This window comes from Endozoicomonas sp. ALB091 (genome assembly GCF_049310265.1).
GTDB lineage: Bacteria > Pseudomonadota > Gammaproteobacteria > Pseudomonadales > Endozoicomonadaceae > Endozoicomonas.
The window spans coordinates 1-57671 of record NZ_JBLYNQ010000008.1; the positions used below are offsets into that span (position 1 = coordinate 1).

The 57671-nt window shown below is 48.6% G+C and carries 29 protein-coding genes and 1 pseudogene (1 of these 30 running past the window's edge); 24 read left to right on the plus strand and 6 right to left on the minus strand.

Going from position 1 to position 57671, the window contains the following annotated elements; genetic code table 11:
- Nucleotides 1-357 precede the first annotated feature (357 nt).
- A pseudogene (locus ACO6UX_RS16975) lies at nt 358-570 on the minus strand (transposase); the annotation flags it as partial.
- Between the two features lie 2 nt (nt 571-572).
- On the opposite strand from ACO6UX_RS16975, the gene ACO6UX_RS16980 reads away from it, so the two are divergent.
- From ACO6UX_RS16980 to ACO6UX_RS16990, 3 genes are all read left to right on the plus strand, one after another.
- Complete coding sequence (locus ACO6UX_RS16980; RefSeq protein WP_422449576.1) at nt 573-1508, plus strand: AarF/UbiB family protein; 936 nt, start codon at nt 573-575, stop codon at nt 1506-1508.
- Between the two features lie 51 nt (nt 1509-1559).
- Nucleotides 1560-2252, plus strand: coding sequence for a hypothetical protein (locus tag ACO6UX_RS16985; RefSeq protein WP_422449577.1), 693 nt, complete (start codon nt 1560-1562; stop codon nt 2250-2252).
- Nucleotides 2253-2330: 78 nt separating this feature from the next.
- Nucleotides 2331-3026, plus strand: a complete 696-nt coding sequence (locus ACO6UX_RS16990) for a hypothetical protein (protein ID WP_422449578.1) — start codon at nt 2331-2333, stop codon at nt 3024-3026.
- Nucleotides 3027-3101: 75 nt separating this feature from the next.
- Here ACO6UX_RS16990 and elbB read toward each other — a convergent pair whose 3' ends face one another.
- Together elbB and ACO6UX_RS17000 are read right to left on the minus strand one after the other, a co-directional pair.
- Nucleotides 3102-3770 (minus strand): isoprenoid biosynthesis glyoxalase ElbB, encoded by a 669-nt coding sequence (gene elbB / locus ACO6UX_RS16995; RefSeq protein ID WP_422449579.1) that lies wholly within the window; start codon nt 3768-3770, stop codon nt 3102-3104.
- Between the two features lie 568 nt (nt 3771-4338).
- Complete coding sequence (locus ACO6UX_RS17000; protein WP_422449580.1) at nt 4339-6654, minus strand: hypothetical protein; 2316 nt, start codon at nt 6652-6654, stop codon at nt 4339-4341.
- Between the two features lie 483 nt (nt 6655-7137).
- Between ACO6UX_RS17000 and pcnB the strand changes: the two genes are divergently transcribed.
- The 8 genes from pcnB to ACO6UX_RS17040 all read left to right on the plus strand — a co-directional run bounded on the left by pcnB (nt 7138) and on the right by ACO6UX_RS17040 (nt 17308).
- Nucleotides 7138-8592 (plus strand): polynucleotide adenylyltransferase PcnB, encoded by a 1455-nt coding sequence (pcnB, locus tag ACO6UX_RS17005; protein ID WP_422449581.1) that lies wholly within the window; start codon nt 7138-7140, stop codon nt 8590-8592.
- The gene (gene folK / locus ACO6UX_RS17010) at nt 8592-9092 is read left to right on the plus strand and encodes a 2-amino-4-hydroxy-6-hydroxymethyldihydropteridine diphosphokinase (protein WP_101747773.1); all 501 of its coding nucleotides are present in this window, start codon (nt 8592-8594) and stop codon (nt 9090-9092) included. Before pcnB ends, folK begins: the two co-directional genes overlap by 1 nt.
- 125 nt (nt 9093-9217) lie before the next feature.
- The gene (gene panB / locus ACO6UX_RS17015) at nt 9218-10012 is read left to right on the plus strand and encodes a 3-methyl-2-oxobutanoate hydroxymethyltransferase (protein WP_422449582.1); all 795 of its coding nucleotides are present in this window, start codon (nt 9218-9220) and stop codon (nt 10010-10012) included.
- Nucleotides 10013-10028: 16 nt separating this feature from the next.
- Complete coding sequence (panC, locus tag ACO6UX_RS17020) at nt 10029-10880, plus strand: pantoate--beta-alanine ligase (protein ID WP_422449583.1); 852 nt, start codon at nt 10029-10031, stop codon at nt 10878-10880.
- A 140-nt stretch (nt 10881-11020) separates the two neighbouring features.
- A complete protein-coding gene (gene pgi / locus ACO6UX_RS17025; protein ID WP_422449584.1) occupies nt 11021-12673 on the plus strand; it encodes a glucose-6-phosphate isomerase in 1653 nt (550 codons plus the stop codon).
- A gap of 246 nt (nt 12674-12919) precedes the next feature.
- On the plus strand, nt 12920-13924 hold the full coding sequence (gene add, locus ACO6UX_RS17030) for an adenosine deaminase (protein ID WP_422449585.1): 1005 nt from the start codon (nt 12920-12922) through the stop codon (nt 13922-13924).
- A 255-nt stretch (nt 13925-14179) separates the two neighbouring features.
- Nucleotides 14180-14584: a helix-turn-helix domain-containing protein gene (locus ACO6UX_RS17035; protein ID WP_422449586.1), complete on the plus strand. Its 405-nt coding sequence runs from the start codon at nt 14180-14182 to the stop codon at nt 14582-14584.
- A gap of 399 nt (nt 14585-14983) precedes the next feature.
- Nucleotides 14984-17308, plus strand: coding sequence for a hypothetical protein (locus tag ACO6UX_RS17040; RefSeq protein ID WP_422449587.1), 2325 nt, complete (start codon nt 14984-14986; stop codon nt 17306-17308).
- A gap of 56 nt (nt 17309-17364) precedes the next feature.
- Here the strand turns inward: ACO6UX_RS17040 and yciH are convergent, their stop codons facing one another.
- The 3 genes from yciH to mutM all read right to left on the minus strand — a co-directional run bounded on the left by yciH (nt 17365) and on the right by mutM (nt 20474).
- A complete protein-coding gene (gene yciH / locus ACO6UX_RS17045; RefSeq protein WP_269672497.1) occupies nt 17365-17700 on the minus strand; it encodes a stress response translation initiation inhibitor YciH in 336 nt (111 codons plus the stop codon).
- Nucleotides 17701-17807: 107 nt separating this feature from the next.
- On the minus strand, nt 17808-19502 hold the full coding sequence (locus tag ACO6UX_RS17050; RefSeq protein ID WP_422449588.1) for a hypothetical protein: 1695 nt from the start codon (nt 19500-19502) through the stop codon (nt 17808-17810).
- A gap of 156 nt (nt 19503-19658) precedes the next feature.
- Nucleotides 19659-20474, minus strand: coding sequence for a bifunctional DNA-formamidopyrimidine glycosylase/DNA-(apurinic or apyrimidinic site) lyase (gene mutM, locus ACO6UX_RS17055; RefSeq protein ID WP_422450533.1), 816 nt, complete (start codon nt 20472-20474; stop codon nt 19659-19661).
- A gap of 191 nt (nt 20475-20665) precedes the next feature.
- Between mutM and ACO6UX_RS17060 the strand changes: the two genes are divergently transcribed.
- From ACO6UX_RS17060 to ACO6UX_RS17120, 13 genes are all read left to right on the plus strand, one after another.
- The gene (locus ACO6UX_RS17060) at nt 20666-23485 is read left to right on the plus strand and encodes a DUF1601 domain-containing protein (protein WP_422449589.1); all 2820 of its coding nucleotides are present in this window, start codon (nt 20666-20668) and stop codon (nt 23483-23485) included.
- Nucleotides 23486-23579: 94 nt separating this feature from the next.
- Nucleotides 23580-26450 carry a DUF1601 domain-containing protein gene (locus ACO6UX_RS17065; RefSeq protein WP_422449590.1) on the plus strand — a complete coding sequence of 957 codons (2871 nt, stop codon included), beginning with the start codon at nt 23580-23582 and terminating at the stop codon, nt 26448-26450.
- 53 nt (nt 26451-26503) lie between these two features.
- On the plus strand, nt 26504-29521 hold the full coding sequence (locus ACO6UX_RS17070) for a DUF1601 domain-containing protein (protein ID WP_422449591.1): 3018 nt from the start codon (nt 26504-26506) through the stop codon (nt 29519-29521).
- Between the two features lie 53 nt (nt 29522-29574).
- Nucleotides 29575-32439, plus strand: a complete 2865-nt coding sequence (locus ACO6UX_RS17075) for an RAP domain-containing protein (RefSeq protein WP_422449592.1) — start codon at nt 29575-29577, stop codon at nt 32437-32439.
- Between the two features lie 53 nt (nt 32440-32492).
- Complete coding sequence (locus ACO6UX_RS17080; RefSeq protein WP_422449593.1) at nt 32493-34115, plus strand: RAP domain-containing protein; 1623 nt, start codon at nt 32493-32495, stop codon at nt 34113-34115.
- 52 nt (nt 34116-34167) lie between these two features.
- Nucleotides 34168-37188 carry a DUF1601 domain-containing protein gene (locus ACO6UX_RS17085; RefSeq protein ID WP_422449594.1) on the plus strand — a complete coding sequence of 1007 codons (3021 nt, stop codon included), beginning with the start codon at nt 34168-34170 and terminating at the stop codon, nt 37186-37188.
- Between the two features lie 53 nt (nt 37189-37241).
- Nucleotides 37242-40115: a DUF1601 domain-containing protein gene (locus ACO6UX_RS17090; RefSeq protein WP_422449595.1), complete on the plus strand. Its 2874-nt coding sequence runs from the start codon at nt 37242-37244 to the stop codon at nt 40113-40115.
- A 78-nt stretch (nt 40116-40193) separates the two neighbouring features.
- The gene (locus ACO6UX_RS17095; RefSeq protein WP_422449596.1) at nt 40194-43451 is read left to right on the plus strand and encodes an RAP domain-containing protein; all 3258 of its coding nucleotides are present in this window, start codon (nt 40194-40196) and stop codon (nt 43449-43451) included.
- A gap of 119 nt (nt 43452-43570) precedes the next feature.
- On the plus strand, nt 43571-46579 hold the full coding sequence (locus ACO6UX_RS17100; RefSeq protein ID WP_422449597.1) for an RAP domain-containing protein: 3009 nt from the start codon (nt 43571-43573) through the stop codon (nt 46577-46579).
- A 56-nt stretch (nt 46580-46635) separates the two neighbouring features.
- The gene (locus ACO6UX_RS17105; RefSeq protein ID WP_422449598.1) at nt 46636-49956 is read left to right on the plus strand and encodes an RAP domain-containing protein; all 3321 of its coding nucleotides are present in this window, start codon (nt 46636-46638) and stop codon (nt 49954-49956) included.
- Between the two features lie 56 nt (nt 49957-50012).
- Nucleotides 50013-53024, plus strand: a complete 3012-nt coding sequence (locus ACO6UX_RS17110; RefSeq protein ID WP_422449599.1) for a DUF1601 domain-containing protein — start codon at nt 50013-50015, stop codon at nt 53022-53024.
- 56 nt (nt 53025-53080) lie between these two features.
- The gene (locus tag ACO6UX_RS17115) at nt 53081-55774 is read left to right on the plus strand and encodes a hypothetical protein (RefSeq protein ID WP_422449600.1); all 2694 of its coding nucleotides are present in this window, start codon (nt 53081-53083) and stop codon (nt 55772-55774) included.
- A gap of 243 nt (nt 55775-56017) precedes the next feature.
- Nucleotides 56018-57671, plus strand: the 5' portion of a protein-coding gene (locus ACO6UX_RS17120; protein WP_422449601.1) for an RAP domain-containing protein. 1202 nt of this gene lie beyond the right edge of the window; 1654 of the gene's 2856 nt are visible here — the first part of the coding sequence; its start codon is at nt 56018-56020; its stop codon lies off the right edge, out of view.

Below are 57671 nucleotides of genomic sequence, written 5' to 3' on the forward strand. Positions count from 1 at the left end.
CTATTGACCTAGCCCGCATATTTCATAAACGCTGCTATAGCTCGAATGATTGATTTTTTTTGAACAAACATAGCCTGTCAGATCGTAGCAGCGTATTTCTCTGCGGTGATATTGTGTCCCGCCATGGCTTTTTGTCAAAAAACATACCGATTTGCCTGACACCAGGGGCACTGAACCCTCAACCTCTTTCAGTTGATTCAATAAAACGCCTGCCAACTTAAAAGTTGTGTCTCTTATCCCGGTTTGAGGACAGGCAAAGCAGCAAAAGCCTCTGTCACTCGTTGCAGCAACACTTTCATTGGGTTGCTGCTGGGCAGATGTAACTTAACACGGTCTTTATACTCCACAACCTTAACCCCTGCGGGACAAGCCCTTCCCGAGTCGTGTAAATGTGGGGGCTGATGCCAGATGGGTCTCGGCATTCAGAGGAATGCGACCGACAGCCAGCTTGAACATGGGGTCCTTACGCAAATGGTTGCTGTCATTGGCATCCTGATAACCGCAGGCCATTTGCAGCACTCTTTGCGTCAGAAGATCCTGCATGGAATGGTCAATACAGGATTGATGTCGTTTTGGCTAACAATCCTGAAATACCTGTTACCGTTCCGAGATCAATCCTGGATAAAGCCGGATGTAAAGCTTATTCAGTGGAACGCCATATTGAAACAGGAACGATACGCTCCTGCTTTGAAATTAAAAAAGGTGAAGAATCGCTGGTGGCCAAAGTGGTTCCGGACTGGAAAGCCAATGATTTGGCAGCAGGGTTAAAATCCATAAGAATGCTGCTATTTTTCATGCCAAAAGAAATTAGAATGGCCATCCGGGAAATGACTAATCCATTGATCCGGCAGTGCAATCTTAAAGAAGAGAAAAAGAACCAGGCTGCATTCAAAGAAGCACTGGAACAAACAGTAAGACTTGATACTCTCTTGCCACAGGCAACCAAATTAACCTTCAGGGTGCCAAAGATAACCGAAGCAGTTGACGCTGATAACCTGCTGATCATGGAACACCTTCAGGATGGGCATGCGTTGAATACATTGATCAACCCGGAAAACCAGCAGTTGCGGTCAGAAGTCTACCAAAGGTGTTTTGGTGTAAATCTGGTTGATGATGATCTTTTCAAGTCTGTACTGGATAAAGTTCATTTTCAGGTACAGGAAAAATGGTGTGAGCTTGCCTTAGGGCATGGCATTGTTCATGGAGACTGTCACCCTGACAATATCATGTTAAGTTTCAAACCCGATGGCCACATAGATGTCTGGTTTAACGACTTCGGCAATTGCATCACGCTCACAGAAGCGCAGCGGACTCAGTACCCTGACACTGCTCACCTGCTGAGTAACCTGGCTGATCCATTCACACCTGAAGCAATGGATCAAACCAGGTTAGACCGACTGGTAGACACTTTATCTTGGATTAACGGGATTGTTGGGTATCAGAAGGAGGCTGTTAGTCCCCATCTGGATTCTCAGACATTATCAATATGGAACATTTTTGCCGGTTAGTTGTCCAATCATAGTATATTCCTCTGAATGAAATATTAATGGTGATCTAGCATGAAAAGCTCAGCTCCGGTTGGTGAATTACCCCCTTTTCCGCCCTCTCCTTATTGCGTAGGGGACAGAAAGGATTCTGATAGCACGCAAGCTGTTAGTTTAGCTAAAATTATGATGCGATATTGCTCAAACTCCAAGGGCGAACTCAATAAAGACAAGTTATCCGGTCTTCTGGGCAAGACAGTCAAGTATATTGCTGAGAATGCCGGAGTGGAGCTGCCATCAATTGTCAGTGGTGGTGCGGAACAAAACTCAGCCAGCAATAACCTGACAAATCCTGACCGTTGGGAATGGAATAATTGGGAGAGTAGGTTATTCAGTACGGAAGGATATGGCTTGAATGTATTGTTGCATGTCCGTTATCGCAAACTCGTTTTTGACATACTTAGTACCTATATAGGGGCTGATGAAGATAAAATTCGTGCTCTTTTTCAGCACCCACTATTTGAAGAATCATTGCGGGCAGGGGATCTCAAAACAGATATAACATCTCTCGACTTCAGGGGCATTCTTCAGAAACACCAAGGTGCTTCAACTTCAAAAATATTAGGTGAACTGTTTACTATCTGCGCAGGTGGGCCCAAAACGTTTCTTCAGCTTAAGCCCACAGGGTTGATCAAATCAGCCATTGCATTGGGCTATCTGCCGGAAGAAGGCATTGAAAAGATTTTTAACTTGACAGCGGAGACGTAAATATATGATTAGCGGTCCGCTGAGAATATTCACAGCCTGAGCATATTCGTATGAATCAAATACCCGGGGACTTCTGATATGCATCCTTCAGCTGGAAAATCACCCTTTTTGCCATCCTCAGTTGATCGTGCAGAAAGTACACATAATCCTGATAGCCGTGCAGTTGTTGCAAAGGGTACAAATCCTGACAGCAGTGCAGCTGTTGTATTCGGACAAAGTATTATCCGGTATTGCAGTGACGGTAAGCTCAATCCCTATGGCGAGTTCAATCTTAATAAAGAACAATTATCCCTCCTTCTGGACAGGGTGATCAATTATATTAAGGATCAAACCGGAGTGTTGCCATCGGTTGTCAGTGGTACTGCGGCAAATAAACCAGCCAGCAATAACCCGACAGATCCTGACTGTTGGGACTTGAATCGGTGGGAGAGTGGCCTTGGCATTAAAGATATGCCTTGCAGACATCGCAGCGTTATATGTTTAATACTGGGTGCCAATATAGGCCGTGATGAAGGTAAAATTCTTGCTCTTTTCCAGCACCCAATATTTGAGGATTCATTACGGAATGCAAAGATCCCCATAAATACATTAGAATCTCTCCATGTCAGGAACTTTATTCAATTAAAGGACTGCCCCTCAATATTCGCTAAACTGCTCGATTTTTACGGGGAGCAAGGCGATATTAAGCCCGCAGGGATCATCAAATCAGCCATTGCATTGGGTTATCTGCCGAGAGAGCACATTGAACGGCTTGTTCAAGCTGCTCGCAGGTAAAAATATGAAAAGCGAACGCCAGAGAATATTCACATCTTGGTTAACTACTTATATTCCCGGGCTTGAAGCTGATCATCAACTGGTCATTGACAGCACTTTAGTGACCAGCTTGCCAATACCTGCGGCAGCCTCACTGATATTTTGTGCCAACATATAAGCTGGAGTGGTCACCAGTTTATGGGGCTCATCAATGACAATTTCATCAACTGCACAGGGCTGGTGAGTCACTCCGGTTTGCTCCATTGCCTCGGCAGTTGCTGCATCATTACCAATGGTTGCCCTAACGCCTTCGGCAAAAATACGACCAGCCATTGCCGGAGCAATGCAGATCAGGCCAATTGGCTTACCGGCTTCCGAGAACGCCTTAACGGCAACCATCATATCAACCTGCACTCGCAGCTCAGCGCCTTTAAACGCAAAATCCGACAGGTTTTTCGCTGCCCCAAAGCCACCCGGAACAATCAGGGCATCAAAGTCAGCGACTTTCAAAGCTGCCAGGGGTTCGATATTCCCCCGTGCTATTCTGGCGGCCTCCACCAGAACATTTCGCTGTTCCTGACTTTCTTCCCCGGTCAAATGGTTAATGACGTGGTGTTGATTAATATCAGGAGCAAAGCATTTATAGGCTGCTCCCTGCTGTTCAATGCTCAGTAGTGTTAATACTGATTCATGAATTTCAGCACCATCGTAGACACCACACCCGGAGAGAACGACGGCGACTTTCTTCTGATGATTTGAACTCATTAGCGTATTCTCCTATCAATACATTCATTTACAGATCGCACAGAAGATCTCCTGAGAAAAAGGACAACTTTCTATCAGAGCCTCATTGCAAGTCTCGACTGTTCTATTAAAGTAGTTCTTATCTCAGCTCAACAATAAATCATTTTGGAGTCAATAGATGGGGGTGTCCGGGAGGCTGTTCTAAAATAGACTACCCTGGGAGGCTGTCCGAGAATAGACTGCCCTACTGCGGTGGCAGCAAATTGGTCTAAAAATTCGGAAATTTTTAGCAAATAGAACCACTATTCACTAAAAATTTCCAACTTTTTATCCTCAATTTTCTGCCATCCTCGCTACGGGCGCTATTCTCGGACAGGCTCCCAGGCGGTAACTGCTCCTGCATTCACATGGTCGTGCAGAGAATTAAACAAAAAAATCCGTTTTGTGCGACAAATAGAACCTATATTCACCTCACAAAACGGAATATTTACCCTCAATTTTTTGTCCCCCCTTCCTCAGGAGACACCCGGATGGATGATTTTACCGGGCAACCTTCTGGAAGAGGGTCTTCAGGATGGGCACTATTTTTTCAGTTGCCCTCATCGACTTCCATTGGCTCTTCACCCGTCAGGTTGGCAGGGCTCAGTGCCTTTTCCATCAACATGATTGACCATGCCTGGCCAGTGGCTCCTCCACCATAAACGATTACCTTCTTCTCCTCCTCGGATTCATACGTGTTATACCATTCACTTAATCCATTGCGACGTTCACCTGCCTCGTGCAACTCCAACAACAGCTCTTTAACCTCTGGAGTACTCTCCATGTGATTGGTCAGAGCATCAATTATCCGGTATTCGATCTGCGGCCATACCAGAAAACCTTTGCTATCGATCAGCATGTCTTTTTCGTGGTTGTTAGCCATATTGATGGGAGAGAACACCTTCAGGCCAGCTTCCGTCAGTTGTGATCTGATCAGTTTTACCACCGCAGGGTGATCTTCCGGTTGAATCAGCCCGTTTTCAATAGCCAGTGCCAGCCCCTGCAGGTTGACTTCCTTACCCTCCAGAAAATCCTTGTTGGCATTAACCAGTGGGGAGATATATTCCATGGGTTTGTTCATGGACTCGCGGCCGGTGGGATTATCCGAATGGACAAAGTCCCTCGGGTCAAATTTGCCGTCCTTGTTATAGAGGAAGGTTTCTTTAATCAACTGTTTGAACTTCGCCAGTTCATCGCTGACGGCCTGCGGATTATCATCAAGCAAGGCGGAAATAAAGCCGGAAACGGGTGTTGTCCCGGGTGGGAAATGTTTACTCAGTTCGATCTTGAGCTGGGGGCCGATCTCTTCCAGATGATGGGCCAGTCCGGTGAAACCCTGATAGAGAAAACAGGCATTACTGCACAGCAGTTTCTGATACATCCAGGTGTCGAGCATATCACGGTTATCGCCACCCTGAGGCAAGCCATTGGCCGGGTCCAGTACTTTTTTATCAAGGTAAGCCATGGCATGGGCAAGGTTGGGAACCAGTTTCCGGACGTCGTCCTTTTGCTCCTGAGTGCCGGCAAGTTCCAGCAGTTTGGTCATGGAGCGAATAAAGTGAATTTCACTGTCGGTGGTGCCCGGCGTTAATGTGCCGAGGGTATCGGTCAGTAAGCCCCTTAAGGTATGGGTCGGATTGGGTACACCCGGGTCACCCGTATCTTTCGCCATTAGGTAGTTAGCATAAAGCTGGTTGAGTATGGTCTTCAGTTCTTCCGGTGCGATGGTTTTCAGGGACTCCGAATCCAGAGTGGGCAGGGTGATCCCGGGGAATTTTTCTTTCATATAGTCACGCAGATTGTAGTACCAGCCATTCCCGGTGTCTCCCCCCAGCACCCGCTGATAGACAAATTCGCTCAAATACGGGTCTGGAATCACTACCTGAGGAATCAGTCCACTGTCGAACTGCTTGCTGGCAATGGATGCCAGAGAGTCCGTCAGCTTTTTGTGGGCCTCAGGGCGGGTGACGTCTTGTTTGCTCAGGGTATCGATCATAATACCAAAATCACGCATCCATACTGTTTGCCCATAGCGATCCCCAAGGGATGCAGGCAACCCCCGGGTGATCAGGGATTGCTTCAGGGTCTGGACGAGTCGCAGTTTATCTTCACCGCTCTGCTTACTGATGAAATCGTTCACGGCGTTCTTGACTGCCTGAGACAGTCCCTGCTTACGGGTCAGGCGATCATCGGTATATGTCCGCCAGTAGTCCCTGACGCCTTGGTCTTTCAATTCCTCTATCACCCTCTGGCGCAGGCCTGCAACCTGTGGCTCCGGCACCGCGTCTTTTGCGTCACAACCATCTCTGTGACCAAATATCATCAAGTTGAAAGCTTCTTTCTGTTTTGCATTGAGGGTGTGATAATGGGATTTGAAATCGTAAACATCTGCATCCGGACCCAATTCTTTGCGGATCTCGTCCGTCATCATGCTAATGCGCTCTTGATTGACCCGAACAGGGACCTCTTCGGACTCTCCGTAGTAAGATTTGCCGTCGATTTCAATGCAAGCGCCGACAACGTCGACAAGTCCGTCAGGTTTGACCCGCAGGCCATTTTCAAAACTGATATAGACTCTGGGCAATACCGCCTCAATAGAAGCATCCTGAAACAGATTTCGCTCGGCCATCATTTCCTTGACCACATCAATTCTGCTGGTGGCACCAAATTTGATGTCGTCGCCTACCGGCTGGGTAGGCGTTAGCAGTTTTTCTATGGGAGGTTTGATGCGTACAGTTCTCTGATTCGAACCTAAGAATCTTGTCAGAACGTCATCACCGGTATCCACTTTCTCCCGGTTGTTCGTGGTGTGCACCAACAAGTATTGGGCTTTATCACCAAACAAGCCCGAAGCTTCGATACTCATAATTACTATCCTCTCGTTACGTTGTGAAAAGTTTTATGGACGTACCGACAACTCTGACAAGTAGAAAAGTGATTTGTTCCCAGTACCAGTGAAGAAATAGAAGTACGTAAATACCAGTTGTAATTAATTATTGGTACATCGTCTGGTAAAATTTCTGGCCGGAGATGTTCTGGTCAGCACTCCGGTGGCAACTGGTACTGAATTTTCAGTTCAGGATTTTTTCGGGTTGCCGACTGTGAAATTTCTGAATCACGGTAACTTTTTTATTGATAAAAACCGACAACAGTTGTCACTGGTGTCAAGACAAATGGAGTGAAAACAGCGGCGGTGCTATGATAAGCGCTGATCCTTACGGACCTACCCTTCAGGTCAAGTTGATCAGGCAGGTCAAAGCCACAAACAACCACGGTAAGCCACTTTATCCATGCAATTTTTTTCACAACTTAAACAAATCCTGCAAACCCTATGATGCCAGGTACCGGAATGTACAGTTTTATAACAGCAATGGCTGTCCTGGTGCTTGGAGGCACACTTATTTTCTGGCTCATGCGTAACAGAAATCGGTCAAAACGCCACCGGCCCACATTTGATGTAACGGGCGACCCGCAGAAAACCGTTATCCCCCGGGATAAACATCCGGTTTCCCGTCGCTACATCAATGACAATGCGCTCAAAGTTATTAACCGGTTAACCAGCCAGGGCTATGAAGCTTATCTGGTGGGGGGGTGTATCCGTGATCTCTATCTTGATCTTCACCCCAAGGACTTTGATGTCGCGACCAATGCCAGTCCTGAAGACGTCCGCAGGCTGTTTCGTAATTCCAGACTGATTGGCCGACGTTTCAAACTGGTTCATGTGCTCTTCGGTCGTGAAATGATTGAAGTAGCCACCTTCCGTGCCACCCATGAACAGCACCATGGTCAGGAAAAGTCCCGGCACTCGGAATCCGGAAGAATTCTCCGGGATAATGTTTATGGCACCATGGAAGACGATGCCATGCGCCGGGATTTTACCGTTAATGCCCTTTACTACGATGGGCGTGACTTCAGTGTGGTGGATTTCTGCAACGGGGTTGATGACATTCGCACCGGTACCCTGCGACTGATTGGCGACCCGGTTACCCGTTACCATGAAGACCCGGTTCGCATGCTCAGGGCCATTCGGTTTGCGGCTAAACTCAACTTCACGATGGCACCGGAAACCGAGCAACCCATTCGGGATCTTGGGCAGTTGTTGCACGATATTCCAGCTGCACGATTGTTTGATGAGGTTCTGAAGCTGCTGCAGTCCGGTCAGGGTGTACGTACGTTTGAATTACTGCAGGAATACCAGTTGTTTGATCCACTGTTTCCAGGAACAGCGCATTGCTTGCACGAACAGGACAGACTTGCCGGTCACCTGATTATTGAAGCATTGGACAGTACCGACAAGCGAGTCAGACAAAATCGTCCTGTGACACCAGCGTTCCTGTTCGCCGCACTTTTATGGGCACCTATGAGGCGAATGGCCAGAGAGCTTATGGACCAGGGTATTCCGCCTGTTCCGGCATTCCAGCAGGCTTCCATGACGGTGATCACGAACCAGTGTCATCACACCGCGATTCCCCGCCGGTTCTCCATGGTGGTTCGTGATATCTGGGATCTGCAGATTCGACTGGAACGCAGACAGCCCAAACTGATTGAAACCTTGCTGGAGCACCCCAAATTTCGTGCGGCCTATGACTTCCTGATACTCCGGGAGCAAGCCGGTGAAAACCTGTCGGCGTCCGGTCAATGGTGGACAGAAATACAGGAACTGGATGAACATGGCCGTCATGCCATGATCCGGTCGCTTACCAGCCATGGCGGGCAGAAAAAGCAGGGCAATAAACGCAGACGGCGCAGGCGCAAGCCTCGCAGTGGTGATGCCTCGTCAGCACATCAGTCCGGAGAGTCCTGATGGCAGAAACCGCTTATGTGGCACTGGGTAGTAACCTTGAGCAACCAGACCTTCAATTGCAGCGTGCCGTGGATGACATTGACAGTATGCCTCAAATAACGGTTGCTGCCTGTTCCAGGCTCTACCGAAGTGACCCGGTTGGCCCCCCCGGCCAGCCCGATTACTGCAATGCGGTGGTGGCTGTGAATACCACATTGGCACCGCTCAGGCTGCTGGATGCCCTGCAGTCGATAGAAAACGCCCATGGTCGTGTGCGCTCGGTACGCTGGGGACCGAGGACTCTGGATCTGGATATCATTCTGTTTGGCAACCGGTGCATTGAGTCAGAACGACTGACCGTTCCTCACTATCAGATGCAGGTTCGCAATTTTGTGCTGTGCCCTCTGCTGGATGTTGCACCGGATCTTGAACTTCCGGATGGTACTCTATTGCAGGCAATGGTGGATGAACTAGGGTACCAGGGGCTGAATGTTATTGCTGACCGTTATCCATGGTTTTAACAGTCTGACTTTGCAAACCCGCACTCTGGAAACAGGGCGGCCTGACCGTTGCGCCAAGCCCTTAACTGACAAGCATTCACACTTCTCGTATAATCCGCGACAGCAATTAATCAAGGTCTTTACCCATGGCTAAAGTCACCCTAAGTATCCTGTCCGAGATGAAAAAAACGGGTGAGAAATTCACCTGCCTGACGGCCTACGATTCCACCCAGGCTCACCTGGCCAGCAGTCAGGGCGTGGCAGTGATACTGGTTGGTGACTCCCTTGGCAATGTCTGTCAGGGACAAACCAGCACGGTTCCTGTTACTGTGGACGACATGTGTTATCACACCCGCTGTGTCAGTAGCAAAGCGGGCGACTCCCTGTTAATGGCCGATCTGCCGTTCGCTTCCTACACCAATGAGCAACAGGCGCTGGCCAACGCAACCCGCCTTATGCAGGCGGGTGCTGAAATGGTCAAGCTGGAAGGTGAGGCCTGGCTGGCACCCATTGTTACCCGCCTGCGTGAGCAGGGTATCCCTTCCTGCGTCCACCTTGGTCTGACACCACAGTCAGTGCATGTTCTGGGTGGCTACAAAGTTCAGGGTCGCGATGAAGCCCGCGCCAATGCCATGATTGCAGCCGCCATCGGGTTGGAAAAGGCCGGTGCCGCCATTCTGGTGCTGGAGTGCGTACCTTCGGTGCTGGCCCGGGAAATCACCCGTGCCGTTCAGATTCCGGTGATTGGTATTGGTGCCGGTGCTGACACGGACGGCCAGGTGCTGGTGATATACGACATGCTGAATATGACCGCCGGACGCAAACCCAAATTCGTGAAAAACTTTATGGCTGAAGGTGGTTCTGCCCAGGATGCTGTCGCTGCCTACGTTAAAGACGTCAAGAACGGCACATTCCCGGGTCCGGAACACGGATTCGACTAAACGGAAAGTATCCATCATGCAAACTGTACACTCTATTGCTGAAGTTCAGGGTATCGTTGGCACCCGTAAATCGGCCGGGCTGCGCATTGGCTTTGTACCGACCATGGGTAACCTGCACGGTGGGCACCTGACCCTGGTGGAAAAAGCCAAAGAAAGCTGCGACTTTGTGGTGGTGAGTATCTATGTAAACCCCTTGCAGTTTGGCCCCAACGAGGACTATGACTCCTATCCACGAACCATGGAGCAGGACCAGCAGCTGCTGATGGATCACGGTGTTGATTTGCTCTATGCCGCCAGCACCCATGAAATCTATCCGGAAGGCAGCGAAAACCATACCCATGTGAGTGTCGATGTGCTGGATGGTATGCACTGCGGGAATACCCGGCCCGGTTTCTTCCGGGGCATTGCCACGGTGGTCACCAAGCTGTTCAACATTGTGCGCCCGGATATCGCGGTATTTGGCGAGAAAGATTTCCAGCAGCTGACCATCATTCGCAAAATGGTGCAAGATATGGTGATGCCGGTTGAGATTCTCGGTGCCTCAATCGCCCGTGAGCCAACCGGCCTGGCCATGAGTTCACGCAATGGCTATCTGACCCCACAAGAGCGCGGAGAGATAGCACCCGCTCTTTATCGCTGCCTGACGCAAGCCAGAGACGCGATTCAGGCGGGCGAAACCGACTTTGACCTGCTGCGCAGAAATGCGTTTGCCCACATGGCCCAGGCCGGGTTCAAGCCGGATTACTTTAATATCTGCAATCCACAAACCCTGCTGCCCGCAACGCATAATGAGCAGTCACTGGTCATTCTTGCTGCTGGCTATTTAGGCAAAGCCCGATTGATTGATAATATTCACTTTACCCGGTAATGCTGTCGCCCACTGGATTCAGACGTCTGAATCCAGTGCTAATGGTTTTCCCGCTATCAATAAGTAAGGTATATTCCCCACCTCACTTATCCAATCTATCTGCCACCCTTATTTCCATCCTTATCTAATGAGGCAAGACAGTGATTAACTCAACTGCTCTGGATCATCTGCCCGCATCCAAAGACCTGACGGCTCTGCAACAACATCTGGCCAATACCCATCTGCGCAGCCTGTTTGCTGAAGATCCAAACCGGTTTGACCGCTACAGCCTTGAAGCTGCTGGCCTGTTTCTTGATTACTCAAAGCACCTGATTAACGACGATGTAATGACATCCCTGGTAACGCTGGCGGAGCAGGCCAATCTGGCACAAGCCCGTGACGCCATGTTTGCCGGTGACAAGATCAACTACACGGAAAAGCGTGCGGTACTCCATACGGCACTGAGAAGCTTTGGTGATGCTCCGGTGATGGTGGGTGGTGAAGACATCATGCCCGGGATCTGCGAAACCCGTGCCCGTATGAAGGCCATGACTGAACAGGTTCACTCCGGACAGTGGCTTGGCCATACCGGCAAGCCCATCAAACATATCGTGAATATTGGTATCGGTGGTTCTTACCTGGGGCTCAAAACTGCTATTAATGCTATGACCCCTTACCACGTTAAGGGTTTTGAACATCACTTTGTGGCGAATATTGACCCTAACGAGTTGTCTGAAGTTCTGGGTAAAATTGATCCGGAAACCACGCTGTTTATCGTTGCCTCCAAGTCCTTTGGTACCCTGGAAACCCTGCAAAATGCCCAGGCAGCCAGAGCCTGGATGATTGCCCAGGGCTGTGCCGAGCAGGATATCCGTAAACACTTTATGGCCATCTCCACCAACCTCAAGGCCATTGACCAGTTTGGTATCGCCCAGGAAAACACCCTGCCGCTGTGGGACTGGGTTGGCGGTCGCTACTCCCTCTGGTCCAGTATCGGCCTGTTGATTTCCATGGTGGTCGGCTACGACAACTTCGAGCGTCTGCTAAAAGGCGCTGAAGCCATGGACCAGCACTTCTGCACAGCTCCTCTGGCAGAAAACATGCCGGTGATTGCCGGTCTGCTGGGCGTCTGGTATCAGAACTTTATGGGTGCTGAATCCCATGCTGTTATCTCCTATGACTACTTCCTGCGTGATCTGCCGGGCCACCTGCAGCAGGTGGATATGGAAAGTAACGGCAAGCGTACCCGTGAAGACGGCAGCACAGTTGCCTACCACACCGGATCAGTCATCTGGGGCGGAACCGGTACTAATGACCAACACGCCTACCACCAGCTGCTGCACCAGGGCACACGGTTAATTCCCGTGGACTTTATCGCTCCGGCCACCACTCATAACCCGATTGGCGAACAACATCCCTGGCTGTTTACCAATGCGCTGGCCCAGAGTCAGGCCATGATGCAGGGCAAAACACTGGAAGAAGTGCGGGATGAACTCACCGCTTCTGGTATGGATGCTGACCAGGTGGAACGTCTGGCTGCTCACAAGGTGATTCCGGGCAATCGTCCGAACAGTATGATTGTTCCTGAAAAGATCACACCGGAAACCACCGGTGCATTGATTGCCATGTATGAGCATAAAGTCTTTGTCCAGGGCACTATCTGGCAAATTAACCCCTTCGACCAATGGGGCGTTGAGCTGGGTAAAGTACTGGGTGATCGTCTGATTGAGAAAATTCGCGCCAAAGAGGAAACCACCGACCAGGACAGCTCAACCAATGGTTTGATCAGGCGTTTTAAGCAGTTTAATCGCTAACATCTGGTCGACTGTCCGGAATATTATGATTCCGGACATTGGTCTTATGGACTCGTTCCCGCGATCAGCTGTTGCCAAAAGCCCATAAAAGGGTCTTACCGCGTGGGTTCCTGAAGGAGCCGACATTCGAAACCGCCATGCACCCTGCTTTCTCCAATCCAAGGCCCTCGGGAACGCCTCCTTATCTGAAAAATCAGGTATCATAGAATCCCTTCACCTTTTGATCATAGAAATAAGTACAACGCCATGATTACACCAGCAATCCCCCTGACCGATATCCACCGCCATCTGGATGGCAATATCCGACCGGCAACCATTCTGGATCTGGGCAGGAAGAATAATCTTCAGCTTCCGGCAGACAACCTGAAAGACCTGATTCCCCACGTCCGGGTCATCAGCCAGGAACCGGACCTGGTCAGTTTTTTAAGCAAGCTGGACTGGGGCGTTAAGGTCCTTGCAGACTACGATGATTGCCGCCGGATAGCGTATGAAAATGTCGAAGATGCCATGAACGCCCGCATTGATTATACCGAGCTGCGCTTCAGTCCGGGGTACATGGCGATGACCCACGGCCTTGACCCCGAAGGTGTTGTTGAAGCGGTGATTGACGGCGTGACTGCCGGTAGCCGTGACTTCGGTGTGGCAACCAACCTGATCGGTATTTTGAGCCGTACCTTTGGCCAGGAAGCCTGCCAGAAAGAGCTGGATGCCTGCCTTGCAAGCAAAGACAAGCTGGTTGCGATTGATCTTGCCGGTGATGAGCTGGGTAAACCCGGAGCGCTGTTTGTTGACCATTTCCGCCAGGTTCGCGATGCTGGCCTGCACATCACCATTCATGCCGGAGAAGCCGCTGGCCCGGAAAGCATGTGGCAGGCCATCAGGGAATTGGGTGCTACCCGCATAGGTCATGGGGTAAAAGCCATCTATGATCCTGAGCTGATGGATTATCTGGCAGAACATAAGATCGGTATTGAGTCCTGTCTGACCTCCAATATCCAGACCAATACCTTCCCCGATATTCAGAGCCATCCACTCAAGCAGTTTCTCGATCATGGCATTTTGGCCACTATCAACACGGACGATCCGGCGGTGGAGGGCATTGAACTGCCCCATGAATATGAGGTGGCGGCACCTGCTGCCGGGCTGACCCGGGATGATATCCGCCAGGCACAGGAAAACGGTTTAAGTATTGCTTTTTTGTCTGAAGAGGAAAAAGTTGCTTTGCAAGCCAAAGCAAAGAACCGTACCTGAAAGCTGTGTTATGTTCACCCACGTAGGCCGCATTGTGCAACTTGTTCTTTGATACTGTTCTTTATCTTGTTTGTATCGAGATTTCGATATTGAAATGAGTCTGTTTTGATAGGGTATATCGAAACATTCTTGCATTATCCCGATGGCTGTCTATGTTTCTGACACGCAAGAAAAAACCCGACTCAAACGGAGCAGCAACTCCTCGTCGGGTTTTCCTGTATAGCAATGAGCTACTGCTCAGGAGGCAGTATAGCAATGATTTCGTTTGCGTACACAATCGGGGTAATGAAAATGGTTCGTGTGCAAATAAATACCAAAGGACTCGGCAACCTCAATTCGACACAGAAATTTTTGCTGGTTGTACTGGCGACTTTTGCAAATTCAGACGGTGAATGTTGGCCAAGTCAGGGGGTGCTGTCAGAAATAGTTGGGGCCAGTCAGCCTACAGTCAGTGCGGGTTTAAAGAAATTGGAACAGGAACGGCTGATCGAAAGCTGTCACCGTAAAACCAAAAACGGGGGTAACGCCAGTAAAATTTACCGGATGCTGTTTGAGCCGTTTGTGTTCAAGCGTATCAGGGAAGAACAATACAATTGCTTCGGCCAGCGGATCGACGATCCTCGCATGACCGACACTTCATGGGCGGATGGTTTCGAGTAAGTGAGCATAACAACCGCATCCACAGGACTACGCCCGTGATGCAAGAGGATATACCCTGGTTCCCACGGTTCCCCGTGGGAATGCAGCCCCAACTCGCCGTCAAGGCAAACTCCCCGTTTAAACCCCACGACTCCGTGCAGAAACAGGTTGCGCTGCATCCAGCAGGCTCCTGCTACCTCTTTAAGCAGGCATCCAGTCTGACACAGGATGTCCCTTTCCGACGAGCCGTTATCCAGCATCCAGCTACGCTGCCGAGTAATTATCAGTAATTAGCCATGAGTGGCTCCGGGTAAGCAGCGTACCACTGCAAACAGAATAAAGATGATAACAAAGGCCAGAAAACGGCATTTTCTGGCACACAGAGGTTAAACGCCTGAAGGCAAGGAAAGGACAACGGTCATGGATTCTGAGCAAATACAAAAAGATTCAAGTAGTGAAGCGCTTGTCACTATTAATGGCCCATTCCATGCTGAGGCTAAGGCTCCGTCTGAGCAGATGACCGATCACCGCAAGCTTAAAGGACAGGTTGTGGCAGAACCTGCTGATAACGGCGGGCTGCAAGAGTATCCCGCTGAGCCGTGGGAACAGGATTCCAGAACCATAGAGCAGAGGCTTTTGTCTGACATCAGTGCACTGTCTGCGGCTGCAATCAGTGACAAGAGTGAACTCAGGAAAAAACTGTCAGAACTCTACAAAAAGGCTCATGAGCTGATGACCTGCTACAACCAGAGAATCCAGAGCCTGTTGATGGATGATCGTTTTTTATACCGGCACTCCTCTGAAATCTCAGCGTTCATGATCCGGGGATTAATGCCGCCACTGGAAAAGATAAAAAATCTGGAAAAAGCGCTCGCATCAACACGGAAAAAATCAGAAGAAGAACCCATCGAGCAACTACAGCAGTCGGCGGTGGATGAACTGGCAAACGTTGAGAATGTATTTAAAGAGGCCAAAAGTCGGCTAACCAGATATACCAAACCCTTAAAGCCGGCACAGATACTTCAGAAACAGTTAAGTCAACGCCTGGAACGGGAAGCGTCGGAGCTAAAGCAGCAAGTGCAGAACCCCGGTGTTACAGCCTCTTTGCATAATATGGCCAGCACCTCTGCTAAACCGATATCCACCATTAAGGTTGAACCTGCCCATGCTGCACCCTTGCCACACTCTCAGAGCCAGAAGCCGACATACTCAGCGGAAGATTTAGTATCACAGCCGCTAAAAGCACTGGCAATAACACTCGAGACTGACAGCCCTGAAACCGGGAAAAGAGCCAGCCAGTCTGTTATCCGTTACGTGGCGTCGGAATATCAGCGCTATGCTCCTCTCAGCCCTTTCCTGTCAGCGGCCGGACAGAAGAGTGAACGGTTGTCAATGAACCCTGATAAGGCCTGTAAAGCATGCCAGGATGCCCTTGCGCTGCTGGACAGTGTTTCATCCACTAACGAGCCGGAGCTTTCCCTGGAGGCGTTGACTCAAATCGACAAGGCCATTGGCAAACTGGCTTCTTTCGATAAAAAGTTGCCTGGTGAAGTCTGGCAGCTATTAACAGAGCTGACACCTGACCGGGGCAACAGTCGATACCATTTGTTAAACCTGTTGTGTCGTAAGCTGCTTTTGGATGGCCCCACACCGTTAACACAAAAAACGGTACTGAATAAATTTAAAGACGTTGGACAGCTGCTATGCCAGTCTGGAGAAAATGCTGAAGATCAGGCGTTTGATCAGCAGTTTATCAATGTCTATGGTCCGATATTTACCTCGCCAACCCACCTGAAAAAAACACTCAATGTGGTGAATAAACCCCATGAGACTCAGGCACTGTTGCAGATGTTTGCCCGCCAGAAAGCCGATGAACAGGCTCGCCAGGCAGAGATGATTGAGGCGTTCAAAGTGATTGGCGATGAACAGAAGCTGGCGTGCCTGATGTCGGGAGCGGCTGCTTTTGACTGTCTGATAACCACAATACCGGAACAGCTGACGTCGGAAATCAATGGTTATCGCCCGGCTGAAACCAGCCAGACGCATAAGCAGTTAAACGACGCCGTACTTACAAAGTATTCGGATTATTACAAGACCACAGGGTTAATCCGGAAGCAGGCAGAAAACAACAACAGCGAGTACGAAAACAGCCAGTCTGAACACTCGACGATTCTCTCCCAGCTCAGCAGACAACTGACGGAAACACTGGCTTGCAAAGATAACCGGCAGGAAGCGCTACTGAACAACATAGATACCGAACTACAGAAAATCACCGATCATTCGCTGGTAAACGCACAGGCAAAGCAAGCTATTGCCGGGTGCCGGACACACATTCAGGAAGTAATTACGGAGAAGTCTCTTACCAACGACCAGGCCAGTAAGATCATCGCACTGTTTCTTGAAGTCCGGACCTGTATAGAGCAGCCCGATGCAGCTCAGACCGGGATCAGTAACGCTGATATTCCGCAAGCGCTTGTGCAGGCGATGGCATCGCTGGAAAGCGGCACCTCGGCAAAATGGTACAACCAGCTGTTCACCGGTCAACTGCAGGAACAAAGAACGAAAACGCTGGGAATTGTGCGTAACATTCTGGATGCCTGTCAGCAAACACGTGCAGCAACCATGTCAGTGGCCAGTTTTATTGAGATATCCGCCCTGGAGATGACCAGGGATAATGACGATCCACTGATCAAGCAACTGGGCACAGAGCTGCAGGCTTATGCTGACCGGCTGAAAACCGTTTGATTCCGTTCAGCCTTTACCACCACCGGCTGGCTTATTCTGTAGCCGACCGGTGTCTGTTACCCGCCGGATCTCTTGGCATCAAAACCCGCTTTTTTCAAATGTTCAACCATGATATCAACATGGTCTCCCTGAAGTTCAATATTACCCTCTTTAACCGCACCCCCGCCGCCACAGCGTTTCTTTAACTGCTTGGCAAACGCTTTCAGTTCATTACCTGACAGTGGCAGCCCGCTGATGACGGTGACCAGTTTACCGCCTCGCCCTTTTTTCTCCGGGCGGACCCGCACGTTGCCATCGCCCACCACTTCCGGTTGGGCGGCTTCTTCCTTGATTCGACCAACATCGGTGGAATAGACCAGTTTACTGTCCGAGCTACGTTGATAGTTGCTCATTGCTAACCTCTGGGTTCAGAAAATGATCTTTTTAACAAAAAAACAGTATCAGGTCTTGAAGAAAAAGCTGCCCCACAATTCTCCTCATTGTGCAGAGTGACCGATAATCAGGATGGTAAATGACAGTGAAGTACGTGGTCAGTGTCAGTCAACCAGCCGGTTACGCAGCAGTTTGGTATTCGAAAAGTATTCCTTGTTTGCCATAAATAAGACGTTTCATCATTAGCCAGGGATGCAGAGGTTAGCCGACAGGGTACAAACTCACCTAACAGGGGGCTTTGCAAAGTTTGAGCAGGGTTGTCTGAAACAGAAGGATCCTGGCTATTGCAAGTTTCCAGGTAGGTGGTTAACAGCTCTTCGACTTTATCATGAACCGGGTTTATGGCTGCCAGAAGTTCAGAACGGGAAATCATTATATCAACAATTAATTTATTGTCGTCTGACCTGTTCCAGAAATAGTGCTGAAAATCGGCAAAAAAATCATCAAAGTCTGCTGTCTTGACGGAACTGTCAAAAAAATTATCCAGAAAAAATTGCCCGGAATAACTTTCGCTTAATTTAACCAGCTCTTGCTCAACCCTATCAAGCTCAGGCATATCTTCGGCTCCAGCCATACGCTTTCGGTCTTTCAGTCGTTTCATTATTGTTGAAAAAGCGTTTGCCTTCTCGTAATTAGTGATTACATCAATAAATTCACTTATTTCTTTTTTAATGACATCCGCTTTTAATGCCTCAGTAATTACCTTTATTTTTTTTCTGATCTCATCTTTGTCATCTTTATTTTCTACCTGCAATTGAAACTGGTTTAAAAGCGTTATGAATCGGTCTGTTTCCAGCTGAAGCTTCACCAATAAGGCATTGAAGTGTTCAAGATATATCACCTGTTGAACCTGTTGGGCGAAGTCCAAAATACCAATATCATTTTTCTCAACCCTGTGTCTGATCCCTTTCTTCAGTGTGTCGATTATGATCAAAAACACTTCGCGTTGTGCGGCCTGGCTGTCCATTACAGGGAGTTCATGATTTTTGTCAGTCACCAGCACTGCTTGTGTGCAACCGGGGTCTAGATGCGGGACAAAACCACCCCCTATGACCATTTGGAATGTTGCTCCGGTGACATCTTCACCAGACTCAGTGGTCAACACTGGATATTGGTATTTTTTTCTCTCTATGCAGGGCGGACAATTATACAACTCTTGATGCCTGACCTTTGGTGTAGACCAGCAGTCATGCCATCGTTTAATTGACATATAGTGGTGCTCATAGTCACTCGCGAGATATCCAGACAAACCATAGTGACAGTTTACGACTCCTTCGACTCCTTCGACTCCTTCTTTGTGCAACCCGATGCCCGCTTCAGCCATGTTTGCCGGAGACAAATGCCCTTTAAATGTACTGTCCCTTAACTGACCGTTGTCTGTGTAGTAGCTTTTTTCAAGCATGGATTTTACGGCATGAAAATCTTCACGTTGAACTGGAGTCAAGGCGTATATCCTTTTCTCTTGTAATTTTTTGACAATCCAATGAAAGTCAGGGGTTCGCCACTCATCGTTAACCACTATATAGCGGCTGGAAAAATCCATTTCTACCAGGCAACTGCTTGACCTGCACGAGTCAGCCAGGATGGGATGCTGGCAGGATACAGCCTGTACAACCCGTTGAGTTTTGGCAAAGTAGGCTCTACGGCCATAGCCCGTAGAATATATGTCCAGCTTGATGACATTACCAAACCCTTCGTAAGGTTTGTCTACCTGATACCGATTCCCCCGGGGATGATATTTGCCGTTAATTGTAAGATTCATCTATTTTCCATGACCCCGTCCTGGCAGCGACTTGAAATGACCTGTTTTCACTGGTTTGAGATGATATGCAAACAGTGAAGAATCTGACCATTTAAGCCCGTGACAAGTTCCTGATTTTTTTGCACGCAATAGTCGTTAACCTAATACTGTCGTTCATCACCGCTGGCAATGAGCACAATAACAGCTGCTCCGGTTCCCCAGTTTTATTGCCTTAATGGTTTTGCCGCACTTTATGCACGGCTGGCCTGCCCGGCCATAAACCGCCAGCTCCTGTTTAAAGTAACCGGGTTTGCCATCTCCCCCGACAAAATCACGCAAGGTGGTGCCGCCTTGTTCAATGGCTTTGGCCAGAGTCTCTTTGATGGCATCGACTAACCGTTCATAGCGGTTCAGAGAGATTTTGCCACAGGCCCGGTCAGGCCTTATCCCGGCTTTGAACAACGCTTCACTGGCATAAATATTACCGACACCGACCACTACTTTATTGTCCATGATAAACGTCTTGGCAGACTGGCTTCTGCCCCGGGACATTTGCCATAGACGCCGGGCCGTGAACTCACTGTCCAGCGGCTCAGGCCCCAAATGCTTGAGCAGCTTATGTTCATGGAGAGGGCGTGCAGACCAGAGAACAGCGCCGAAGCGGCGAGGATCTGTGTATCTTAACCGTTGGCCATCGGTCAGCAGAATATCGATATGGTCGTGTTTTTCCACAGGTGCATTGGTTGTTATCACCCTCAGGCTGCCGGACATCCCCAGGTGCAGAATCAGGTGGCCTGACCCGGTATCCAGCAGCAGATACTTTGCCCTTCTCTTTACCTGCCTGATCGTCTTGCCACTGAGGATTTGATTGATATTGTCAGGCACCGGCCAGCGGAGTCTGGGTTCACGGACGATGACTTCCTGAATGGTGTGACCTTCAATATGAGGCTTAATGCCTCGCCGGGTGGTTTCAACTTCTGGTAGCTCCGGCATGGTTGTCTGCTCCATTGATACGTTCAAACTGCTGCCTGTTGATGCCCTGGGAGGCTGTCCGAGAATCACCGGTCATCAAATCTGTTATCAGTTTTATCATACGCTAACTGGCAACCCTTCTGAATAATGAGCCTTGGACAGAACAGTAGTCTACTTTTTATATTCTTTACGGCTTGAATTCAGGAATAATCATGGATAGAGGTGGTGATGGTATAAGTTGGCAAGACACAACATCAGGTAATGATTATAAACAACCGGATGATCATCCCGGTTTTTCAAGGAGTGGGCGATACCGGCATGGCACAGTCAGGCAGGGGCATGCTTTACCCTACATCCCGAGGCGTAATGAATTTTATAATACTTCTGACGTATGCTCTTCTCACTGTCCACCAAGACACTCAGTAAAACCTGTTCATGAATTAAATGCGCTCATTATACGAGAAAAAATGGATTGGCTGGTGAGGTTATCTGCTCGTTACGGTGAGTACTATGATGGTAAAAAACACAGTCAATTTGCCACTTCAATTAAACAATACACATCAGCTTTGAAACGACCTTTAAATCTTAGTGAACAACGCCAATTGATACCATTGTTGCACGATTTTAAAGCGACACCCGGGTGGGCTTGGCGAGGCCTGACGACAACGCTTCATTCATTGACTACAGCGGGTGTTTTTACCCCTCATAAATACATGGATGAAGGGGTTAAGGAAGCTCAAGTATCTTTATTGTCAACTTTACTTGATACAGTAATACTTAAATGCAACCAAAAAAACGCAGCCAGTGATATTGATGCACAAGGTATCAGCAACCTGCTGTGGACCATGGCGAAACTGGTGGGCAACGGACTGGAGCTGGAGAAGACTGCGAAACTCAAAGAGGCCGTGGTCGCGCTGTTGCCCCATGTGAAAACCATAGCCGAATCAAAAGAAAAGAAAGACCACTTTAACACTCAAGGTACCGCCAACCTGCTGTGGGCCCTGGCGAAACTGGTGGACAACGGGCTTGAGCTTGCGCAGACACCGAAGCTCAAAGAAGCCGTGGCGGCGATGTTGCCCCATGTGAAAACCAAGGCCGAATCAAAAGAAGAGAAAGACCAATTCAAGCCACAGGAAGTCACCAACCTGGTGTGGGCCGTGGCGAAACTGGTGGACAACGGACTGGAGTTGGAGAAGACACCGATATTCAAAAAGGCCTTGGCCGCGCTGCTGCCCCATGTGAAAACCAAAGCCGAATCAAAAGAAAAGAAAAACCACTTTATTCCTCAACATATCGCCAACCTGCTGTGGGCCTTGGCGAAACTGGTGGGCAATGGGCTGGAGCTGGAGAAGACACCGAGGCTCAGAGAGGTCGTGGCTGCGCTGTTGCCCCTTGTGCAAACCAAAGCCGAATCAAAAGAGCAGAAAGACCACTTTATTCCTCAGCATATTGCCAACCTGTTATGGGCCGTGGCGAAACTGGTGGAGCATGGACTGGAGCTGGAGAAGACACCGAAACTCAAAGAGGCCGTGGCCGCGCTGTTGTCCCATGTGAAAAGCAAAGCCAAATCAAAAGAGAAAGACCACTTTATTCCACAGCATATTGCCAACCTGTTATGGGCCGTGGCGAAACTGGTGGAAAATGGACTGGAGCTGGAGAAGACACCGAAAATCGAAGAGGCCTTGGCCGCGCTGATGTCCCATGTGAAAACCAAAGCCGAATCAAAAGAAGAGAAAGACCACTTTAATGCCCAGCATGTCGCCAACCTGCTATGGGCCATGGCGAAACTGGTGGAGAATGGGCTGGAGCTGGAGAAGACAGCGAAGCTCAAAGGGGCCGTGGCCTCGCTGTTGCCCCATGTGAAAAACAAAGCCGAATTAAAACAAGAGAAAGACCGCTTCAACACTCAAACTACCGTCATCCTGCTGTGGGCTGTGGTGAAACTGGTGGACAACGGGCTGGAGCTGGAGAAAACACCGAAGCTCAAAGAGGCCGTGGCCGCGTTGTTGCCCCATGTGACAACCCAGGCCGAATCAACAAAACAGAAAGACCTCTTCATGCCACAGGAAGTCACCAACCTGCTGTGGGCCCTGGCGACACTGATGGACAATGGGCTGGAGCTGGAGATAACACCGAAGCTCAAAGAGGCCGTGGTCGCGCTGTTGCCCCATGTGAAAACCAAAGCCGAATCAAAAGAAGAGAAAGACCAGTTTAATCCTCAGCATATCGCCAACCTGCTGTGGTCCGTGGCAAAACTGGGTGAGGCCATTGAGCTGAACCTGGTTAAATCTACGTTCGATTCTCTTGTCGACCGAATCAGTGAAAGCCCTCAGTTCTCTCAACAAGGTATATTGATGTCTCTCTGGGGAGTCATGGTATTTTGTGCCAGGTTTTATCTTTATGATGGCAATAAAAGCTCACTTGAAAAGCACATAGGTGACCTGTTATCTCGCCTGGAAAATACATTCCCAATAGATACAGAGGATGAATCCATCGTTGGCATGGCTACCAGCTGGCTTGGAAGAGCGTGTCCGGTCGTCCCCCATTACCAGACAAGTATTTCACAATTTCAATCCACCTTTCGCGATCGACTGCAATCAAGCCTTCCGTCTTTGAAGATTGAAGAAGAAAAGAGTTTGAACTCATTACCTCCGGTTGACCTGCTACTGCCAGATTACAACATGGTTATCGACATTCAGGGACCTTCTCATTACGTGAGTGGTGATTTCAAAACCAGAAATGGTTCGACGTTGTTGAAAATTGCCCTGCTGCAGAAATCAGGATTTGAGGTCATTGAAATCCCGGTGAACAAGCTTGTGAACCAGAAGTCAATAAAAACAGTGATTGAGCAAGTAAAGACAAAGTTAGCCGTCCCGCCAGAGGCTCATGGCTCTGTGTCATTTAACAGGGAAGAGGAGTCGGCAGACGAGGCATATTTTACTGCCGAAGAGTATTTGGAAGAGCAAACAGATAAACCAAAAAGAAAAAGGAAGAGAAGAAAAGCCGGTAAAACTTATTTACATAAGCATTAATTAAACCAGAGTTTATAGACACTCAGGCAAGATGAACTATAAACAAGACAGCAGTCTACTTTTTATATTTTCCATGAACGAATGAAATATAAATATGGATAGAGCTGGTGCTGGCATAAGTCAGAAATACACGACATCCGGTAATGATTATAAACAACCGGAGGATCATGTCGGTGCTTCAGGGAGTGCGCGATACAGGCATGGCACAGTCAGGAAGGTGCATATGCCACTACGCTATACCCGGAAGCGTAATGAATTTTATCCTGCTTCTGATGCCTGCTCTGCTAACCATCCACCAGGGCATTCAATAAAACCTGTTCATGGTTTTAATGCTCTCATCACACCAGAAAAAATGGATTGGCTGGCGAGGATATCTGCTCGTTATGGTGACCGCGATGATGGTAGAAATCATGGTCAATTTGCCTGTTCAATCAAACGGTACACATCAGGGGCAAAACGACTATTAAATCATAGTGAACAACGCCAACTGATACCATTGTTGCATGCTTTTAAAGTGACACCCTGGTGGTCCTGGCGAAGTCTGACAACAACGCTGCATTCATTTACTTCAGCGGGTGTTTTTGTTTTTACCCCTCATAAATACATGAATGAGGGGTATGGGGAAACTCAAGCCGCTTTACTGTCAACTTTACTTGATGCATTAATACTTAAGTGCAACCAAAAACCTGAAACCAGGGATATTGATGCACAAGGTATCGCCAACCTGCTGTGGGCCGTGGCAAAACTGGTGGACAATGGGCTGGTGCTGGAGAAGACGCCGAAGCTGAAAGAGGCCGTGGCCGCGCTGTTGCCCCATGTACAAACCAAAGCCGAATCAAAAGTAGGCCACTTCAATCCACAGGAAGTCACCAACCTGCTGTGGGCGGTGGCGAAACTGGTGGGCAATGGGCTTAAGCCGGAGAAGATGCCGAAGCTGAAAGAGGCCATGACCGCGCTGTTGCCCCATGTGAAAACCAAAGCCGAATCAAAAAAAGAGAAAGACTACTTCAAGCCACAGGAAGTCACCAATCTACTGTGGGCCGTGGCGAAACTGGTGGACAATGGGCTGAAGCTGGAGAAGACGCCGAAGCTCAAAGAGACCGTGACCGTGCTGTTGCCACCTGTGAAAACCAAAGCCGAATCAAAAGAAGGGAAAGACCAATTTACTCCTCAGCATATCGCCAACCTGCTGTGGGCCCTGGGGAAACTGGTGGACAACGGGCTGGAACTTGAGAAAACACCGGAGCTCAAAGAAGCCATCGTCGCGCTGCTGCTCTGGGGGAAAACCAAAGCCGAATCAAAAGAAGAAAAAGACCACTTTACTCCTCAGCAAATCACCAACCTGATTTGGGCCTTGGCGAAACTGGTGAGCAACGGGCTGGAGCTGGAGAAGACAGCGATGCTCAAAGAATCCGTGCCCGCGCTGCTGAACCATGTGAAAACCAAAGCCGAATCAAAAGAAGAGAAAAACCATTTTATTCCTCAGCATATCTCCAACCTGCTGTGGTCGGTGGCGAAACTGGTGGACAACGGTCTGAAGCTGGAGAAGACAGTGAAGCTCAGAGAGGCCGTGGCCGTGCTATTACCCCATGTGAAAACCAAAGCCGAATCAAAAGAAGAGAAAGACCACTTTATGCCACAGGAAGCCGCGAACTTGCTGTGGGCCTTGGCGAAACTGGTGGAAAACGGGCTGGAGCTGAAAAAGACCGCGAAGCTTAAAGAGGCCGTGGCCGCGCTGTTGCCCCATGTGAAAACCAAAGCCGAATCAAAAGAAGAGAAAGACCACTTCAAGCTGCAGGAAGTCGCCAACCTGCTGTGGGCCTTGGCGAAACTGGTGGACAACGGGTTGAAGCTGGACAAGATGCCGAAGCTCAAAGAGGCCGTGGTCGCGCTATTGCCCCATGTGAAAACCAAAGCTGAATCAAAAGAAGAGAAAGACTACTTCAACACTCAAGCTGCCGCCAACCTGCTTTGGGCCGTGGCGACACTGGTGGACAACGGGCTGCAGCTGGAGAAGACCACGAAGTTCAAAGAGGTCCTGGCTCCGTTGTTGTACCAGGTGACAACCAAAGCCGAATCAAAAGAAGAGAGAGACCGCTTTACTCCTCAGCATATCACCAACCTGCTGTGGGCTGTGGCGAAACTGGGTGAGGCCATTGAGCTGAGTCTGGTTCAATCTACGTTCAATTCTCTTGTCGACAGAATCAGTAAAAAACCTCAACTCTCTGAGCAAGAGATATCGATGTCTCTTTGGGGAGTCATGGTATTCTGTGCCAGATTTTATCTGGACTCAGGTAGCAATGATAAAAACCCACTTGAAAAGCACATAGGTGAACTTTTTTCTCGCCTGGAAAATACATGTCCGGGCATTATAGAGGTTCAAACCGTCACTGCCATGGCCGCAAGTTGGCTTGGAAAAGCGTGTCCGGTGGTCCCCCATTACCAGATATCCATTTCAGAATCACAATCCACTTTCCGCGATCAACTCCAATCAAGCCTTCCGTCTTTGAAGATTGAGGAAGAAAAGAGTCTGAACTCATTACCTCCGGTTGACCTGCAACTGCCAGATTACAATACGGTGATCGACATTCAGGGACCTTCTCATTACGTGAGTGCTGATTACAAAACCAGGAATGGTTCAACGTTGCTGAAAATCGCCCTGCTGCAAAAATCAGGATTTGAAGTCATTGAAATCCCGTCGAACAAGCTTTGGAAACAGGATTCAATGAAAATAGTTATTGAGCAAATAAAGGCAAGGTTAGCCGTCCTGCCAAAGGCTCATGGCTCTGTGTCACTTAACAGCGGCGAGTGGGTGGCAGACGAGGCATATTTTACTGCCGATGATGGAGGGCAATTTTCAGATGACTGTTATTTTACCGCCGAAGAATATTTAGAAGAGCAAACCAAAAAGCCCAAAAAAAGAAAAAGGAAGAGAAAAAAAACAGTAAAAACTGCTGCCTGCTGATGCCCTAAAATAGTCTACTTTTTATATTTTCCATGAATTAATGAAATATAATTATGGACAGAGGCGGTGCTGGTATAAGTTGGAAATACACAACTTCAGGTAATGATTATAAACGACCGGATGATCATGCCGGTGCTTCAGGGAGTGGGCAATACAGGTATGCCACAGTCGGTCAGGTGAATGTGCCACGCCCCTATCTCCGGAAGCATAATGAATGTCATCCTGCTTCTGACGCCTGCTCTGCTAACCATCCACCAGGAACCCATCCACCAGGACATTCAATAAAACCTGTTCATGGTTTTAATGCTCTCATCACACCAGAAAAAATGGATTGGCTGGTGAGAATATCTGCTCGTTCTGGTGATCACTATGATGGTAAAACACACAGTCAATTTGCCACTTTAATCAAACAATACACATCAAAGGCAAAACGACCATTAAATCATAGTGAACAACGCCAACTGATACCATTGTTGCACGATTTTAAAGTAACACCCGGGTGGACCTGGCGAAGCCTGACAACAACGCTTCATTCATTTACTTCAGCGGGTGTTTTGACCCCTCATAAATACATGAATAAGGGGGATAGAGAAACTCAAGCCGCTTTACTGTCAAATTTACTTGATGCAGTAATACATAAGTGCAACCAAAAACCTGAAACCAGAGATATTGATGCACAAGGTGCCGCCAACCTGCTGTGGGCCCTGGCGAAACTGGTGAACAATGGGCTGGAGCTGGAGAAGACACCGAAGCTCAAAGGGGCCGTGGCCGCGCTGTTGCCCCTTGTGCAATCCAAAGCCGAATCAAAAGTAGACCACTTCAATCCACAGGAGGTCACCAACCTGCTGTGGGCCGTGGCAAAACTGGTGGACAACGGGTTGGAGCTGGATAAGACACCAAAGCTCGAAGAGGCTGTGGCCGCGATGTTGCCCCATGTGAAAACCAAAGCCGAATCAAAGAAAGAGCATTTCAACACTCAAGGTGTCACCAACCTGCAGTGGGCCGTGGCGAAACTGGTGGGCAACGGGTTGGAACTGGATAAGACACCGATGCTCAAAGAGGCTGTGGCCGCACTTTTGTGCCATGTGAAAACCAAAGCCGAATCAAAAGAAGAGAAAGACCACTTCAAGCCACAAGAAGTCGCCAACCTGCTGTGGGCCGTGGCGAAACTGGTGGACAACGGGTTGGAGCTGGATAAGACACCGATGCTCAAAGAGGCCGTGGCCGCACTTTTGTGCCATGTGAAAACCAAAGCCGAATCAAAAGATGAGAAAGACCACTTTATTCCTCAGCATATCGCCAACCTGCTGTGGGCCCTGGCGAAACTGGTGGACAACGGGCTGGAGAAGACATCGAAGCTCAAAGAGGTCGTGGCCGCGCTGTTGCACCATGTGAAAACCAAAGCCGAATCAAAAGAAGAGCAAGGCCACTTCAATCCACAGGAAGTCACCAACCTGCTGTGGGCCGTGGCAAAACTGGTGGACAACGGACTGGAGCTGGAGAAGACACTGAAGCTCAAAGAGGCTGTGCACGCGCTATTGCCCCATGTGAAAACCAAAGCCGAATCAAAAAAAGAGAAAGACCACTTAAAGCCACAGGAAGTCGCGAACCTGCTGTGGGCTGTGGCGAAACTGGTGGACAACGGGCTGGAGAAGACAGCGAAGCTGAAAGAGGCCGTGGCCGCGCTGTTGCCCCATGTGAAAACCAAAGCCGACTCAAAAGAAGAGAAAGACCACTTTATGCCACAGGAAGCCGCGAACGTGCTGTGGGCCTTGGCGAAACTGGTGGAAAACGGGTTGGAGCTGAAAAAGACAGCGAAGCTGAAAGAGGCCGTGGCCGCGCTGTTGCCCCATGTGAAAACCAAAGCCGACTCAAAAGAAGAGAAAGACCACTTCAAGCCGCAGGAAGTCACCAACCTGCTGTGGGCCTTGGCGAAACTGGTGGACAATGGGTTGAAGCTGGACAAGATGCCGAAGCTCAAAGAGGCCGTGACCGCGCTGTTGCCCCATGTGAAAACCAAAGCCGAATCAAAAAAAGAGAAAGACCACTTCAAGCCACAGGAAGTCGCCAACCTGCTGTGGGCCTTGGCGAAACTGGTGGGCAGCGGGCTCGAGCTGGAGAAGACAGCAAAGCTCAAAGAGGCTCTGGTCACGCTGTTGTACAATGTGAAAACCAAAGCTGAATCAAAAGAAGAGAGAAGTCACTTCAATACTCAAGGTACCATCAATCTGCTGTGGGCCCTGGCGAAACTGGGTGAGGCCATTGAGCCGAGCCTGATTAAATCTACGTTTGATTTTCTTGTTGACCGAATCAGTAAAAACACGCAACTTTCTCAGCAATATCTATCGATGTCTCTCTGGGGAGTCATGGTATTCTGTGCCAGAGTTTATCTGGACTCAGGCAGGAATAATAAAAACCCGCTTGAAAAGCACATTGGTGAACTATTTTCTCGCCTGGGAAATACATCCCCGGACAATATAGAGGTTCAAACCGTTATTGCCATGGCCGCAAGTTGGCTTGGCAGACCATGTCCGGTGGTCCCCCATTACCGGACAGTCATTTCCGAATCACAATCCGCTTTCTGCGATCAACTCCAATCAAGCCTTCCGTCTCTGACGATAGAAGAAGAAAAGAGTCTGAACACATTACCTCCGGTTGACCTGCTGCTGCCAGATTACAAAGTGGTTATCGACGTTCAGGGACCAGTTCATTACGTGAGTGGTGATTTCACAACCAGGAATGGCTCGACGTTGCTGAAAATCGCCCTGCTGCAGAAATTGGGATTTGAGGTCATTGAAATCCCGGTGAACAAGATTGATAACCAGGATTCAATCAAAACAGTTATTGAGCAAATAAAGGCAAAGTTAGCCGTCCTGCCAAAGGCTCACGGCTCTGTGTCTCTTAACAGCGGCGAGTGGGTGGCAGACGAGGCATATTTTACTGCCGATGATGGAGGGCAATTTTCAGATGACTGTTATTTTACCGCCGAAGAATATTTAGAAGAGCAAACCAAAAAGCCCAAAAAAAGAAAAAGGAAGAGAAAAAAGCGAGTAAAAACTGCTGCCTGCTGATGCCCTGGAATAGTCTATTTTTTATATTTTCAATGAATTAATGAAATATAATTATGGACAGAGGTGGTGCTGGTATAAGTTGGAAATACACAACATCAGGTAATGATTATAAACGACCGGATGATCATGCCGGTGCTTCAGGAAGTGGGCAATACAGGTATGCCAAAGTCAGGCAGGTGAATGTACCACGCCCCTATCTCCGGAAGCATAATGAATGTCATCCTGCTTCTGACGCCTGCTCTGCTAACCATCCATCAGGACATTCAATAAAACCTGTTCATGGTTTTAATGCTCTCATCACACCAGAAAAAATGGATTGGCTGGTGAGGATATCTGCTCGTTATGGTGATCACTATGATGGTAAAACACACAGTCAATTTGCCTGTTCAATCAAACAATACACATCAGGAGCAAAACGATTATTAAATCAAAGTGAACAACACCAACTGATACCATTGTTGCACGATTTTAAAGTGACACCCGGGTGGACCTGGCGAAGCCTGACAACAACGCTTCATTCATTTTCTTCAGCGGGTGTTTTGACCCCTCATAAATACATGAATAAGGGGGATAGAGAAACTCAAGCAGCTTTACTGTCAAATTTACTTGATGCAGTAATACTTAAGTGCAACCAAAAACCTGAAACCAGGGATATTGATGCACAAGGTGCCGCCAACCTGCTGTGGGCCCTGGCGAAACTGGTGAGCAATGGGCTGGAGCTGGAGAAGACACCGAAGCTCAAAGAGGCGGTGGCCGCGCTGTTGCCCCAGGTAAAAACCAAAGCCGAATCAAAAGCAGAGAAAGACCATTTCAAGCCACAGGAAGTCGCGAACCTGCTGTGGGCCATGGCGAAATTGGTGGACAACGGACTGGAGCTAAAGAAGACAACGCAGCTCAAAGAGGCCGTGGCCGCGCTGTTACTCCAGGTAAAAACCAAAGCCGAATCAAAAGCAGAGAAAGACCACTTTAATGCCCAGCATATCGCCAACCTGCTGTGGGCCGTGGCGAAATTGGTGGACAACGGGCTGGAGTTGGAGAAGACACCGAAGCTCAAAGAGGCCTTGGCTGCGCTGCTGCCCCAAGTGAAAACCAACGCCGAAGCAAAAGAAGAGAACGACCACTTCAAGATACAGGAAGTCGCCAATCTATATTGGGCCGTGGCGAAACTGGTGGACAATGGGCTGGAGCTGGAGAAGACACCGAAGGTCAAAGAGGCTGTGGCCGCATTGTTGCCCCATTTGAAAGCCAAAGCCCAGGCAAAAGAAGAGAAGGAACACTTTATTGCTCAGCATATCTCCAACCTGCTGTGGGCCCTGGCGAAACTGATAGACAACGGGCTGGAACTGGAGAAGACACCAAAGCTCAAAGAGGCCGTGGCCGCGCTGCTGCCCAAGGTGAAAAAAAAAGCTGAATCAAAAGAAGAGAAAGACCACTTTATTCCTCAGCATATCGTCAATCTGCTGTGGGCCGTGGCGAAACTGGTGGACAACGGGCTGGAGCTGAAGAAGACAGCGAAACTCAGAGAGGCCGTGGCCGCGCTATTAGCCCATGTGAAAATCAAAGCCGAATCAAAAAAAGAGAAAGACCGCTTTATGTCTCAACATATCTCCAACCTGCTGTGGGCCATGGCGAAATTGGTGGACAACGGACTGGAGCTGAAGAAGACAGCGAAGCTCAAAGAGGCCCTGGTTGCACTGCTGCCTCAGGTGAAAATCAAAGCCGAATCAAAAGAAGAGAAAGACCACTTCAAGTCACAGGCAGTCGCCAACCTGCTGTGGGCGCTGGCGAAACTGGTGGACAACGGGCTGAGGAACACACCGAAGCTCAATGAGGTCTTGGCCGCACTGTTGCCCCATGTGAAAACCAAAGCTGAATCAAAAAAAGAGAAAGACCACTTCAACAATCAAGGCAGCATCAACCTGCTGTGGGCCTTGGCAACACTGTTGGACGACGGGCTGGTGCTGGAGAAGACAGCGAATCTTAAAGAGGTGGTGTCTGTGCTGTTGTATCATGTGAAAACCAAAGCGGAATCAAAAGAAGAGAGAAACGACTTCAACACTCAAGGTACCATCAACCTGCTGTGGGCCATGGCGAAACTGGGTGAGGCCATTGAGCTGAACCTGGTTCAATCTATGTTCGATTTTCTTGTCGACAGAATCAGTAAAATCCGTCAACTCTCTCAGCAAAATATATCGATGTCGCTCTGGGGAGTCATGGTATTTTGTGCCAGGTTTTATCTGGACTCAGGCAGCAATGATAAACACTCGCTTGAAAAGCACATAGGTGAACTATTTTCCTGCCTGGTCAATACACCCCCGGGCAATATACAGGTTCAATCCGTCATGGCCATGGCCGCAAGCTGGCTTGACAGAGAGTGTCCGGTGGTACCCCATTACCAGACAGTCATTTCAGAATTGCAATCCACTTTCCGCGATCAACTCCAATCAAGCCTTCCGTTGTTGAAGATTGAAGAAGAAAAGAGTCTGAACTCATTACCTCCGGTTGACCTGCTGCTGCCAGATTACAAAGTGGTTATCGACGTTCAGGGACCTTTTCATTACGTGAGTGGTGATTTCAAAACCAGGAATGGCTCGACGTTGCTGAAAATCGCCCTGCTGCAAAAATTAGGATTTGAGGTCATTGAAATCCCGGTGAACAAGATTGATAACCAGGATTCAATGAAAACAGTTATTGAGCAAATCAAGGCAAAGTTAGCCGTCCCGCCAGAGGCCCATGGCTCTGTGTCACGTAATAGCGGCGAGTGGGTGGCAGATGAGGCATATTTTACTGCCGATGATGGAGGGCAATTTTCAGATGACTGTTATTTTACCGCCGAAGAATATTTAGAAGAGCAAACCAAAAAGCCCAAAAAAAGAAAAAGGAAGAGAAAAAGGCCAGTAAAAACTGCTGCCTGCTGATGCCCTGGAATAGTCTACTTTTTATATTTTCCATGAATTAATGAAATATAATTATGGACAGAGGTGGTTCTGGTATAAGTTGGAAAAACACAACATCAGGTAATGATTACAAAAAAACAGACGTTCAGGCCACTGCTTCAGGGAGTGGGCAATACAGGCATGGCACAGTCAGAAAGGTGAATGTGCCACTGTCCTATATCCAGAAACGTAATGAAGGTCATCCTGCTTCTGACGCCTGCTCTGCTAACCATCCACCAGGATATTCAGTAAAACCTGTTCATGGTTTTAATACTCTCATCACACCAGAAAAAATGGATTGGCTGGCGGGGATATCTGCTCATTATGGTGATCACTATGATGGTAAAACACACAGTCAATTTGCCTGTTCAATCAAACGGTACACATCCGGGGGAAAACGACCATTAAATCATAGTGAACAGCGCCAACTGATACCATTGTTGCACGATTTTAAAGTGACACCCGGGTGGACCTGGCGAAGCCTGACAACAACACTTCATTCATTTACTTCAGCGGGTGTTTTGATCCCTCATAAATATATGAATAAGGGGGATAGGGAAACTCAAGCCGCTTTACTGACAAATTTACTTGATGCAGTAATAAATACGTGCAACCAAAAACCTGAAGCCTGGGATATTGATGTACAAGGTGTCGCCAACCTGCTGTGGGCCCTGGCGAAACTGGTGGACAACGGGCTTGAGCTGGAGAAGACAGAAAAGCTCAAAGAGGCCCTGGCCACGCTGTTGTACCATGTGAAAACCAAAGCCGAAGCAAAAGAAGAAGGAAGTCTCTTCAATACTCAAGGTACCGTCAGTCTGCTTTGGACCCTGGGGAAACTGGGTGAGGCCATTGAGCCGAACCTGATTAACTCTACGTTCGGTTTTCTTGTTGACCGAATCAGTAAAAACCCTCAACTCTCTCAGCAATATATATCGATGTCTCTCTGGGGAGTCATGGCATTCTGCGCCAGAGTTTATCTGGACTCAGGCAGGAATAATAAAAACCCGCTGGAAAAGCACATAGGTGAACTATTTTCTCGCCTGGGAAATACATCCCCGGACAATATAGAGGTTCAAACCGTCATTGCCATGGCCGCAAGCTGGCTTGGCAGAGCATGTCCGGTGGTCCCCTATTACCGGACAGTCATTTCCGAACCACAATCCGCTTTCTGTGATCAACTCCAATCAAGCCTTCCGTCTTTGACGATAGAAGAAGAAAAGAGTCTGAACTCATTACCTCCGGTTGACCTGCTGCTGTCAGATTACAACACGGTTATTGATGTTCAGGGACCTTCTCATTACGTGAGTGGTGATTTCAAAACCAGGAATGGCTCGACGTTGCTGAAAATCGCCCTGCTGCAAAAAGCGAGATTTGAGGTCATTGAAATCCCGGTGAACAAGATTGATAACCAGGATTCAATGAACATAGTTATTGAGCAAATCAAGGCAAAGTATGCCGTCCTGCCAAAGGCTCATGGCTCTGTGTCACTTAACAGCGGCGAGTGGGTGGCAGATGAGGCATATTTTACTGCCGATGATGGAGGGCAATTTTCAGATGACTGTTATTTTACCGCCGAGGAATATTTAGAAGAGCAAACCAAAAAGCCCAAAAAAAGAAAAAGGAAGAGAAACAGGCCAGTAAAAACTGCTGCCTGCTGATGCCGTAGAATAGTCTATTTTTATATTTTCCATGAATTAATGAAATGTAATTATGGACAGAGGTAGTTCTGGTATAAGTTGGAAATACACAACATCAGGTAATGATTATAAACGACCAGATGATAATGCCGGTGCTTCAGGGAGCGGGCAATACAGATATGGCACAGTCAGGCAGGTGAATGCGTCACTTCGCTATACCCAGAAGCATAATGAATGTCATCCTGCTTCTGACGCCTGTTCTGCTAACCATCCACCAGGGCATTCAATAAAACCTGTTCACGGTTTTAATGCCCTCATCACACCAGAAAAAATGGATTGGCTGGCGGAGATATCTGCTCGTTATGGTGACCTATATGATGGTAGAAATCATGGTCAATTTGCCTGTTCAATCAAACAGTACACATCAGGGGGAAAACGACCATTAAATCATAGTGAACAACGCCAACTGATACCATTGTTGCACGATTTTAAAGTGATACCCGGGTGGACCTGGCGAAGCCTGACAACAACGTTTCATTCATTTACTTCAGCGGGTGTTTTGACCCCTCATAAATACATGAATAAGGGGGATAGGGAAACTCAAGCCGCTTTACTGTCAAGTTTACTTGATGCAGTAATACATAAGTGCAACCAAAAACCTGAAACCAGGGATATTGATGCACAAGGTGCCGCCAACCTGCTGTGGGCCTTGGTAAAACTGGTGGACAATGGGCTGGATCTGCACAAGACAGCGAAGCTCGAAAAAGCCGTGGTCGCGCTGTTGCCACATGTGCAAACCAAAGCCGAATCAAAAGAAGAAAAAGATCACTTTATTCCTCAGCATATCGCCATCCTGTTGTGGGCTTTGGCGAAGCTGGTGGGCAACGGGCTGAATCTGGAGCAAACACCGAAGCTCAAAGAGACCGTGGTCGCGCTGTTGCCTCATGTGACAACCAAAGCCGATTCAAAGAAGGAGCACTTCAACACTCAGGGTACCGCCAACCTGCTGTGGGCCTTGGCGAAACTGGTGGACAACGGGCTGAAACTGGAGAAAACACCGAAGCTCAAAGAGGCTGTGGCCGCGCTGTTGTACCAAGTGATAACCAAAGCCAAATCAAAACAAGAGAAAGACCTCTTCAATCCACAGGAATTCACCAATCTACTGTGGGCGGTGACGAAACTGGTGGACAATGGTCTGGAGCTTGAGAAAACACCGAAGCTGAAAGAAGCCGTGGTTGCGGTGTTACCCCATGTTAAAACCAAAGCCGAATCAAAAGAAGAGAAAGGCCAATTCAACACTCAGGGTATCGCCAACCTGCTGTGGGCCTTGGCGAAACTGGTGGATTACGGGTTGGAGTTGAATAAGACAGCGCAGCTCAAAGAGGCTCTGGCCGCGCTGTTGCCCTATGTGAAAACCAAAGCCGAATCAAAAGAAGAGAAAGACCACTTCAAGCCACAGGGAGTCGCCAACCTGCTGTGGGCGGTAGCGAAACTCGTTGACAACGGGCTGGAGCTGGAGGAGACACCGACGCTGAAAGAGGCCGTGGCCGCGCTGTTGCCCTATGTGAAAAGCAAAGCCGAAGCAAAAGAAGAGAAAGACGGCTTCAAGCCACAGGGAGTCGCCAACGTGCTGTGGGCGGTAGCGAAACTCGTTGATAACGGGCTGGAGCTGGAGAAGACACCGAAGCTGAAAGAGGCCGTGGCCGCACTGTTGCCCCATGTGAAAAGCAAAGCCGAATCAAAAGAAGAGAAAGGCCGCTTGAACGCTCAAGCTATCGTGAACCTGCTGTGGGCCGTGGCGAAATTGGTGGACAACGGGCTGGAGCTGGAGAAGACACCGAAGCTCAAAGAGACTGTGACCACTCTGCTGCCTCATGTGAAAAGCAAAGCCGAATCAAAAGAAGAGAAAGGCCACTTTATTCCTCAGCATATCGCCAACCTGCTGTGGGCCGTGGCGAAACTGGTGGACAACGGGCTGGAACTTGAGAAAACACCAAAGCTCAAAGAAACCGTCGTCGCGCTGCTGCCCTATGTGACAACCAAAGCCGAATCAAAAGAAGAGAAAGACCACTTCAAGCCACAGGAAGTCGCCAACCTGCTGTGGGCCGTGACGAAACTGGTGGGCAACGGGCTCGAGCTGGAGAAGACAGCAAAGCTCAAAGAGGCCCTGGCCACGCTGTTGTACCATGTGAAAACCAAAGCCGAAGCAAAAGAAGAGAGAAGTCAATTCAATACTCAAGGTACCATCAATCTGCTGTGGACCCTGGCGAAACTGGGTGAGGCCATTGAGCCGGACCTGATTAAATCTACGTTCGATTTTCTTGTTGGCCGAATCAGTAAAAACCCTCAACTCTCTGAGCAAAATATATCGATGTCTCTCTGGGGAGTCATGGTATTCTGCGCCAGAGTTTATCTGGACTCAGGCAGGAATAATAAAAACCCGCTTGAAAAGCACATAGGTGAACTATTTTCTCGCCTGGGAAATACATCCCCGAACAATACAGAGGTTCAAACCGTTATTGCCATGGCCGCAAGTTGGCTTGGCAGAGCATGCCCGGTGGTCCCCCATTACCGGACAGTCATTTCCGAAGCACAATCCGCTTTCTGCGATCAACTCCAATCAAGTCTTCCGTCTTTGACGATAGAAGAAGAAAAGAGTCTGAACTCATTACCTCCGGTTGACCTGCTGCTGCCAGATTACAACACGGTTATTGCCGTTCAGGGACCTTCTCATTACGTGAGTGGTGATTTCAAAACCAGGAATGGTTCGACTTTGTTGAAAATCGCCCTGCTGCAAAAATTAGGATTTGAGGTTATTGAAATCCCGGTGAACAAGATTGATAACCAAGAGTCAATGAACATAGTTATTGAGCAAGTAAAGGCAAAGTTAGCCATCCTGCCAGAAGCTCATGGCTCTGTGCCACTTAACAGCGGCGAATGGACGGCAGACGAGGAATATTTTACTGCCGATGATGGAGGGCAATTGTCAGATGACTGTTATTTTACCGCTGAAGAATATTTAGAAGAGCAAACCAAAAAGCCCAAAAAGAGAAAAAGGAAGAGAAAAAGGTCAGTAAAAACTGCTGCCTGCTAATGTCGTAGAGTAGTCTATTTTTTATATTTTCCATGAATTAATGAAATATAATTATGGACAGAAGTGGTTCTGGTATAAGTTGGAAAAACACAACATCAGGTAATGATTACAAAAAAAAAGACGTTCAGGCCACTGCTTCAGGGAGTGGGCAATACAGGCATGGCACAGTCAGAAAGGTGAATGTGCCACTGTCCTATATCCAGAAACGCAGTGAAGGTCATCCTGCTTCTGACGCCTGCTCTGCTAATCATCTACCAGGACACTCAGTAAAACCTGTTCATGGTTTTAATACTCTCATCACACCAGAAAAAATGGATTGGCTGGCGGGGATATCTGCTCGTTATGGTGACCTCTATGATGGTAGAAATCATGGTCAATTTGCCTGTTCAATCAAACGGTACACATCAGGGGCAAAACGACCATTAAATCATAATGAACAACGCCAACTGATACCATTGTTGCACGATTTTAAAGTGACACCCGGGTGGTCCTGGCGAAGTCTGACAACAACGCTGCATTCATTTACGTCCGCGGGTGTTTTTACCCCTCATAAATACGGGTATGGGGAAACTCAAGCCGCTTTACTGTCAACGTTACTTGATGCATTAATCCTTAAGTGCAACCAAAAAACTGAAGCCAGTGATATTGATGTACAAGGTATCGCCAACCTGCTGTGGGCCTCGGCAAAACTGGTGGACAATGGGCTGGTGCTGGAGAAGGTGCCGAAGCTGAAAGAGGCCGTGGCCGCGCTGTTGCCCCTGGTGAAAAACAAAGCTGAATCAACAGAAGAGAAAGACCACTTTATGCCTCAGCATATCGCCAATCTGCTGTGGGCCCTGGCAAAACTGGTGGACAACGGGCTGGAACTGAAGAAGACAGCGGAGCCCAGAGAGGCCGTGGCCGCGCTGTTGCCCCATGTGAAAACCAAAGCCGAATCAAAAAAAGAGAAAGACCACTTCAAGCCACAGGAAGTCGCCAATCTACTGTGGGCCATGGCGAAACTGGTGGACAATGGTCTGAAGCTGGAGAAGACGCCGAAGCTCAAAAAGGCCGTGGCTGCGCTGTTGCCCCATGTGAAAACCAACGCCGAATCAAAAGAAGAGAAAGACCACTTCAATATTCAAGGTATCGCTAACCTGTTGTGGGCCCTGGCGAAACTTGTGGATAACGGGCTGGAGCTGGAGACGACAGCAAAACTCAAAGAGGCCTTGACCGCGCTATTGCCCCATGTGAAAACCAGGGCCGAATCAAAAGAAGAGAAAGACCATTTTATCCCTCAGCATATGGTCAACCTGCTGTGGGCTGTGGCGAAACTGGTGGACAACGGTCTGGAGCTGGCGAAAACACCGAAGCTGAAAGAGGCCGTGTCAGCGCTGTTACCCTATGTGAAAACCAACGCCGAATCAAAAGAAGAGAAAGACCACTTCAACACTCAAGGTATTACCAACCTGCTGTGGGCGGTAGCGAAGCTGGTGGACAACGGGCTGAAGCTTGCGAAGACACCGAAGATCAAAGAGGTTGTGGCGGCACTGTTGCCCCATGTGAAAACCAAAGTCGGATCAAAAGTAGACCACTTCAAGCTGCAGGAAGTCACCAATTTGCTGTGGGCGGTAGCGAAGCTGGTAGACAATGGGCTGAAGCTGGAGAAGATGCCGGAGTTGAAAGAGGCCGTGGCTGCGCTGTTGCCCCACGTGCAAACCAAAGCCGAATCAAAAAAAGAGAAAGACCCATTCAAACCACAGGACGTCACTAATCTACTGTGGGCCGTGGCGAAACTGTTGGACAACGGGCTGGAGCTGGAGAAGACACCGAAGCTCAAAGAGGCCGTGGCCGCACTGTTGCCCCATGTTAAAACCAAAGCTGAATCAGGAGAAGAGAAAGACCACTTTATTCCTCAGCATATTGCCAATCTGCTGTGGGCCATGGCGAAATTGGTGGACAACGGGCTAGAACTTGAGGAAACAGCAAAGCTCAAAGAAGCCGTCGTCGCGCTGCTGCCCTATGTGACAACCAAAGCTGAATCAAAAGAAGAGAGAGGCCTCTTCAATACTCAAGGTACCGTCAATCTGCTGTGGGCCCTGGCGAAACTGGGTGAGGCCATTGAGCCGAACCTGATGAAATCGACGTTCGATTCTCTTGTCGACAGAATCAGTAAACACCCTCAACTCTCTCAGCAAGATATATCGATGTTTCTCTGGGGAGTTATGGTATTTTGTGCCAGGGTTTATCTGGACTCAGGTAGCAGTGATAAAAATCCGCTGGAAAAGCACATAGGTGAACTATTTTCTCGCCTGGGAAATACATCCCCGGACAATACAGAGGTTCAAACCGTTATTGCCATGGCCGCAAGTTGGCTTGGCAGAGCATGTCCGGTGGACCCCCATTACCGGACAGTCATTTCCGAATCACAATCCGCTTTCTTCGAGCAACTCCAATCAAGCCTTCCGTCTTTGACGATAGAAGAAGAAAAGAGTCTGAACTCATTACCTCCGGTTGACCTGCTGTTGCCAGATTACAACACGGTTATTGACGTTCAGGGGCCTTCTCATTACGTGAGTGGTGATTTCAAAACCAGGAATGGCTCGACGTTGCTGAAAATCGCCCTGCTGCAAAAAGCAGGATATGAGGTCATTGAAATCCCGGTGAACAAGCTTGATAACCAGGATTCAATGAAAACAGTTATTGAGCAAATCAAGGCAAAGCTAGCCGTCCTGCCAGAGGCTCATGGCTCTGTGTCACTTAACAGCGGCGAGTGGGCGGCAGACGAGGCATATTTTACTGCCGATGATGGAGGGCAGTTTTCAGATGACTGTTATTTTACTGCCGAAGAGTATTTAGAAGAGAAAACAGGTAAACCAAAACGAAAAAGGAAGAGAAAAAAGCCGGTGAAAACCCATTTACTCAAGCGGCAATTACACAGGAGTTGATGGACATTTAAGCAAGATGGGCTAAAAACAAGCCAGTAGTCTACTTTTATATTTTCCATGAATTAATGAAATATAAATATGGATAGAGGCGGTGCTGGTATAAGTTGGAAATACACGACATCAGGTAATGATTATAAACAATCGGAGGGTCATGGCGATTCTTCAAGGAACAGGCGATATCGACATCGCACAGCCAGGCAGGCGAATACGCCACCCCCCTATATCCCGGGGCGTAATGAATTTTATCGTGCTTCTGGTGCCTGCTCTGCTGACTATCCGCCAAGATATTCAGTAAAACCTGTTGATGATTTTAATACTCTCGTTACTCAAGAAAAAATGGATTGGCTGGCAAAGGTATCTGCCCATTACGGTAATCGCTACGATGGGAAAAAACACAGTCAATTTACCACTTTAATTAAACAATACACATTAGCGTCACAACGACCTTTAAATCACAGTGAACAACGTCAACTGATACCACTGTTACACGATTTTAAAGCGACACCCCGGTGGAGCTGGCGAAGCCTGACGACAACGTTTCATTCATTTACTTCGGCGGGTGTTTTTACCCCTCATAAATACATGGATGCGTGGGTTAAGGAAACTCAAGCTGCTCTACTGTCAAATTTGCTTGATCTGGTAATACTTAAGTGCAACCAGGAAACCAGGGATATTGATGCACTGGGTGCCGTCAACCTGATGTGGGCCCTGGCGAAACTGGTGGACAATGGGCTGGTACTGAAGAAAACACCGAAGCTGAAAGAGGCCGTGGCCGCGCTGTTGCCCTATGCGAAAATCAAAGCCGAATCAAAAGAAGAGAACGACCACTTTATTCCCAAGCGCATCGCCAGCCTGCTGTGGTCTGTGGCAAAACTGGTGGACAACGGGCTGGAACTGAAGAAGACACCGAAGCTCCAGGAGGCTGTGGCCACGTTGTTGCACCAGGTGAAAACCAGAGCGGAATCAAAAGAGAAGAAAGACCACTTCAACACTCAAGGTAACGCCAACCTGATGTGGGCCGTGGCGAAACTGGTGGACAACGGGCTGGAGCTGGAGAAGACACCGTTGCTCAAAGAGGCCGTGGCGGTAATTTTGTACAATGTGACAACCAACGCCAGATTAAAAGAAGAGAGAGACCACTTTATTCCTCAGCATATCACCAACCTGCTGTGGGCCGTGGCAAAACTGGTGGACAACGGACTGCAAAAGACACTGAAGCTCAAAGAGGCCGTGGTCGCGCTGTTGCCCCATGTAAAAACCACAGCCGAATCCAAAGAGGAGAAAGACCACTTTAACACTCAAACTGCCACCAACCTGCTGTGGGCCTTGGCGAAACTGGTGGACCACGGACTGAAGCTGGAGAACACACCGAAGCTGAAAGAGGTTGTGGCCGTGCTGTTGTCCCATGTGAAAGCCAAAGCCGAATCAAAAGAAGAGAAAGACCACTTCACGCCACAGGAAGTTGCCAATCTATATTGGGCCGTGGCGAAACTGGTGGACCATGGGCTGGCGCTGGAGAAGACACCGAAGCTCAAAGAGGCTGTTGCCGCACTTTTGCTGCATATTAAGGCCAAAGCAAAATCAAACGAAGAGAAGGAATACTTTATTTCCCAGCATATCTCCAACATGATGTGGGCCTTGGCGAAACTGGTGGACAATGGGCTGGAGAAAACACCGGAGCTCAAAGAGGTGGTGGCTGTGCTGTTGCCCCATGTGGCAACCAAAGCCGAATCCAAAGAAGAGAAAGACCGCTTTATTCCTCAGCATATCGCCAATCTGCTGTGGGCCCTGGCGAAACTGGTGGACAACGGGCTGGAACTGGAGAAGACACCGAAGGTCAAAGCAGCCCTGGCCGCGCTGTTGTACCATGTGAAAACCAAAGCCAAATCAAAAGAAGAAAAAGACCACTTTATTCCTCAGCAGATCACCAACCTGCTGTGGGCCATGGCGAAACTGGTGGACAACGGGCTGGAACTGGAGAAGACACCGAAGATCAAAGAAGCCCTGGCCGCGCTGTTGTACCACCTGAAAACCAAAGCCGAATTAAAAGAAGAGAAAAGCCAATTCCAGCCGCTGGAAGTCTCCAACCTGCTTTGGGCCCTGGCGAAACTGGTGGACAACGGACTGGAGCTGGAGCGCACACCCACACTTAAAGAGGTTGTGGCCAGGTTGTTGCCCCAAGTGAAAACCAAAGCCGAATCAAAAGAAAAGAAAGACTGCTTCAGTACTCAGGATATCGTTAACCTGCTTTGGGCCGTGGCGAAACTGGTGCACAACGGATTGGAGCTGGAGAGGACACCGAAGCTCAAAGAGGTCGTGGCCGCGCTGTTGCTTCATGTGACAACCAAAGCCGGATCAATAGAAGAGAAAAACCAATTTTCTCCTCAGAATATCGCCAACCTGCTGTGGGCCCTGGTGAAACTGGTGGAGAAGGGGTTGACACTGGGGAAAATATCGAAGCTTAAAGAGCCCGTGATCGCGCTGTTGCCCCATGTGCAAACCAAAGCCGAAGCAAAAGAAGACAAAGACCACTTAAAGCCAAAGGAAGTTGCCAATCTACTGTGGGCCCTTGCGAAAATGGGTGAGGCCATTGAGCTGAATCTGGTCCAATCTGTGATCAATTCTCTTGTCGATAGAATCACTGAAAACCCTCAGCTCTCTCAGCGAGATATACCGATGTCTCTCTGGGGAGTCCTGGTATTCTGTGCCAGATTTTATCTGCACTTCGGTAGCGATAGTAAAAATGCTCTTGAAAAGCGTATAGATGAACTGTTGTCTCGCCTGGAAATTCCACCCCCGTGCAATACAGAGGCTCCATTCATCATGGCCATGGCCGCAAGCTGGCTTGGGAGAGCCTGCCCGGTGGTGGTTCCCTATTACCGGTCAACCATTTCACAATCACAATCCATTTTTCGCGATCAACTCCGATTAAGCCTTCCGTCTTTGAAGATTGAAGAAGAGACGAGTCTGAACTCATTACCTCCTGTTGACCTGCTACTGCCAGATTACAACATAGTTATCGACATTCAGGGGCCTTCCCATTACGTGGGTGGTGATTTCAAAACCAGGAATGGCCCGACTTTGTTGAAAATCGCCCTGCTGCAAAAATTAGGGTTTGAGGTTATTGAAATCCCGGTGACAAAGCTGGATGACCAGGATTCAATGCAAAGCGTTATTGAGCAAATAAAGACAAAGTTAGCCATCCTGCGAGAGGACGATGGCCCTGTGTTACTGAACAGCGAGAAGACGGCAGAAGACGTATATGTTACTGCCGATGAAGAAGGGCAATTTTCCGATGACTGTTATTTTTCCACTGAAGAAGATTTAAGCAGTTAACCAAATGAAATCACAAAAAAGAGAAGCAGGAGGAGAACAAAGTCAGTAAAAACTACTGACTGATGATGCCATAGACTAGTCTACTTTTTATATTTTCCATGAATTGATGAAATATAATTATGGACAGAGGCGGTGCTGGTGTCAGTTGGCAATGCACAACATCAGGTAATGAATATAAAAAACCGGATGATCGTACCGATTTTGCAAAAAATGGGCGATACAGGCATGGCACAGTCAGGCAGGTGAATGCACCACTGCCCTATATCCAGAAGCGTAATGAACTTCATCCTGCTTCTGATGCCTGCTCTGCTAACCATTCACCAGGACACTCAATAAAACCTGATCATGGTTTTAATGCTCTCATCACCCAAGAAAAAATGGATTGGCTGGTGGGGGTATCTGCTCGTTATAGTGATCGCTATGATGGTAAAAAACACAGTCAATTTGCCACTTTAATTAAACAATACGCATCAGCGTCACAACGATCTTTAAATCACAGTGAACAACGCCGACTGATACCCTTGTTGCACGATTTTAAAACGACACCCGGGTGGACTTGGCGAAGCCTGGCGACAACGTTTCATTCATTTACTTCAGCGGGTGTTTTTACCCCTCATCAATACATGGATGAGTGGGTTAAGGAAGCTCAAGCTGATTTACTGTCAACTTTACTTGATCCAGTAATACTTAAGTGCAACCAAAAACCTGACGCCAGAGGTATTAATGCACAGGGTACCGTCAACCTGCTGTGGGCCGTAGCAAAACTGGTGGACAACGGGCTGGCGCTAGAGAAGACAGCGAAGCTGAAAGAGGCCGTGGTTGCGCTGTTGCCCCATGTGAAAACCAAAGCCGAAGTAAAAGAAGAGAAAGACTGCTTCAACACTCAAGGTACCACTAACCTGCTGTGGGCCTTGGCGAAACTGGTGGACAATGGGCTGGCGCTGGAGAAGACACCGAAGCTGAAAGAGGCCGTGGCTGCGCTGTTACCCCAGGTGAAAGCCAAAGCCGAATCAAAAGCAGAGAAAGACCGCGTTAACAATCAAGATACCGCTAATCTGCTGTGGGCCCTGGCGAAACTGGTGGACAACGGGCTGAAGCTGGAGAAGACGCCGAAGCTCAAAGAGGCCGTGGCTGCGCTGTTGCCCCATGTGAAAACCAAAGCTGAATCAAAACAAGAGAAAGACCACTCTATTCCTCAGCAGATCGCCAACCTGCTGTGGGCCCTGGCGAAACTGGTGGACAACGGTCTGGCACTGGAGAAGACAACGAATCTCAAAGAGGCCGTGGCTGCGCTAGTACACCTTGTGAAAACCAAAGCCGAATCCAAAAAAGAGAAAGACCACTTCAATCTACAGGAAGTCTCCAATCTACTGTGGGCCTTGGCAAAACTGGTGGACAACGGACTGGAGCTGGAGAATACAGCGAAGCTCAAAGAGGCCGTGGCTGCGCTAGTACACCTTGTGAAAACCAAAACCGAATCAAAAGAAGAGAAAGACCACTTCAGGCCACAGGCAGTCGCCAACCTGCTGTGGGCCGTGGCGAAACTGGTGGACAACGGTCTGGAGCTGGAGAAGACAACGAAGCTCAAAGAGGTTGTGGTCGCGCTGTTGCTCCAGGTGAAAATCAATGCAGAAGCAAAGAAAGACCACTTTATTCCTCAGCATATCGCCATCCTGCTGTGGGCCGTGGCAAAACTGGTAGACAATGGGCTGGAGAAGACAGCGAAGCTCAAAGAGGCCGTGAACGCGTTGTTGCCCCAGGTGGCAACCAGGGCCGAATCAAAAGAAGAGAAAGACCACTTCAAAACTCAAGGTATTGCCAACTTGCTGTGGGCCGTGGCGAAACTGGTGGATAACGGCCTGGCGCTGGGGAAGACAGTAATGCTCAAAGAGACCGTGGCCGTACTGTTGCCCCATGTGAAAATCAAAGCCGAATCAAAAGAAGAGAAAGACCACTTCAACCTGCAGGCAGTGGCCAACCTGCTGTGGGCAATGGCGAAACTGGTGGACAACGGGCTCGAGCTGGAGAAGACACCGAAGCTCAAAGAGGCCGTGGCCGCGCTGTTGCCCCAGGTGAAAACCAAAGCCGAATCAAAAGAAGAGAAAGACCGCTTCAAGTCTCAAGGTACCGTCAATCTGCTGTGGTCCGTGGTGATACTGGTGGACAACGGGCTGGAGCTGGAGAAAACACCGAAGCTCAAAGAGGCCCTGGCCGCGCTGTTGTACCATGTGAAAACCAAAGCCGAATCAAAAGAAGAGAAAGACCACTTCAACCCTCAAGGTACCGCCATCCTGCTCTGGGCCCTGGCGAAACTGGGTGAGGCCATTGAGCTGAACCTGATTAAATCTACGTTCGATGTTCTTGTTGACAGAATCAGTAAAACACCTCAGCTCTCTCAGCAAAGTATATTGATGTCTCTCTGGGGAGTCATGGTATTCTGTGCCAGGTTTTATCTGGAATCAGGCAGTAATGATAAACACTCCCTTGAAAAGCACATAGGCGAACTATTTTCTCGCCTGGAAATTACCTCCCCGGGCAATGAGGATCAATCCATCATTGCCATGGCAGCAAGTTGGCTTGGGAGATCGTGTCCGGTGGTTCCCGATTACCAGACATTCATTTCACAACCTCAGTCCACCCTCTGCGATCAACTCCAATCCAGTCTTCCTTCGTTGAAGATTGAAGAAGAAAAGAGTCTGAACTCATTACCTCCGGTTGACCTGCTACTGCCAGAGTACAACATGGTGATCGACGTTCAGGGACCTTCCCATTACGTGGGTGGTGATTTCAAAACCAGGAATGGGTCGACTTTGCTGAAAATCGCCCTGCTGCAAAAATCAGGATTTGAGGTCATTGAAATCCCGGTGACCAGTCTTGTGAACCAGGATTCAATAAAAATAGTTATTGAGCAAATAAAGACAAAGTTAGCCGTCCCGCCAAAGGCTTATGGTTCTTTGTTAAATAACAGCGGCGAGGGGGCAGAAGATGAGGCATACGTTACTGTCGATGAAGGAGGGGAATTTTCCGATGACTGTTATTTTACCGCCGAAGAATATTTAGAAGAGCCAACAGAAAAAACAAAAAAAAGAAACAGGAGGAGAAAAAAGTCAGTGAAAACGGCTGACTGATGATGCCATCGAGTAGTCTACTTTTTATATTTTCCATGAATTAATGAAATATAATTATGGACAGAGGCGGTGCTGGTGTCAGTTGGCAATGCACAACATCAGGTAATGATTATAAACAGCCGGATGATCGTACCGATTGTTCAAAAAGTGGGCGATTCCGGCATGGTACAGTCAGACAGTTGGATGCGCCACTCGCCTATATCCGGGAGAGTAATGAATTTTATGCTGCTTCTGACGCCTGCTCTGCTGACCATCCACCAAGACATTCAATAAAACCTGTTCATGGTTTCAAAGCTCTCATCACACCAGAAAAAATCGATTACATGATGAAGATATCTACTGATTATGGTGATCAATATGATGGTAAAAAACACTGTCAATTTGCTCTTTCCATCAAACAATACACTTCAGTGTCAAAACGATCTTTGAATCATAGTGAACAACGCCAACTGATACCATTGTTGCACGATTTTAAAGCGACACCCGGGTGGACCTGGCGAAACCTGGCGACAACGTTTCATTCATTTACTTCAGCGGGTGTTTTTACCCCTCATAAATACATGGATGAGTGGGTTAAGGAAATCCAGGCTGCTCTACTGTCAGCTTTACTTGATCCTGTAATACATAAGTGCAACCAAAAACCTGAAGCCAGGGGCATTTATGCACAGGGTACCGTCAACCTGCTGTGGGCCGTAGCGAAACTGGTGAACAATGGGCTGGCGCTGGAGAAGACAGCGAAGCTGAAAGAGGCCGTGGTTGCGCTGTTGCCCCATGTGAAAACCAAAGCCGAATCAAAAGAAGAGAAAGACCGCTTCAACACTCAAGGTATTTCTAACCTGGTGTGGGCCATGGCGAAACTGGTGGACAATGGGTTGGCGCTGGAGAAGACACCGAAGCTGAAAGAAGCCGTGGCTGCGCTGTTACCCCAGGTGAAAACCAAAACTGAATCAAAAGAAGAGAAAGACCGCTTCAACACTCAAGGTACCTCTAACCTGCTGTGGGGCTTGGCGAAACTGGTGGACAATGGGCTGCAGCTGGAGATGGCGAAGCTCAAAGAAGCCGTGGCCGCGCTGTTACGCCATGTGAAAACCAAAGCCGAATCAAAACAAGAGAAAGACCACTTCAAGCCACAGGAAGTCGCCAATCTCCTGTGGGCCATGGCAAAACTGGTGGACAACGGACTGGAGCTGGAGAAGACAACGAAGCTCAAAGAGGCCGTGTGTGCGCTGTTGCCCTGTGTGAAAACCAAAGCCGCATCAAAAGAGGAGAAGGACCACCTGAACACTCAAGCTATCAACAACCTGCTGTGGGCCCTGGCGAAACTGGTGGACAACGGGTTGGAGCTGGAGAAGACAACGAAGCTCAAAGAGGCCGTGGCCGCGCTGTTGCCCCATGTGAAAACCAAAGCCGAATCAAAAGAAGAGAAGGGCCACTTTAACACTCAAACGACCACCAACCTGCTCTGGTCTCTGGCAAAACTGGTGGACAACGGGCTGGAGCTGGAGACGACACCGAAGCTCAAAGAAGCCTTGGACGTGCTGTTGTCCCATGTGAAAGCCAAAGCCGAATCCAAAGAAGAGAAAGACCAATTCCAGCCACAGGCAGTTACCAACCTGCTTTGGGCCCTGGCGAAACTGGTGGACAGCGGACTGGAGCTGGAGAAGACAGCGAAGCTCAAAGAGGCTGTGTGTGTGCTGTTGCCCTATGTGAAAACCAAAGCCGAATCAAAAGAAGAGAAGGACCACTTCACGCCTCAGGCAGTCACCAACCTGCTGTGGGCAATAGCGAAACTGGTGGAAAACGGGCTCGAGCTGGAGAAGACAACGAAGCTCAAAGAGGCTGTGGCCGCGCTGTTGCTCCAGATGAAAACCAAAGCAGAATCAAAGAAAGACCACTTTATTCCTCTGCATATCGCCAACCTGTTGTGGGCCATGGCAAAACTGGTGGACAATGGGCTGGCGCTGGAGAAGACAGCGAAGCTCAAAGAGGCTGTGGCCGCGCTGTTGCTCCTGGTGAAAACCAAAGCAGAATCAAAGAAAGATCACTTTATTCCTCAGCATATCGCCAAGCTGCTGTGGGCCATGGCAAAACTGGTGGACAATGGTCTGGAGCTGAAGAAGATACCGAAGCTAAAAGAGGCCGTGGCCACGCTGTTGCCCCAGGTAAAAACCAAAGCCGAATCAAAGGCAGAGAAAGACCACTTTAATGCACAGCATATCGCCAACCTGCTGTGGGCTTTGGCGAAACTGGTGGACAATGGACTGGAGCTGGAGAAAACACCGAAGCTCAAACAGGTCGTAGCTGCGCTGTTGCCCCATGTGACAAGCAAAGCCGAATCAAAAGAACAGAAAGACCGCTTTATTCCTCAGCATATCACCAACCTGCTGTGGGCCTTGGCAAAACTGGTGGACAACGGACTGGAGCTGGAGAAAACAACGAAGCTCAAAGAGGCCGTGGCTGCGCTGTTGCCCCATGTGAAAACCAAAGCCGAATCAAAAGAAGAGAAAGACCACTTCAGCACTCAAGGTACCGCCAACTTGCTATGGGCCCTGGCGAAACTGGGTGAGGCCATTGAGCTGAACCTGATTAAATCTACGTTAGATTCTCTTGTCGACAGAATCGGTGAAAACCCTCAATTCTCTCAACAAGATATATTGATGTCTCTCTGGGGCGTTATGGTATTCTGCGCCAGGTTTTACCTGGACTCAGGTAATAATGATAAACACTCCCTTGAAAAGCACATAGGCGAACTATTTTCTCGCCTGGAAAATACATCCCCAGGTAGTATAGAGGATCAATCCATCATTGCCATGGCTGCATGTTGGCTTGGGAGAGCGTGTCCGGTCATCCCTTATTACACGACAAACACTTCACAATCTCAATCCACCTTCCGCGATCACCTCCAATCGAGCTTTCCGTCTTTGAAGATTGAAGAAGAAAAGAGTCTGAACTCATTACCTCCGGTCGATCTGCTACTGTCAGAGTACAACATGGTGATCGACATTCAGGGACCTTCCCATTACGTGAGTGGTGATTTCAAAACCAGGAATGGCCCGACTTTGTTGAAAATCGCCCTGCTGCAAAAATTAGGGTTTGAGGTTATTGAAATCCCGGTGAGAAAGCTGGATGACCAGGATTCAATGCAAAGCGTGATTGAGCAAATAAAGACAAAGTTAGCCGTCCCGCCAAAGGCTTATGGCTCTTTGTTACAGAACAGCGACGAGGGGGCAGAAGATGAAGCATACGTTACTGCCGATGAAGGAGGGGAATTTTCCGATGACTGTTATTTTACCGCCGAAGAATATGTAGAAGAGCCAACAGAAAAAACAAAAAAGAGGAACAGGAGGAGAAAAAAGTCAGTGAAAACGGCTGACTGATGATGCCATCGAGTAGTCTACTTTTTATATTTCCCATGAATTCATGAAATATAATTATGGACAGAAGCAGTGCTGGTGTCAGTTGGCAATGCACAACATCAGGTAATGATTATAAACAGCCGGATGATCGTACCGATTGTTCAAAAAGTGGGCGATGCTGGCATGGTACAGTCAGACAGTTGGACGCGCCGCTCGCCTATGTCCGGGAGAGTAATGAATTTTATGCTGCTTCTGACGCCTGCTCTGCTGACCATCCACCAAGACATTCAATAAAACCTGTTCATGGTTTCAAAGCTCTCATCACACCAGAAAAAATAGATTACATGATGAAGATATCTACTCATTATGGTGATCACTATGATGGTAATAAACACTGTCAATTTGCCCTTTCAATCAAACACTACACTTTATCGTCAAAACGACCCTTGCATCATAGTGAACAACGCCAACTGATACCGTTGTTGCACGATTTTAAAGCGACACCCGGGTGGACCTGGCGAAACCTGGCGACAACGTTTCATTCATTTACTTCAGCGGGTGTTTTTACCCCTCATAAATACATGGATGAGTGGGTTAAGGAAACCCAGGCTGCTCTACTGTCAGCTTTACTTGATCCTGTAATACATAAGTGCAACCAAAAACCTGATGTCAGGAGTATTAATGCACAGGGTACCGTCAACCTGCTGTGGGCCGTAGCGAAACTGGTGAACAATGGGCTGGCGCTGGAGAAGACAGCGAAGCTGAAAGAGGCCGTGGTTGTGCTGTTGCCCCTGGTGAAAACCAAAGCCGAATTAAAAGAAGAGAAAGACTGCTTCAACACTCAAGGTACCGCTAACCTGCTATGGGCCCTGGCGAAACTGGTGGACAATGGTCTGGCGCTGGAGAAGACACCGAAGCTGAAAGAGGCAGTGGCTGCGCTGTTACTCCAGGTGAAAACCAAAGCCGAATCAAAAGAAGAGAAAGAGCACTTTAACACTCAAGGTACCGCTAATCTGCTGTGGGCCCTGGCGAAACTGGTGGACAACGGGCTGAAGCTGGAGAAGACGCCGAAGCTCAAAGAGGCCGTGGCCGCGCTGTTGCCCCATGTGAAAACCAAAGCCGAATCCAAAAAAGAGAAAGACCACTACAAGCCACAGGAAGTCGCCAATCTCCTGTGGGCCATGGCAAAACTGGTGGACAACGGACTGGAGCTGGAGAAGACAACGAAGCTCAAAGAGGCCGTGTGTGGGCTGTTGCCCTATGTGAAAACCAAAGCCGAATCAAAAGAAGAGAAGGACCACTTCACGCCACAGGCAGTCACCAACCTGCTGTGGGCAATAGCGAAACTGGTGGAAAACGGGCTCGAGCTGGAGAAGAGAAAGAAGCTCAAAGAGGCTGTGGCCGCGCTGTTGCTCCAGGTGAAAACCAAAGCAGAATCAAAGAAAGACCACTTTATTCCTAAGCATATCGCCAACCTGCTGTGGGCCATGGCAAAACTGGTGGACAATGGGCTGGCGCTGGAGAAGACAGCGAAGCTCAAAGAGGCTGTGAACGCGCTGTTGCCCCATGTGGCAACCAAAGCCGAAGCAAAAGAAGAGAAAGACCGCTTTAAAACTCAAGGTATTGCCAACTTGCTGTGGGCCTTGGCGAAACTGGTGGATAACGGGTTGGAGCTGGAGAAAACACCGAAGCTCAAAGAGGCCGTGGCCGCGCTATTACCCCATGTGAAAATCAAAGCCGAATCAAAAGAAGAGAAAGAGCACTTTATTACTCAGCATATCGCCAACCTGCTGTGGGCCCTGGTGAAACTGGTGGACAACGGGCTGGAGAAAACACCGAAGCCCAAAGAGGCCGTGGATGCGCTATTGCCCCATGTAAAAACCAAAGCCGAATCAAAAGAAGAGAAAGATCACTTCAAGCCACAGGCAGTCGCCAACCTGCTGTGGGCGCTGGCGAAACTGGTGGACAACGGGCTGGGGCTGGAGAAAACAACGAAGCTCAAAGAGGCCGTGGCCGCGCTGTTGCCCCATGTGAAAACCAAAGCCGAATCAAAAGAAGAGAAAGACCGCTTCAAGTCTCAAGGTATCATCAGCCTGCTGTGGGCCGTGGTGATACTGGTGGACAACGGGCTGGAGCTGGGGACGACACCGAAGCTCAAAGAGGCCGTGGCCGCGCTGTTGCCCCATGTGAAAACCAAAGCCGAATCAAAAGAAGAGAAAGACCGCTTCAGCACTCAAGGTATCGCCAACTTGCTATGGGCCCTCGCGAAACTGGGTGAGGCCATTGAGCTGAACCTGATTAAATCTACGTTAGATTCTCTTGTCGACAGAATCGGTGAAAACGCTCAATTCTCTCAACAAGATATATTGATGTCTCTTTGGGGAGTCATGGTATTTTGCGCCAGGTTTTATCTGGAATCAGGAAGTAATGATAAACACTCCCTTGAAAAGCACATAGGCGAACTATTTTCTCGCCTGGAAAATACATCCCCGGGCAGTATAGAGGATCAATCCATCATTGCCATGGCTGCATGTTGGCTTGGGAGAGCTTGTCCAGTTATCCCTTATTACACGACAAACACTTCACAATCTCAATCAACCTTCCGCGATCACTTGCAATCGAGCTTTCCGTCTTTGAAGATTGAAGAAGAAAAGAGTCTGAACTCATTACCTCCGGTCGATCTGCTACTGGCAGATTACAATATGGTGATCGACATTCAGGGACCTTTCCATTACGTGAGTGGTGATTTCAAAACCAGGAATGGTTCGACTTTGTTGAAAATCGCTCTGCTGAAAAAATCAGGATTTGAGGTCATTGAAATCCCGGTGACCAGGCTTGTGAACCAGGATTCAATGAAAAGAGTTATTGAGCAAATAAAGACAAAGTTAGCCGTCCTGCCAGAGGCTTATGGCTCTTTGTTACAGAACAGCGGCGAGGGTTCAGAAGATGAGGCATACGTTACTGCCGATGAAGGAGGGGAATTTTCCGATGACTGTTATTTTACCGCCGAAGAATATGTAGAAGAGCCAACCAAAAAAACAAAAAAGAGAAACAGGAGGAGAAAAAAGTCAGTGAAAACGGCTGACTGACGATGCCATAGAGTAGTCTACTTTTTATATTTCCCATGAATTAATGAAATATAATTATGGACAGAAGCGGTGCTGGTGTCAGTTGGCAATGCGCAACATCAGGTAATGATTATAAAAAACCGGATGATCGTACCGATTCTTCAAAAAGTGGGCGATACTGGCATGGCACAGTCAGACAGTTGGATGCGCCGCTCGCCTATATCCGGGAGAGTAACGGATTTTATGCTGCTTCTGACGTCTGCTCTGCTGACCATCCACCAAGACATTCAATAAAACCTGTTCATGCTTTCAAAGCTCTCATCACACCAGAAAAAATAGATTACATGATGAAGATATCTACTCATTATGGTGATCACTATGATGGTAAAAAACACAGTCAATTTGCCTGTTCAATCAAACAATACACTTCAGCGTCAAAACGACTTTTGAATCATAGTGAACAACGCCAACTGATACCTTTGTTGCACGATTTTAAAGCGACACCCGGGTGGACCTGGCGAAGTCTGACGACGACGTTTCATTCATTTACTTCAGCGGGTGTTTTTACCTCTCATAAATACACGGAAGAGAGGGTTAAGAAAACTCAAGCGGCTTTACTGTCCACTTTACTTGATCAAATAATACTTAATTGCAACCAAACACTTGAAGCCAGGGATCTTGATGTACACGGTATCAATAACCTGCTGTGGTCCGTGGCGAAACTGGTGGACAACGGGCTGGAGCTGGAGAAAACACCGAAGCTCAAAGAGGCTGTTGCCGCACTGTTGATCCATGTTAAAGCCAAAGCCAAATCACCAGAAGAGAGCGAACACTTTATTCCTCAGCATATCAGCATCCTGCTGTGGTCGGTGGCGAAACTGGTGGACAACGGGCTGGAGCCGGACAAGGCAACGATGCTCAGAGAGGTCGTGGCCGCGCTGTTGCCCCATGTGAAAGCCAAAGCTAAATCAAAAGAAGAGAGAGACCACTTTATTCCTCAGCATATCAGCATCCTGCTGTGGGCCCTGGCGAAATTGGTGGACAAGGGGGTGGAGAAGACTCCAAAGCTCAAAGGGACCGTGGCCGCGTTGTTGCCTCATGTGAAAACCACAGCAGAATCAAAAGAAGAGAAAGAGCACTTTAACACTCAAGGTATCGCCAACCAGCTGTGGGCCTTCGCGAAACTGGTGGACTACGGACTGGAGCTGGAGAAGATACCAAAGCTCAAAGAGGTTGTGGCTGCACTGTTGCCCCATGTGAAAACCAAGGCTGAATCAAAACAAGAGAAAGACCACTTTACTCCTCAGCAGATCGCCAACCAGCTGTGGGCCCTGGCGAAACTGGTGGAGAAGGGGCTGGAGCTGGAGAGCACTCCGAAGCTCAAAGAGGCTGTGGCCGCGCTGTTGCCCCATGTGAAAACCAAAGCCGTATCAAAACAAGAGAAAGGCTACTTCAGGCCACAGGGAGTCGCCAACCTGTTGTGGGCGGTGGCGAAACTGGTAGACAACGGACTGACATTGGAGAAGACACCCGGACTTAAAGAGGCCGTGGCCTGGTTGTTGCCCTGTGTGAAAACCAACGCCGGAGCAAAAGAAGAGAAAGACCGCTTCAGCGCAAAAGATACCGCCAACTCGCTGTGGGCCTTGGCGAAACTGGTGGACAACGGGCTGGAGCTGGAGAAGATACCGAAGCTGAAAGAGGCCGTGGTTGCGCTGTTGCCCCATGTGACAACCAAAGCCGAATCATTAGAAGAGTCAGACCCCTTTACACCTCAGCATATCGCCAACCAGCTGTGGGCCCTGGCGAAACTGGTGGAGAACAGGTTGAAGCTGGAGAAGACAGCGAAGTTCAAAGAGGCTGTGGTCGCATTATTGCCCCATGTGCAAACCAAAGCCACATCAAAAGAAGAGAAAGACCAATTCAAGCCACAGGAAGTCGCCAACATGATATGGGCCGTGGCAAAACTGGGTGAGGCTATTGATCTGAAAGTGGTTAAATCAACGTTAGCTTCCCTTGTCGGCAAAATCAGCGAAAACACCCCGCTCTCTCATCAAGGTAGATGGATGTCTCTGTGGGGAGTCATGGCATTCTGTGCCAGATTTTATCTGACCTACGGTAAAAATAATAAAAACTTACTTGAAAAGCACATAGGTAGACTATTTTCTTGCCTGGGAAAAACACCCACTGGCAATACCGAGGATCCATCCATTATTGCCATGGTCACAAGTTGGCTGGGGAGAGCGTGTCCGGTGGTTCCCCATTACCGGACAAACACGTCACTATCACAATCCACTTTTCACGATCAACTCCGATCAAGCCTTCCGTCTTTGAAAATTGAAGAAGAGACGAGTCTGAACTCATTGCCTCCGGTTGACCTGCTACTGCCAGAGTGCAACATTGTGATCGACGTTCAGGGGCCTTTCCATTACGTGGGTGGTGATTTCAAAACCAGGAATGGTTCGACTGTGTTGAAAATCGCCCTATATAAAAAATTAGGATTTGAGTTTATTGAAATGCCGGTGAACAAGCTTGATAACCAGTATTCAATACAAAGAGTTATTGAGCAAATAAAGACAAAGTTAGCCATCCTGCCACAGGCCTATGGTCCTGTGCCACCTGACAGCAGCGAGTGGGATGCAGGTGAGGCATACTTTACTGCCGATGAAGGATGGCAATTGTCAGATGACTGTTATTTTACCGCTGAAGAATATTTAGAAGAGCAAACAAAGAAACCAAAAAAGAGAAAAAGGAAGAGAAAAAAGCCGGGCTAATGCCTGTTCTTAGGGTGGACATTAAGCTTACCCCTCCATTTTCAATGGCTTTTGAATGGAACCACGAAGGACACAAAGAGCACGAAGGAAAAAAAATCTCTTCTTTGTGCTCTTCGTGTTCTTCGTGGTTCCATCTTTAACTTTCCGAAGAGGGGAGTAGACGCTTAATGTCTATCCTAAGAATGCCTGCTGATGTCGTGGAGTAGTCTACATTTTATGTTTCCCATGAATTAATGAAATATAATGATGGACAGAGGCGATGCTGGTATCAGTTGGCAATGCACAACATCAGGTAATGATTATAAAAAACCGGATGATCGTACCAATTCTGCAAAAAGTGGGCGATACAGACATGGCACAGTCAGACTGGTGATTGCGCCACTACCCTATATCCAGAGGTGTAATGAACTTCATCCTGCTTCTGATGCCTGCTCTGCTAACCGTCCACCAGGACACTCAATAAAACCTGATCATGATTTTAATGCTCTCATCACACAAGAAAAAATGGATTGGCTGGTGTGGGTATCTGCTCGTTACAGTGATCGCTATGATGGTAAAAAACACAGTCAATTTGCCACGTTAATTAAACAATACACATCAGCGTCACAACGACCTTTAAATCACAGTGAACAATGTCAACTGATACCCTTGTTGCACAATTTTAAAGCGACACTCGGGTGGACTTGGCGAAGCCTGATGACAACGATTCATTCATTTACGTCAGCGGGTGTTTTTACCCCTAATAAATATATGAATGAGAAAAGTCAGGAAGCTCAGGCAGCGTTATTGTCAACGTTACTTGATGGAGTAATAGTTAAGTGCAAGCAAAAACCTGAAGCCAGGGATATTGATGCCCAAGGTACCACCAACCTGCTGTGGGCCCTGGCAAAAATAGTTGGTAACGGGCTGGAGCTGGAGAAAACACCGAAGCTCAGAGAGGTCGTAGCTGCGCTGTTGCCCCTGGTGAAAATCAAAGCCGAATCAAAAGAGGGGAAAGAACACTTTATTCCTCTGCATATCGCCAACCAGCTGTGGGCATTGGCAAAATTGGTAGATAACGGGCTGGAGCTGGAGAAGACACCGAAGCTCAAAGAAGTTGTGGCCGCGCTGTTACTCCATGTGAAAACGAAAGCCGAATCAAAAGAAGAGAAAGACTACTTCAAGCCACAGGAAGTCACCAACCTGCTTTGGGCTCTGGCGAAACTGGTCGAAAACGGGTTGGATCTGGAGAAGACAGAGCAGCTAAAAGAGGCCGTAGCCGCGCTGTTGCACCATGTGAAAATTAAAGCTGAATCAAAAGAAGAGAAAGACCACTTTAATCCTCAGCATATCGCCAACCTGCTGTGGGCGGTGGCGAAATTGGTAGACAATGGTCTGAAGAAGACACGGACGTTCAGAGAGGCCGTGGCCGCGCTGCTGGCCAATGTGAAAACCAAAGCCAAATCAAAAGAAGAGAAAGACCACTTTATTCCTCAGCATATCACCAACCTGCTGTGGGCCGTGGCAAAATTAGTGGACAACGGGCTGGGGCTGGAGAAAACACCCAAGCTCAAAGAGGTCGTGGCCGCGTTGTTACCCCATGTGAAAACCAAAGCCGAATCAAAAGAAGAGAAAGACCACTTTATTGTTCAGCATATCGCCAACCAGCTGTGGGCGGTGGCGAAATTGGTAGACAACGGGCTGGAGAAGACAGCGCAGCTAAAAGAGGTCGTCGCCGCGCTGCTACCCCATGTGAAAACCAAAGCCGAATCAAAAGCAGATCAAGACCACTTTATTCCTCAGCATATCGCTAACCTGCTGTGGGCCGTGGCAAAACTGTTGGACAACGGGCTGGAGAAGACAGCACAGCTGAAAGAGGCCGTGGCCGCGCTGTTACCCCATGTGAAAACCAAAGCCG

What these genes read in the sequence shown, in the direction of transcription:
- add (WP_422449585.1), top strand. Translation starts at nt 12,920, where the DNA reads ATGATTACACCAGCAATCCCCCTGACCGATATCCACCGCCATCTGGAT.
- folK (WP_101747773.1), top strand. Translation starts at nt 8,592, where the DNA reads ATGGCAGAAACCGCTTATGTGGCACTGGGTAGTAACCTTGAGCAACCA.
- ACO6UX_RS17100 (WP_422449597.1), top strand. Translation starts at nt 43,571, where the DNA reads ATGGACAGAGGCGGTGCTGGTGTCAGTTGGCAATGCACAACATCAGGT.
- ACO6UX_RS17090 (WP_422449595.1), top strand. Translation starts at nt 37,242, where the DNA reads ATGGACAGAAGTGGTTCTGGTATAAGTTGGAAAAACACAACATCAGGT.
- ACO6UX_RS17000 (WP_422449580.1), bottom strand. Translation starts at nt 6,654, where the DNA reads ATGAGTATCGAAGCTTCGGGCTTGTTTGGTGATAAAGCCCAATACTTG.
- ACO6UX_RS16990 (WP_422449578.1), top strand. Translation starts at nt 2,331, where the DNA reads ATGCATCCTTCAGCTGGAAAATCACCCTTTTTGCCATCCTCAGTTGAT.
- ACO6UX_RS17110 (WP_422449599.1), top strand. Translation starts at nt 50,013, where the DNA reads ATGGACAGAAGCAGTGCTGGTGTCAGTTGGCAATGCACAACATCAGGT.
- yciH (WP_269672497.1), bottom strand. Translation starts at nt 17,700, where the DNA reads ATGAGCAACTATCAACGTAGCTCGGACAGTAAACTGGTCTATTCCACC.
- elbB (WP_422449579.1), bottom strand. Translation starts at nt 3,770, where the DNA reads ATGAGTTCAAATCATCAGAAGAAAGTCGCCGTCGTTCTCTCCGGGTGT.
- ACO6UX_RS17085 (WP_422449594.1), top strand. Translation starts at nt 34,168, where the DNA reads ATGGACAGAGGTAGTTCTGGTATAAGTTGGAAATACACAACATCAGGT.
- ACO6UX_RS17070 (WP_422449591.1), top strand. Translation starts at nt 26,504, where the DNA reads ATGGACAGAGGCGGTGCTGGTATAAGTTGGAAATACACAACTTCAGGT.
- mutM (WP_422450533.1), bottom strand. Translation starts at nt 20,474, where the DNA reads ATGCCGGAGCTACCAGAAGTTGAAACCACCCGGCGAGGCATTAAGCCT.
- ACO6UX_RS17115 (WP_422449600.1), top strand. Translation starts at nt 53,081, where the DNA reads ATGGACAGAAGCGGTGCTGGTGTCAGTTGGCAATGCGCAACATCAGGT.
- ACO6UX_RS17065 (WP_422449590.1), top strand. Translation starts at nt 23,580, where the DNA reads ATGGATAGAGCTGGTGCTGGCATAAGTCAGAAATACACGACATCCGGT.
- ACO6UX_RS17105 (WP_422449598.1), top strand. Translation starts at nt 46,636, where the DNA reads ATGGACAGAGGCGGTGCTGGTGTCAGTTGGCAATGCACAACATCAGGT.
- panB (WP_422449582.1), top strand. Translation starts at nt 9,218, where the DNA reads ATGGCTAAAGTCACCCTAAGTATCCTGTCCGAGATGAAAAAAACGGGT.
- ACO6UX_RS17095 (WP_422449596.1), top strand. Translation starts at nt 40,194, where the DNA reads ATGGATAGAGGCGGTGCTGGTATAAGTTGGAAATACACGACATCAGGT.
- ACO6UX_RS17080 (WP_422449593.1), top strand. Translation starts at nt 32,493, where the DNA reads ATGGACAGAGGTGGTTCTGGTATAAGTTGGAAAAACACAACATCAGGT.
- pcnB (WP_422449581.1), top strand. Translation starts at nt 7,138, where the DNA reads ATGTACAGTTTTATAACAGCAATGGCTGTCCTGGTGCTTGGAGGCACA.
- ACO6UX_RS16985 (WP_422449577.1), top strand. Translation starts at nt 1,560, where the DNA reads ATGAAAAGCTCAGCTCCGGTTGGTGAATTACCCCCTTTTCCGCCCTCT.
- ACO6UX_RS17075 (WP_422449592.1), top strand. Translation starts at nt 29,575, where the DNA reads ATGGACAGAGGTGGTGCTGGTATAAGTTGGAAATACACAACATCAGGT.
- ACO6UX_RS17060 (WP_422449589.1), top strand. Translation starts at nt 20,666, where the DNA reads ATGGATAGAGGTGGTGATGGTATAAGTTGGCAAGACACAACATCAGGT.
- ACO6UX_RS17040 (WP_422449587.1), top strand. Translation starts at nt 14,984, where the DNA reads ATGGATTCTGAGCAAATACAAAAAGATTCAAGTAGTGAAGCGCTTGTC.
- ACO6UX_RS17035 (WP_422449586.1), top strand. Translation starts at nt 14,180, where the DNA reads ATGATTTCGTTTGCGTACACAATCGGGGTAATGAAAATGGTTCGTGTG.
- panC (WP_422449583.1), top strand. Translation starts at nt 10,029, where the DNA reads ATGCAAACTGTACACTCTATTGCTGAAGTTCAGGGTATCGTTGGCACC.
- ACO6UX_RS17050 (WP_422449588.1), bottom strand. Translation starts at nt 19,502, where the DNA reads ATGAATCTTACAATTAACGGCAAATATCATCCCCGGGGGAATCGGTAT.